Annotated in this window: 54 protein-coding genes and 1 pseudogene (1 of these 55 running past the window's edge); all 55 read right to left on the bottom strand. The window is 63.2% G+C overall.

The annotated features are described in order from the left end of the window. Positions 1-327, bottom strand: a pseudogene (flhF, locus tag N7333_RS01925) (flagellar biosynthesis protein FlhF); the annotation flags it as partial. Between the two features lie 11 nt (positions 328-338). Continuing rightward, positions 339-2,486: a flagellar biosynthesis protein FlhA gene (gene flhA, locus N7333_RS01930; protein WP_129482197.1), complete on the bottom strand. Its 2,148-nt coding sequence runs from the start codon at positions 2,484-2,486 to the stop codon at positions 339-341. A gap of 84 nt (positions 2,487-2,570) precedes the next feature. Then, positions 2,571-3,707: a flagellar biosynthesis protein FlhB gene (gene flhB, locus N7333_RS01935; RefSeq protein WP_129482196.1), complete on the bottom strand. Its 1,137-nt coding sequence runs from the start codon at positions 3,705-3,707 to the stop codon at positions 2,571-2,573. A 9-nt stretch (positions 3,708-3,716) separates the two neighbouring features. Then, positions 3,717-4,493, bottom strand: coding sequence for a flagellar biosynthetic protein FliR (fliR, locus tag N7333_RS01940; protein ID WP_129482195.1), 777 nt, complete (start codon positions 4,491-4,493; stop codon positions 3,717-3,719). Positions 4,494-4,506: 13 nt separating this feature from the next. Then, positions 4,507-4,776 carry a flagellar biosynthesis protein FliQ gene (fliQ, locus tag N7333_RS01945; protein WP_003243215.1) on the bottom strand — a complete coding sequence of 90 codons (270 nt, stop codon included), beginning with the start codon at positions 4,774-4,776 and terminating at the stop codon, positions 4,507-4,509. 11 nt (positions 4,777-4,787) lie between these two features. Next, the gene (gene fliP, locus N7333_RS01950) at positions 4,788-5,573 is read right to left on the bottom strand and encodes a flagellar type III secretion system pore protein FliP (protein ID WP_003243214.1); all 786 of its coding nucleotides are present in this window, start codon (positions 5,571-5,573) and stop codon (positions 4,788-4,790) included. Next, positions 5,573-6,004 carry a flagellar biosynthetic protein FliO gene (fliO, locus tag N7333_RS01955; RefSeq protein ID WP_003243212.1) on the bottom strand — a complete coding sequence of 144 codons (432 nt, stop codon included), beginning with the start codon at positions 6,002-6,004 and terminating at the stop codon, positions 5,573-5,575. Before fliO ends, fliP begins: the two co-directional genes overlap by 1 nt. 2 nt (positions 6,005-6,006) lie before the next feature. Then, positions 6,007-6,474 carry a flagellar motor switch protein FliN gene (gene fliN / locus N7333_RS01960; protein ID WP_003243210.1) on the bottom strand — a complete coding sequence of 156 codons (468 nt, stop codon included), beginning with the start codon at positions 6,472-6,474 and terminating at the stop codon, positions 6,007-6,009. A 39-nt stretch (positions 6,475-6,513) separates the two neighbouring features. Next, entirely contained in the window at positions 6,514-7,485 is a 972-nt protein-coding gene (gene fliM / locus N7333_RS01965; RefSeq protein ID WP_003243207.1) for a flagellar motor switch protein FliM, read from the bottom strand. Positions 7,486-7,498: 13 nt separating this feature from the next. Continuing rightward, entirely contained in the window at positions 7,499-8,020 is a 522-nt protein-coding gene (gene fliL / locus N7333_RS01970; protein ID WP_012019019.1) for a flagellar basal body-associated protein FliL, read from the bottom strand. Between the two features lie 230 nt (positions 8,021-8,250). Further along, a complete protein-coding gene (locus tag N7333_RS01975; protein WP_129482194.1) occupies positions 8,251-9,480 on the bottom strand; it encodes a flagellar hook-length control protein FliK in 1,230 nt (409 codons plus the stop codon). Positions 9,481-9,544: 64 nt separating this feature from the next. Beyond that, on the bottom strand, positions 9,545-9,898 hold the full coding sequence (locus N7333_RS01980; RefSeq protein ID WP_003243202.1) for an Hpt domain-containing protein: 354 nt from the start codon (positions 9,896-9,898) through the stop codon (positions 9,545-9,547). A gap of 29 nt (positions 9,899-9,927) precedes the next feature. Beyond that, on the bottom strand, positions 9,928-11,616 hold the full coding sequence (locus N7333_RS01985; RefSeq protein WP_012019022.1) for a fused response regulator/phosphatase: 1,689 nt from the start codon (positions 11,614-11,616) through the stop codon (positions 9,928-9,930). Positions 11,617-11,618: 2 nt separating this feature from the next. Then, positions 11,619-11,924, bottom strand: a complete 306-nt coding sequence (locus tag N7333_RS01990; RefSeq protein WP_003243199.1) for an STAS domain-containing protein — start codon at positions 11,922-11,924, stop codon at positions 11,619-11,621. Between the two features lie 83 nt (positions 11,925-12,007). Then, positions 12,008-12,457 carry a flagellar export protein FliJ gene (gene fliJ, locus N7333_RS01995; RefSeq protein ID WP_003243197.1) on the bottom strand — a complete coding sequence of 150 codons (450 nt, stop codon included), beginning with the start codon at positions 12,455-12,457 and terminating at the stop codon, positions 12,008-12,010. A 25-nt stretch (positions 12,458-12,482) separates the two neighbouring features. Then, complete coding sequence (gene fliI, locus N7333_RS02000) at positions 12,483-13,829, bottom strand: flagellar protein export ATPase FliI (protein ID WP_003243195.1); 1,347 nt, start codon at positions 13,827-13,829, stop codon at positions 12,483-12,485. Further along, positions 13,819-14,619 carry a flagellar assembly protein FliH gene (fliH, locus tag N7333_RS02005; RefSeq protein ID WP_003243193.1) on the bottom strand — a complete coding sequence of 267 codons (801 nt, stop codon included), beginning with the start codon at positions 14,617-14,619 and terminating at the stop codon, positions 13,819-13,821. The genes fliI and fliH overlap by 11 nt, the downstream gene beginning before the upstream one ends. 268 nt (positions 14,620-14,887) lie before the next feature. After that, complete coding sequence (gene fliG, locus N7333_RS02010) at positions 14,888-15,904, bottom strand: flagellar motor switch protein FliG (protein ID WP_003243191.1); 1,017 nt, start codon at positions 15,902-15,904, stop codon at positions 14,888-14,890. Beyond that, positions 15,897-17,681, bottom strand: coding sequence for a flagellar basal-body MS-ring/collar protein FliF (fliF, locus tag N7333_RS02015; RefSeq protein ID WP_129482193.1), 1,785 nt, complete (start codon positions 17,679-17,681; stop codon positions 15,897-15,899). The genes fliG and fliF overlap by 8 nt, the downstream gene beginning before the upstream one ends. Positions 17,682-17,691: 10 nt before the next feature. Beyond that, positions 17,692-18,021 carry a flagellar hook-basal body complex protein FliE gene (gene fliE, locus N7333_RS02020; protein ID WP_003243188.1) on the bottom strand — a complete coding sequence of 110 codons (330 nt, stop codon included), beginning with the start codon at positions 18,019-18,021 and terminating at the stop codon, positions 17,692-17,694. Between the two features lie 199 nt (positions 18,022-18,220). Continuing rightward, positions 18,221-19,633: a sigma-54-dependent response regulator transcription factor FleR gene (fleR, locus tag N7333_RS02025; protein WP_129482192.1), complete on the bottom strand. Its 1,413-nt coding sequence runs from the start codon at positions 19,631-19,633 to the stop codon at positions 18,221-18,223. 3 nt (positions 19,634-19,636) lie between these two features. After that, on the bottom strand, positions 19,637-20,851 hold the full coding sequence (locus tag N7333_RS02030) for an ATP-binding protein (RefSeq protein ID WP_129482191.1): 1,215 nt from the start codon (positions 20,849-20,851) through the stop codon (positions 19,637-19,639). A gap of 165 nt (positions 20,852-21,016) precedes the next feature. Continuing rightward, positions 21,017-22,492 (bottom strand): sigma-54 dependent transcriptional regulator, encoded by a 1,476-nt coding sequence (locus tag N7333_RS02035; RefSeq protein WP_129482190.1) that lies wholly within the window; start codon positions 22,490-22,492, stop codon positions 21,017-21,019. Positions 22,493-22,753: 261 nt separating this feature from the next. Beyond that, the gene (locus N7333_RS02040) at positions 22,754-23,047 is read right to left on the bottom strand and encodes a hypothetical protein (RefSeq protein ID WP_003247091.1); all 294 of its coding nucleotides are present in this window, start codon (positions 23,045-23,047) and stop codon (positions 22,754-22,756) included. Positions 23,048-23,071: 24 nt separating this feature from the next. Then, complete coding sequence (fliS, locus tag N7333_RS02045) at positions 23,072-23,452, bottom strand: flagellar export chaperone FliS (RefSeq protein ID WP_003247090.1); 381 nt, start codon at positions 23,450-23,452, stop codon at positions 23,072-23,074. A gap of 72 nt (positions 23,453-23,524) precedes the next feature. Further along, on the bottom strand, positions 23,525-23,917 hold the full coding sequence (gene fliS / locus N7333_RS02050) for a flagellar export chaperone FliS (protein WP_003247089.1): 393 nt from the start codon (positions 23,915-23,917) through the stop codon (positions 23,525-23,527). Next, the gene (gene fliD, locus N7333_RS02055; RefSeq protein WP_279858305.1) at positions 23,917-25,380 is read right to left on the bottom strand and encodes a flagellar filament capping protein FliD; all 1,464 of its coding nucleotides are present in this window, start codon (positions 25,378-25,380) and stop codon (positions 23,917-23,919) included. Before fliD ends, fliS (N7333_RS02050) begins: the two co-directional genes overlap by 1 nt. A 79-nt stretch (positions 25,381-25,459) precedes the next feature. Beyond that, positions 25,460-25,852, bottom strand: coding sequence for a flagellar protein FlaG (locus N7333_RS02060; RefSeq protein ID WP_129482188.1), 393 nt, complete (start codon positions 25,850-25,852; stop codon positions 25,460-25,462). Positions 25,853-25,924: 72 nt separating this feature from the next. Continuing rightward, positions 25,925-27,409 carry a flagellin gene (locus N7333_RS02065; RefSeq protein ID WP_003247086.1) on the bottom strand — a complete coding sequence of 495 codons (1,485 nt, stop codon included), beginning with the start codon at positions 27,407-27,409 and terminating at the stop codon, positions 25,925-25,927. 245 nt (positions 27,410-27,654) lie between these two features. After that, entirely contained in the window at positions 27,655-32,805 is a 5,151-nt protein-coding gene (locus N7333_RS02070) for a glycosyltransferase (RefSeq protein ID WP_279858308.1), read from the bottom strand. Between the two features lie 57 nt (positions 32,806-32,862). Then, the gene (locus N7333_RS02075; protein ID WP_129482186.1) at positions 32,863-33,609 is read right to left on the bottom strand and encodes a cephalosporin hydroxylase family protein; all 747 of its coding nucleotides are present in this window, start codon (positions 33,607-33,609) and stop codon (positions 32,863-32,865) included. Continuing rightward, complete coding sequence (locus tag N7333_RS02080) at positions 33,606-34,313, bottom strand: metallophosphoesterase family protein (protein ID WP_129482185.1); 708 nt, start codon at positions 34,311-34,313, stop codon at positions 33,606-33,608. The genes N7333_RS02075 and N7333_RS02080 overlap by 4 nt, the downstream gene beginning before the upstream one ends. After that, a complete protein-coding gene (locus tag N7333_RS02085) occupies positions 34,310-35,296 on the bottom strand; it encodes an ATP-grasp domain-containing protein (protein WP_252576655.1) in 987 nt (328 codons plus the stop codon). The genes N7333_RS02080 and N7333_RS02085 overlap by 4 nt, the downstream gene beginning before the upstream one ends. After that, positions 35,286-36,161 (bottom strand): NAD(P)-dependent oxidoreductase, encoded by an 876-nt coding sequence (locus tag N7333_RS02090; RefSeq protein WP_129482183.1) that lies wholly within the window; start codon positions 36,159-36,161, stop codon positions 35,286-35,288. The genes N7333_RS02085 and N7333_RS02090 overlap by 11 nt, the downstream gene beginning before the upstream one ends. Then, complete coding sequence (locus N7333_RS02095) at positions 36,161-36,886, bottom strand: class I SAM-dependent methyltransferase (protein ID WP_129482182.1); 726 nt, start codon at positions 36,884-36,886, stop codon at positions 36,161-36,163. Before N7333_RS02095 ends, N7333_RS02090 begins: the two co-directional genes overlap by 1 nt. Further along, positions 36,883-37,611, bottom strand: coding sequence for a WbqC family protein (locus tag N7333_RS02100; RefSeq protein WP_003247079.1), 729 nt, complete (start codon positions 37,609-37,611; stop codon positions 36,883-36,885). Before N7333_RS02100 ends, N7333_RS02095 begins: the two co-directional genes overlap by 4 nt. Next, complete coding sequence (locus N7333_RS02105) at positions 37,608-38,732, bottom strand: DegT/DnrJ/EryC1/StrS family aminotransferase (RefSeq protein ID WP_129482181.1); 1,125 nt, start codon at positions 38,730-38,732, stop codon at positions 37,608-37,610. Before N7333_RS02105 ends, N7333_RS02100 begins: the two co-directional genes overlap by 4 nt. Next, positions 38,729-39,952: a class I SAM-dependent methyltransferase gene (locus N7333_RS02110; protein ID WP_129482180.1), complete on the bottom strand. Its 1,224-nt coding sequence runs from the start codon at positions 39,950-39,952 to the stop codon at positions 38,729-38,731. Before N7333_RS02110 ends, N7333_RS02105 begins: the two co-directional genes overlap by 4 nt. After that, a complete protein-coding gene (rfbC, locus tag N7333_RS02115; RefSeq protein WP_252576657.1) occupies positions 39,949-40,494 on the bottom strand; it encodes a dTDP-4-dehydrorhamnose 3,5-epimerase in 546 nt (181 codons plus the stop codon). The genes N7333_RS02110 and rfbC overlap by 4 nt, the downstream gene beginning before the upstream one ends. Before the next feature lie 2 nt (positions 40,495-40,496). Next, positions 40,497-41,573, bottom strand: a complete 1,077-nt coding sequence (gene rfbG / locus N7333_RS02120) for a CDP-glucose 4,6-dehydratase (RefSeq protein ID WP_129482178.1) — start codon at positions 41,571-41,573, stop codon at positions 40,497-40,499. Next, positions 41,570-42,340, bottom strand: a complete 771-nt coding sequence (rfbF, locus tag N7333_RS02125) for a glucose-1-phosphate cytidylyltransferase (RefSeq protein ID WP_003247074.1) — start codon at positions 42,338-42,340, stop codon at positions 41,570-41,572. The genes rfbG and rfbF overlap by 4 nt, the downstream gene beginning before the upstream one ends. A gap of 122 nt (positions 42,341-42,462) precedes the next feature. Further along, positions 42,463-43,794: a UDP-glucose/GDP-mannose dehydrogenase family protein gene (locus N7333_RS02130; RefSeq protein WP_129482177.1), complete on the bottom strand. Its 1,332-nt coding sequence runs from the start codon at positions 43,792-43,794 to the stop codon at positions 42,463-42,465. A 40-nt stretch (positions 43,795-43,834) separates the two neighbouring features. Then, positions 43,835-45,523 (bottom strand): flagellar hook-associated protein 3, encoded by a 1,689-nt coding sequence (locus N7333_RS02135; RefSeq protein ID WP_012019036.1) that lies wholly within the window; start codon positions 45,521-45,523, stop codon positions 43,835-43,837. A gap of 68 nt (positions 45,524-45,591) precedes the next feature. Continuing rightward, on the bottom strand, positions 45,592-47,637 hold the full coding sequence (flgK, locus tag N7333_RS02140; RefSeq protein ID WP_129482176.1) for a flagellar hook-associated protein FlgK: 2,046 nt from the start codon (positions 47,635-47,637) through the stop codon (positions 45,592-45,594). Positions 47,638-47,646: 9 nt separating this feature from the next. Next, positions 47,647-48,831: a flagellar assembly peptidoglycan hydrolase FlgJ gene (gene flgJ / locus N7333_RS02145; RefSeq protein WP_012019038.1), complete on the bottom strand. Its 1,185-nt coding sequence runs from the start codon at positions 48,829-48,831 to the stop codon at positions 47,647-47,649. 14 nt (positions 48,832-48,845) lie between these two features. Next, positions 48,846-49,925 carry a flagellar basal body P-ring protein FlgI gene (locus N7333_RS02150; protein WP_036987504.1) on the bottom strand — a complete coding sequence of 360 codons (1,080 nt, stop codon included), beginning with the start codon at positions 49,923-49,925 and terminating at the stop codon, positions 48,846-48,848. A gap of 263 nt (positions 49,926-50,188) precedes the next feature. Beyond that, positions 50,189-50,911, bottom strand: coding sequence for a flagellar basal body L-ring protein FlgH (gene flgH / locus N7333_RS02155; protein ID WP_003247068.1), 723 nt, complete (start codon positions 50,909-50,911; stop codon positions 50,189-50,191). Between the two features lie 39 nt (positions 50,912-50,950). Then, complete coding sequence (gene flgG / locus N7333_RS02160) at positions 50,951-51,736, bottom strand: flagellar basal-body rod protein FlgG (RefSeq protein ID WP_003247067.1); 786 nt, start codon at positions 51,734-51,736, stop codon at positions 50,951-50,953. Positions 51,737-51,782: 46 nt separating this feature from the next. Further along, entirely contained in the window at positions 51,783-52,523 is a 741-nt protein-coding gene (locus N7333_RS02165) for a flagellar basal body rod protein FlgF (RefSeq protein WP_129482175.1), read from the bottom strand. 254 nt (positions 52,524-52,777) lie between these two features. Further along, positions 52,778-54,094 carry a flagellar hook protein FlgE gene (gene flgE / locus N7333_RS02170; protein WP_012019040.1) on the bottom strand — a complete coding sequence of 439 codons (1,317 nt, stop codon included), beginning with the start codon at positions 54,092-54,094 and terminating at the stop codon, positions 52,778-52,780. Between the two features lie 36 nt (positions 54,095-54,130). Continuing rightward, on the bottom strand, positions 54,131-54,796 hold the full coding sequence (gene flgD / locus N7333_RS02175; RefSeq protein ID WP_012019041.1) for a flagellar hook assembly protein FlgD: 666 nt from the start codon (positions 54,794-54,796) through the stop codon (positions 54,131-54,133). 21 nt (positions 54,797-54,817) lie between these two features. Next, positions 54,818-55,261 (bottom strand): flagellar basal body rod protein FlgC, encoded by a 444-nt coding sequence (flgC, locus tag N7333_RS02180; protein ID WP_003247063.1) that lies wholly within the window; start codon positions 55,259-55,261, stop codon positions 54,818-54,820. Positions 55,262-55,272: 11 nt separating this feature from the next. Continuing rightward, positions 55,273-55,680: a flagellar basal body rod protein FlgB gene (gene flgB / locus N7333_RS02185; RefSeq protein ID WP_003247062.1), complete on the bottom strand. Its 408-nt coding sequence runs from the start codon at positions 55,678-55,680 to the stop codon at positions 55,273-55,275. Between the two features lie 322 nt (positions 55,681-56,002). After that, on the bottom strand, positions 56,003-56,830 hold the full coding sequence (cheR, locus tag N7333_RS02190) for a protein-glutamate O-methyltransferase CheR (RefSeq protein WP_041772905.1): 828 nt from the start codon (positions 56,828-56,830) through the stop codon (positions 56,003-56,005). A gap of 45 nt (positions 56,831-56,875) precedes the next feature. Continuing rightward, positions 56,876-57,671, bottom strand: the 3' portion of a protein-coding gene (locus N7333_RS02195; protein WP_003247060.1) for a chemotaxis protein CheV. Its footprint extends 137 nt past the window's final position; 796 of the gene's 933 nt are visible here — the last part of the coding sequence; its start codon lies beyond the right edge, outside the window; the stop codon is at positions 56,876-56,878.

Below are 57,671 nucleotides of genomic sequence, written 5' to 3' on the forward strand. Positions count from 1 at the left end.
CGGTTTGACCGGCGTGGCAGGCAGCTCGGGCGCCAGCAGCGATTCGTTGGCGAACAACTGGCGGTCCTTGCCGGCGTCCTGCTCGGCACGCGTGGCCAGCTCCGCCTGGGCACTGGCGATGCGCGCCTGGGTCTTGCGCAGCTCGGCTTCCAACGCCGGGTTCGGGCGTACCGGCGCCGGCGCCACCTGGTAGTCCAGCGCAGCGGTCAGCTCGACACCGCCAGCCACGCGGCGGTTGCCGATGATCGCGGCGTCGGCGCCCAGCTCGTCTCGCACCAGTTTCATGGCGGTCCGCATATCGGCGGCGAAGAAGCGTTTGACCTGCATGACCCTTTACCTCAGTTCTGGCCAACCGTAGCGACTATGGTGACCTGCTTGTTGTCCGGAATTTCCTGGTAGGCCAGCACATGCATGCTGGGTACCGCCAGCCGCGCGAAGCGCGACAACATCGCCCGGATCGGACCGGCCACCAGCAGAATCACCGGCTTGCCGAGCATTTCCTGGCGCTGCGCCGCTTCCACCAGGGAACGCTGCAGCTTCTCGGCCATACCCGGTTCGAGGAGGATGCCATCCTCGCTGCCCTGACCGGCCTTCTGCATACTGTTGAGCAATATCTGTTCCAACCTTGGTTCGAGGGTGATCACAGGCAGCTCCAGCTCTAGTCCCACAATGCTTTGCACAATGGCGCGGGCCAGCGAGACGCGTACCGCGGCGACCATCGCGGCGGGATCTTGACTCTTGGGCGCGACGTTGGCGATGGCCTCGGCGATGGTGCGAATGTCGCGCACCGGCACCTGTTCCTGCAGCAGCGCCTGCAGCACCTTGAGCAGGGTCGACAGCGACACCAGCCCCGGCACCAGCTCCTCGGCCAGCTTCGGCGAGCTCTTGGCCAACAGCTGCATGAGCTGCTGCACTTCCTCGTGGCCGAGCAGCTCGTGGGCATGCTTGTGCAGGATCTGGTTGAGGTGGGTGGCGACCACGGTACTGGCGTCGACCACGGTGTAACCCAACGATTGCGCCTGATCGCGCTGACTGGGGTCGATCCACACCGCCTCCAGGCCGAACGCCGGATCCTTGGCGGCGATACCGTTGAGCGGGCCGAATACCTGGCCGGGGTTGATCGCCAGTTCGCGATCCGGATAGACCTCGGCCTCGGCCACGCTGACGCCCATCAGCGTCAACCGATAGGCGTTGGGCGCCAGATCGAGGTTGTCGCGGATATGCACCGAGGGCATGAGAAAGCCCATCTCCTGCGACAGCTTCTTGCGTACTCCCTTGATACGCGCCAGCAGCTGGCCACCCTGATTGCGGTCGACCAGCGGAATCAAGCGGTAGCCCACCTCCAGACCGACCATGTCCACCGGGGTGACGTCGTCCCAGCCCAGTTCCTTGACCTCCTGGGCCTTCTGCGCCGGCAGCAGCTCCTGCTGGCGCTGCACTTCCTTGACCTCGGCTTCCTTGACCTTGCGGTTCTTGTGCGCGATCCAGTAGGCGCCGCCAGCGGCCACCAGGCCCAGGCTGATGAAGGAAAAGTGCGGCATGCCCGGCACCAGGCCCATGGCGATGAGGATGGCAGCGGCCACGGCCAGAGCACGCGGCGAGGCGAACATCTGCCGATGCACCTGCGAGCCCATGTCCTCGGAGGTGGAAACGCGGGTCACCATCACCGCGGCGGCAGTGGACAGCAGCAGGGAAGGAATCTGCGCCACCAGGCCGTCACCGATGGTGAGCAGGGTGTAGACCTTGCCGGCCTCGGCGAAGGCCAGGCTGTGCTGCAGCACGCCGATGGCGATACCGCCGATCAGGTTGATGAACAGGATCAGCAGGCCGGCGATGGCGTCGCCGCGCACGAATTTGCTGGCACCGTCCATCGAGCCGTAGAAGTCCGCCTCCTGGGCCACCTCGCTGCGACGGCGCTTGGCCTCGGCCTGATCGATCAGGCCAGCGTTGAGGTCGGCGTCGATGGCCATCTGCTTGCCGGGCATGGCGTCGAGGGTGAAGCGCGCGCTCACTTCGGAGATACGCCCGGCACCCTTGGTGACCACCACGAAGTTGATGATCATGAGGATGGCGAACACCACGATACCGACGACGTAGTTGCCGCCGATCACCACTTCGCCGAAGGCCTGGATCACCTGGCCCGCCGCGCCATGTCCGTCGTGGCCGTTGAGCAGCACCACACGGGTGGAGGCGACGTTCAGCGCCAGACGCAGCAGCGTGGCGGCTAGCAGGATGGTGGGGAACACGGCGAAGTCCAGCGGCCGCAGCGCATAGATGCTGACCAGCAGCACCACGATCGACAGCGCGATGCTGAAGGTGAACAGCACGTCGAGCAAAAACGGCGGAATCGGCAGCATGACCATGCCGAGCATGACCAGCAGCAGCAGCGGAATGCCCAGGTTGCCGTGGCGCAACCCGGCAAGGTTGCTGCGTACGTCACCGATGATTTGTGCGCGATCTACTGCCACAGCTCTACCCCAGCCCATTCAATCTTTTGACGCGAAAATGCGCCCTGCTGGGGTAATGGCAAGAAGCGTTCCAGAATCACGCGGCAGCGTGCAAGACGCTCTTTACGAGTCGCGACGCAGATCCGCAGGGATCGGCAGGTCCGGCAATGGCCCCGGACGCTTGCCCTTGCCGGCCTGGTACTGCCGAAGCTGATAGACGTAGGCCAGCACCTGGGCCACGGCCAGGTACAGGCCGGCGGGAATTTCCTGATCCAGCTCGGTGGAGTAGTAGACGGCCCGGGCCAGCGCCGGCGATTCCAGCACCATCACCTTGTGCTCCTGGGCGATTTCGCGAATCTTCAGCGCCAGGAAGTCGCCACCCTTGGCCAGCAGCATTGGCGCCCCCCCCTTCTCCGGGTCGTACTTGAGCGCCACGGCGAAGTGCGTCGGGTTGGTGATCACCACGTCGGCCTGCGGCACGGCCTGCATCATGCGCCGCTCGGCCATCTCGCGCTGCAGCTGACGGATACGCCCCTTGACCTCGGGCTTGCCCTCGGTGTCCTTGTACTCGTCGCGCACTTCCTGCTTGGTCATCTTCAGCTTCTGCTTGTGGCTCCAGAGCTGGAACGGCACATCCACCGCGGCGATCAGAATCAGCCCGCAGGACAGCCAGAACGCGCTCCAGCCCACCACCCTGAGGCTGTGCAGAATGGCCGGCTCCACCGGCTCGTTGGCGATGGCCAGCAGGTCGTCCTGATCCAGCGCAAGCACCACCAGCGCCACCGCCAGAATCACCAGAAACTTGGCCAGGGCCTTGAGCAGCTCGACCAGCGCCTGCACGGAGAACATGCGCTTGAGACCGGCCAGGGGATTCATGCGACTGGCCTTGGGCTGTAGCGCCTCGGCGGAGAACAGCCAGCCGCCCAAGGCGATGGGGCCGATGACCGAAGCGATCAGCAGGGCCAGGAACAGCGGCTGTATGGCCACCAGGGCATGCTTGCCGGAAGCCAGCAGGTACAAGGCCATGCTGCCCTCGTGCATCAGCACCTCGCGCGGCAGACTGAAATTGCCGCGCATCAGGTCCATGAGCACGTTGCCCATGTAGGCGCCGAAGATGATCAGCGCAACGGTGCCGGTGAGGGTCACCGCCAGGGTGTTGAGCTCCTTGGAGCGAGCGATCTGACCTTTCTTGCGCGACTCCTCGAGCCGCTTACTGGTGGGTTCCTCGCTTTTTTCGGCACCGCTTTCGCTTTCAGCCATGCTCGCTCCTCATCGCGTCAGGGCGAATTCGCCCAGCTGCTGCAAGGCCTCGCTGGCCAGGGCCTGGAACAGGCTGCCGAAGTCGGACAGGCCGATCCAGAAGATCACCAGGCCCATGGCCAGGGTCAGCGGGAAACCGATGGAGAAGATGTTCAGCTGCGGCGCCGCACGGGTCATCACGCCGAACGCCAGGTTGATCACCAGTAGCGCGGTGACCATGGGCAGGGTCAGCAGCAGGCCGGCGCCGATCACCCAGCCGAGCTTGCCGGCCAGCTCCCAGTAGTGGCCGATCATCAGGCCCTGCCCTGGCGGCAGGCTGACGAAGCTTTCGGCAAGCACCTCCAGAACCACCAGGTGGCCGTTGATCGCCAAAAACAGCAGCGTCACCAGCATCAGCATGAACTGGCCGAGCACCGGCACGGAAACGCCGTTGGTAGGATCGACCATGGAGGCGAAGCCCAGGCCCATCTGCATGGCAATGATCTGCCCCGCCACGGCGAACAGATGAAAGAACAGCTGCAGGATGAAGCCGAACATGGCGCCGATCAGCACCTGTTCCAGGATCAGCAACAGGCTGCGCAGGCTCAGCGCGTCGACCTGCGGCATCGGCGGCAGGGTCGGCACCAGCACCACGCTGATCGCCAGCGCCAGGTACAGGCGAACCCGATTCGGCACCAGTTGCGTCCCGATGATCGGCATGACCATCAGCATCGCCGCGATGCGGAACAACGGCAGCAGGAACTGGGCGACCCAGCCGCTGATTTGCTCGTTGCTCAGTTCCAGCATCGCGCGCAGCCCCTCAACCTATGAGGTACGGAATGTTCTGGATCAGATTCTGCGTGTACTCCATCAACTGACTCACCAGCCAGGGGCCGGCCCAGATCAGGGTGATCAGCATCACCATCAGACGCGGCAGAAAGCTCAGGGTCTGTTCGTTGATCTGCGTCGCGGCCTGGAACATGGCGACCACCAGACCGACCAGCAGACTTGGCACCACCGCCAGGCCGACGATCAGCACGATCAGCCACAGCGCTTCGCGAAACAGGTCTACCGCTACCTCGGGAGTCATCGTGAGCCTCGCTATAACGTGCCGAAACTGGCGGCCAGTGTGCCCATGATCAACGCCCAGCCATCGACCAGCACGAACAGCATGATCTTGAACGGCAACGAGATGATCAGCGGCGACAGCATCATCATGCCCATCGCCATGAGAATGCTGGCGACCACCATGTCGATGATCAGGAACGGGATGAAGATCATGAAACCGATCTGGAACGCGGTCTTCAGCTCGGAGGTGACGAACGCCGGCACCAGGATGGTCAGCGGTACGTCCTCGACACCGGCCAGATCGGTACGCTTGGACAAGCGCACGAACAACGCCAGGTCGCTCTCACGGGTCTGCGCCAGCATGAAGTCGCGAATCGGCCCCTCGGCACGGGTCAGCGCCTCCTGAGCGACGATTTCCTCGTTGAGGTAGGGCTGCAGCGCATCGGTGTTAATCCGGTCGAAGATCGGCGCCATGATGAACAGCGTCAGAAACAGCGCCAGGCCCACCAGGATCTGGTTCGACGGGGTCTGCTGCAGGCCCAGTGCCTGACGCAGGATGGAAAACACGATGATGATCCGAGTGAAGCTGGTCATCAGCATGACGAACGCCGGGATGAAGCTCAGCGCGGTCATGATCAGCAGGATCTGCAGGCTGACCGAATACTCCTGCTGACCCTCCGCATCGGTGGACAGCGTGATCGCCGGAATCGACAGCGGACTGCTGCCCTGCTGGATCAGCGAGGCGCCGGATGGCGGATCTTCGGCGAACGCCAGCGAAGCGGCCAGACTCAGCAGCAGCACCAGCAACAGACGCAGCATCAGGATTTGTCCTTCTGATCCTTGCCCAGCAGCTCCATCAGGCGCTGGGCGAATTCCGGTGTGGCCGGTTCGGCGTCGGCCAGGTGCACCGGCTCCTTGAGCACGTGCAGCGGGGTGATGCGTCCGGCGGACAGGCCCAGCAATATCTGCTCGTTGCCCACCTGCACCAGCACCAGGCGATCACGCGGACCGAGCGGCTGAGTGGCCAGCAGCTTGATCACCTGGCCGCCGCGCGGCGCCAGTTGCTGCACCCGACGCAGCAGCCAGGCGAGCGCGAAGATCAGCCCGATGACCAGCAGCAGGCCGAGCAGCAACTGGCCCAGCTGGCCGGCCACATCGCTACCGGCCATGGGCGTGGCCGCCTTGCCCGCAGGTTCGGCCGCCATGGCCGCCAGGGGCATGCTCAGAAGCAGAGCGAGAAGACGAGCCATGGTCAGCGCAGCTTCTTGATGCGTTCGCTGGGGCTGATCACGTCGGTCAGGCGAATGCCGAACTTCTCGTTGACCACCACCACTTCGCCATGGGCGATCAGGGTGCCGTTGACCAGCACGTCGAGCGGCTCGCCGGCCAGGCGATCGAGCTCGATCACCGAGCCCTGATTGAGCTGCAGCAGGTTGCGAATGGTGATATCGGTGTTGCCCACTTCCATGGAAATGGACACCGGGATATCCAGGATCACGTCCAGGTTGGGGCCGTCCAGACTGACCGGCAGCCCGCTGGCCTGTGGCGCGCTGCCGAACTCTTCCATCGGCGCACGCGGCGCCGCCGGCTGGGCGCTGCTCTGCGCAGCCAGCATGGCGTCGATGTCGTCCTGGCCGGCATCGCCTGCCTCGGCCAGGGCTGCCGCCCACTCGTCGGCCAGCGCCTGTTCCTCGGGGGAGGTGTTCTCTTCGTCTGCCATCGTTGTTCCTCGCCTACCTCAAATGGGTTTGCCAGCGCCTCAGCGCTGACGCTCGATCGGCTCGAGCACCTGCAGGGCGAGATTGCCCTTGTGTGCGCCGAGCTTGACCTTGAAAGTCGGCACGCCATTGGCGCGCATGATCACGTTTTCCGGCAGCTCCACCGGGATCACGTCACCCGGCTGCATGTGCAGGATGTCGCGCAGCTTCAGCTGACGCCGCGCCACGGTGGCGGCCAGCGGCACGCTGACGTCGAGGATGTCCTCGCGCAGGGCCTTGATCCAGCGCTCGTCCTGATCGTCGACGTCGGACTGGAAACCGGCGTCGAGCATCTCGCGAATCGGCTCGATCATCGAATAGGGCATTGTGATGTGCAGGTCGCCACCGCCACCGTCCAGCTCGATATGGAAGGTGGACACCACCACCACCTCGCTGGGGCTGACGATATTGGCCAGCGCCGGGTTGACCTCGGAGTTGACGTACTCGAAGTTGATGTCCATCACCGCATGCCAGGCCTCGCGCAGGTCGACGAAGGCCTGATCGAGCACCATGCGCACCACGCGAAGTTCGGTGGGGGTGAACTCGCGCCCCTCGATCTTGGCGTGGCGGCCGTCGCCGCCGAAGAAGTTGTCCACCAGCTTGAACACCAGCTTGGCATCCAGAATGAACAGGCCGGTGCCGCGCAGCGGCTTCATCTTCACCAGGTTGAGGCTGGTGGGCACGTACAGCGAGTGCACGTACTCGCCGAACTTCATCACCTGCACGCCACCGACGGCCACGTCCGCCGAGCGGCGCAGCAGGTTGAACATGCTGATGCGGGTATAGCGGGCGAAACGCTCGTTGATCATCTCCAGGGTCGGCATGCGCCCACGGACGATGCGGTCCTGGCTGGTCAGGTCATATTGCTTGACGCTTCCAGGTTCCGCGGCGTCTTCGGTGGCGACCAGCCCGTCGTCGACGCCATGCAGCAGCGCGTCGATCTCATCCTGGGAAAGCAGGTCTTGCACGGCCATGTTGGGCTCCCGGCTACTGCAAAACGAAATTGGTGAACAGCACCTGCTCGACCACGGTGCTGCCGGTTTCCTTCTGGGCCAGTTCCTGCACGCTGGCCAAGGCCTGCTGCAGGAGCATCTCCTTGCCCAGCGGGGTCTGCAGGGCAGCGAAATCCTGACCGGAAAGCAGCATCACCAGGCGATTGCGCAAAACCGGCATGTGCACCTTGAGTTTCTCCACGCCAGCGGCGTCGCGGCTCATCAGCGCCATGCTGACCTGCAGATAGCGAGTGCGGCCCTGATGATTGAAATTGACCACGAAAGCCGGCATCAGATCCTGATACAGCGCCGGTTGGCGCACCGGTACCGCGGGGCTGGCAGCTTCGGCGGGCTTGGCATCGTCGGCCTTGTCGCCCTTGCTGAGAATGAACCAGGTACCGCCAATGGAAAGACCGACGGCCAGGAGCAGACCCACGACGATGAGAATGATGAGCTTGAGCTTGCTCTTGCCGCCGGGTTGTCCGTCGGCGGCCGGTGCCGCTTCTTTCTTAGCCATGCCAATAATCCGTCAGTGCCTACGTTCTTTCCGCTTTCAAAGGGTTAAGAGCAAGTGTTATGCCAGCATCTGAGCAGACTTGTCTAACTCTGGGCTGCGGATTTAACAGGGCCGCGCCCTTGCTGTCACCTCAAAAAGCATTCGCCCGGGCGACCTTTCGGCCACCCGGGCGAATGCAAGTTTAGCGGAGTGACGCCGCCTGGCTGGCGTCGACTCCGTCAGCGTCTGGCTCAGGCGTAGTAATCGACCAGGCCGAGCCCCGTGCGCAGGCGCTCACCGGCCACTTCCTGATGTCCGACCATCGCTGCGTCATCGCCGCCCAGCAGCCCTTCGCCGCCACGTCCACCACCACCACGGCCCTCCTCCCCCTGGCCCTGCCAGCCGCGACTCAGCGACTGGTCGGAGACATTGGCGTCGGCCAGGCTCATGCCCTGCTGGGTGAACAGCTCGCGCAGGCGGTGCATCTGGCCTTCTAGCGCTTCGCGCACGCTGGCATTGGGGCTGGCGAAGGTGACCTGGGCCTGATCCTGGGACAGGTTCACCCGCACCTCCAGGCGCCCCAGCTCGGCCGGGTCGAGCTGAATTTCCGCCGACTTGAGGTTCTGGCTGGACAACCACATGACCCGGTCCACCACCGCCTCGCTCCAGCCGCCCTGATGCATGGCGACCGGCTGACCGGGCACCAGTGGCAGGCGCGAGGTCACGTTGGTCTGCTGGTTCAGCGCCTGAGTCAGGGCGTTGAGCTTGCTGACGAACTGATCCGGGCGATTGGGTTGCACGCTGTCCTTGAGACTCTCCAGCGCATCCTTGGCCAGGCTCTCGAGCGGCAGGTCCAGAGCAGGCTCATCGCTTTTCTTGAGCGTCTCTTCGCCTTTGCCCATGGCCGCCATGGCCGCGGCGAAATCGGTGCTGGTGGAGATCCGCGCACTTCTGCTCAAAGCCTCCTGCACGGGCTGGGTCTTGACCTCCTCCTCCGGCAGCTCGGCGAGCATGGCCAGGGGGTCATCGACCTCAGGCTCCAGCACCGGCTGCGTCTCTTCGGCGCTGCCGCCGACAAAGCCGGTGATCAGCAGAGCCTCGGGCGGCAGCGCTTCCTCGGCAGCAGGCACCATGTCAGCCGGCAGCGGCATGCCGCCAAGGGCCATGGCCAGCAAGGGGTCGAGCGCCTCCTGCGTACCCTCCTCGGCCGGCAAGGAATTGCCGGGGGCGGCAACGACCGGTTGTTCGGCGGCAGTCGCGGCCGGGGTCGAGGCCTCGGCACCGGGCTTGGCCGGCTGCTCCTGGCTGGATTTTGCAGTGCTGCCAGAGCGCTCACCAGGCTTGGCCTGGCGCTCCTTGGCATACACCTCGGCAAAGCTGGAAGCCTCTTTCTTGCTGGGCTCCGGCGCTTTGGCCGGCTGCTTCGCTTTGCTCTTCGCCTCAGGCGTGGCCTGCAGGCGTAGGTCGGGCAACGCGGACATGGACGCTCTCCGTCTGATGGGTCGTGACGGGATCAGAGCAAAGGATGGGCCAACTCGGGAAAAGTCAGACGCGGTAACGCTGACGCTCGGACTTGAAGAGGATGCGGACGATGGCGAATTCGCGCTCGATCTGCTCGATCAGCGCCGGTGCCAGCTCGAGCGCCTCACGCCGCCCAGCGTCCTCGAGCTGCTTGCACAGGCCAGACAGCAGCACCGCGCCCATGTTGCTGCAACTGCCCTTGAAGCTATGAGCGGCCAGCCGCAAGCCCTGCGCATCGCCATCGGCCGCGGCCTGATGCAGCAGACGCAGGCGCTCCTCGGAATCGGCCACGAAGGTATCGAGCAGAATCGGGTACTCGTCTTCCATGACGTCCTGCAAGGCTGCCAGGACGGCATCGTCGAGATGGATATCGGACACCGGGTCACTCCCTGAACGACAGGCCCGCATTATGCCTCAGAGGACCAGCAAAACTCCACGCTGACCCCCTGGCCACCCGGCGCAACATGGAAGCCATCACTGAGCTGACGCACCAGCGCCAGCCCGCGTCCGCACAGGGCTTCGTCGCCAGCCGCCATGACCCTGCCCGGATCGAAGCCGGGACCGCTGTCCTCGACCCGCACGATCAGACGGCCACCCCCGTCCTCCGGCAGCATCCGCAGGTGGAAGCGCACGTACCCCTCGTGCAGTGCGGCCAGGCGCAGGCGGCGCTCACGGTAGTACTCGGCAAAACCGCTGGCATCCTGCTTGAGCGCGGAGTTCAGTCCCATCACGCCGTGCTCCAGGGCATTGGAGTAGAGCTCGGCCAGGACGGTGTACAGCTCCCCGCCGCGCGGTCGCAGGGCCTGCACGTCCAGCAGCAGCTGCAACAGGTAGGGCAAGGGATTGAAATGGCGCAGGCTCTGCGCGCGAAACTCGAAACTGGCCGACCAGTCCAGCGAACTGCTCTGGCCGCTGTCGGCAAAGGCCAGGGGCCGAGGGCGCTCGTCGTCTTCGGCAAGGCCGACCTGCAGCATGCTGACGTCGTCCTGCACTTCGCCGCGGAACTCCACCAAGGCCCGCTGGATCTCCTCGAACAGCGCCTGCGGCTGGCGATTGGCATCGAGCAGGGCCAGCAGACGCTCTTCGCCGAACAGCTGGCCCTGCTGGTTGCAGGCCTCCAGCACGCCGTCGCTGAGCAGGAATATGCGATCCCCCTCGGCCAGGGGATACACCTCGCAGCGATCGCTGAATGCCGCCGGCTCGAGAATGCCCAACGGCAGATGACGTGACACCAGCGCCTGACGCGGTCGCCCGTCGCCATGCAGCAGATAGCCATCGGGCAGCCCGCCGTTCCACACCTCGAGCAGGCCCCGCTGGCTGCTGATGTTGAGCAGGGTGGCGCAGCAGAACACCCCAACCGGCAGGATGCGCTTGAGCTTGGCATTGATCTCGCGAAGGATCTCGGCCAGGGCATGGCCTTTGGAGGTCATGCCATAGAACACCTCGGCCAGCGGCATGGCGCCGATGGCGGCCGGCAAGCCGTGCCCGGTGAAGTCGCCCAGCATCACGTGCATGCCGCCGGAGGGCGTGTACGCCGCCAGCAGCAGGTCGCCGTTGAACAGCGCATAGGGCGATTGCAGATAACGGATATTGGGGGCGTCGAGGCAGCCGGAATGCGCCACCTTGTCGAATACCGCCTTGGCCACCCGCTGCTCGCGCAGCAGGTGTTCGTTGTGCCGGGCGATCAGGTCACGCTGTTCCAGCACGGTGGCCTGCAAGCGGCGCAGGCGATCCATGGCGCCGATCTTGGCTTCGAGTATCACCCGGTTGTAGGGCTTGGCGAGAAAATCGTCGCCGCCCGCCTCCAGGCAACGCACCAGCGCCTCGTTCTCGGTGAGCGAGGTGAGAAAGATGATCGGCACCAGCGCTTCGCCGGCCTGCTGCTTGATACGGCGGGCGGCCTCGAAACCGTCCATCACCGGCATCAGGGCATCCATCAGCACCAGGTGCGGCCGCTCCTGCTCGAACAGGGCGACCGCCTCCAGCCCGTTGCCGGCGGTGAGTACCCTGTGCCCCTGCCGACTGACGATGGTCGACAACAGCATGCGGTCGGCCGCGTTGTCCTCGACGATCAGGATCGACAGGCGCTCAGGCATGTTCAGCTGATCTGGAACAACTGCTCGAAGTTGGAAATGGCGAGGATCTTGCGCACATCGCTGCTGCAGTTGAGCAGACGAATCTGCGCCGCGTCGCCGCCGGCGTGATCGCGCAGCAGCAGGAGCATGCCGAGGGCCGAGCTATCCAGATAGCTGGTGTCCTGCAGGTCGACCTGATAGCGCTTGGGCGTGATGTTGACGCGCTCGTAGGCGTCACGAAATTCCTGGTGGGAGGCGAAGTCGAATCGTCCTCGAATCACGATGGTCAGCTCTTGCCCGTCGGCCGACGGTTGCGAGGTGATGGCCATGTCTACTCCTTTTGGGGACTTTGCCAGATCGGCGTGTTCACGCTTCAAGGTGTAGCACCTGAGCTGCGGTGAGACAACTGCAATCAGGGCTCGCCGCGATCGATCAGGCGTTGCGCCAGTTCGTCGAGCAGCTTCTGCTCGCGCTTGTCCTCGGCCAGCCGCGCCTCGTCGATGTAGCGCTGCACCAGCTTGCGCAGCCCTTCCAGACGCGCATAGCGCTGCTGCCATATGGCGCGAATCTTCTCCAGATTCGCGCGATGCCATTCGAGGTTCTGATGCTGCTGGCCGATGGCCGTCTCCAGCTGCGAGAGAAAGCGCTGATAGTTCATCAGCCATTGGCCGGAGACGCCCTTGCTGCCTTCGCTGATCCATTGCTGCTGGTAATCGCCGCGAAAGCGCTCCAACTCGCCCAGCTTGGCCTCGGCCTGGCCGACCAGGCCCTGACAATGACCGAGCTGGCGTGCGGCTTCGCGCTCGGCCTTCTCGGCCATTTCCACGACCGGCTGCAGACGCTTGGCACGGCTCAGACTCATGGTTTCATCGCCCCATCAGCCTCGATCACGCCCCCAGCACCGCCGCCAGCTGCTCGCGGCTCTGCGCCATGTCCACGCTTTCGCCGAGGCCCTGGCGCAGGTACTGGGCCATCTGCGGTTGCCGGGCGATGGCCAGATCGGTGTCGGCGTCGCCGCCCGGTACGTAGGCGCCGACGCTGATCAGATCGCGGCTCTGCTGATAGCGCGACCAGAGTTGCTTGAAACGCTGCGCCTGCTTGAGCTGCTCCGGCGGTACCACCTGCGGCATCACCCGGCTGATCGACGATTCGATGTCGATGGCCGGATAGTGCCCCTCCTCCGCCAGCCGCCGCGACAGCACGAAGTGGCCGTCGAGTACGCCGCGCGCCGCATCGGCGATGGGGTCCTGCTGGTCGTCGCCCTCGCTCAATACCGTGTAGAAGGCCGTGATCGAACCACCGCCCGCCTCGCCATTACCGGCGCGCTCGACCAGCCGGGGCAGCTTGGCGAACACCGAAGGCGGATAACCCTTGGTTGCCGGCGGCTCGCCGATGGCCAGGGCGATCTCGCGCTGCGCCTGGGCATAGCGGGTCAGCGAATCCATCAGCAGCAGCACGTTCTTGCCCTTGTCGCGGAAATATTCGGCGATGCGCGTGCAGTATTGCGCCGCGCGCAGACGCATCAATGGCGCATCGTCAGCGGGCGAAGCCACCACCACCGAACGCTTGAGGCCTTCGGCGCCGAGAATCTCGTCGATGAACTCCTTGACCTCGCGACCGCGCTCGCCGATCAGGCCGACGACGATGATCTCGGCCTCGGTGAAACGGGTCATCATGCCCAGCAGCACCGACTTGCCCACGCCGGTACCGGCGAACAGGCCCAGACGCTGGCCGCGTCCGACGGTGAGCAGGCCGTTGATGGTGCGAATGCCGACATCCAGCGGCTGGCTGATGGGATCGCGATTGAGCGGATTGATGGCAGGCCCGTCGACCGGCACCCAGTCCTCGGCCTTCATCCCGCCCTTGCCGTCGAGCGCCCTGCCGGCGCCGTCGAGCACCCGGCCGAGCATTGACATGCCCATCGGCAGGCGGCCGGCATCGGGCAGCGGCACCACGCGGGCGCCAGGTGCAATCCCGGCCAGACTGCCCACGGGCATCAGGTAGATCTTGCCGCCGGAAAAGCCCATGACCTCGGCCTCGACCTGCACGGGGTGGTAGCTGTCGCCATTGATCACCAGGCAGCGGCTGCCGATGGCGGCGCGCAGGCCTTCTGCCTCCAGGGTCAGGCCCACCATGCGCAGCAGGCGGCCTTCGAGTATGGGCTGGCTGGGCAGGCTGATCGCCTCGGTGTAGCCCTCCAGACGCCGGGCGAAACTCACCCGATCAAGGCGCATCGCCGGCGTCCAGATCGAGGCTTATGTCGGCCTCGGGCGGTTGGGTGAACTGCGCGCGCTGCTGCTCGAATAGCTGCTTGAGCGCCTGCGCCATGCGCGTTTCCACGCTGGCGTCGATCTGGCTGTGCTCCGACTCGATGCGGCAGCCGCCGGGTAGCAGGCTGTCGTCCTCGAGAATGCGCCAGTTCTCTTCATGGCGCTCACGCAGGGCCTTGATGACCTCAAAGTCCTGCGGGTTGACCTGGATGCGCACGTTGTCCGCCCCCATCGGCAGCAGCTTGAGCGCCTCGCGCAGGACCTGGCGAATCTGACTGGAATCGATGCTCAGCTCGCGCTGGATCACCTCGCGCGTCATATGGCTGACCAGGCGAACCAGGGCCAGCTCCATCTGCTGGTCCTGCTCGGCGATGGGCTCGAGCAGTTGCGCCATGAGTTTTTCCAGGCTGCCGATCTTCAGCGCCAGCGCGGCATCGGCCTCCTGCTTGGCCTTGAGCTGACCGGCGTGAAAGCCGTCCTTCTCGCCGGTGGCAAAACCTTCGTTGTAGGCATCCTGGCGGATCGCCTCGAGCTCATCGAGCGTCAGCGGCTTGACGTCCTCCAGCGCGACTTCCTCGACCTGGCCGAGGTCCTGCGCCTCGCCTTCGGCCGCAGCGGCGGGCTCTTCGGCTGGAGCCGCCTCGCTCTCTGCGGACTCTTCGCCAGGCGCATCGAAGCTGGGCAGCGCCCAGCGATCGAACGTACCCAGGTCCTTGGCGCGAATCAGCTCGCTCTCCGGCTCCTTGGCGGCCATCAGGGTCTGTTCCCATTTCGACGCGAGCCGCGTTGCTGCGCCAAATGGCGCCAGGCAAGGCGCGGGACGCAGGGAATGGTTGCCCCCTTGCCAAGTCCCGCAACACCGCATGGTGCCATTTGCCGCGCAACCCGAAGGGCCGGGCCGGTCTTTGCGCGCTGCTGCGTTATTCGTTGTTCATTTGGAATGACCAAACTTCTCTCCTCATGCCTTGCCCCGCGCAAAAACTGGCTCCGGCGCGGCCGTGGCGAAACGGGAATAGACCCTGCTAAACCATCTCCTCGCCGCCCTTGCCACCGAGCACGATCTCGCCGGCCTCGGCCATGCGCCGGGCAATGGTGAGGATTTCCTTCTGCGCCGCCTCGACGTCGCTGACGCGGACCGGCCCCTTGGCTTCCAGGTCGTCACGCAGCAGCTCGGCGGCACGTTTGGACATGTTCTTGAACACCTTGTCCTTGATCGCGTCGTCGGCGCCCTTGAGCGCCAGCACCAGCACTTCGGAGGACACCTCGCGCAGCAGCGCCTGGATGCCGCGGTCGTCGACGTCGGCCAGGTTGTCGAAGACGAACATCAGGTCCTCGATCTGCGTCGACAGGTCCTCGTCCACCTCGCGGATCGAGTCCATCAGCTGACCTTCCACCGAACTGTCGAGGAAGTTCATGATGTCCGCCGCACGCTTGACCCCGCCCATGGTGGCGCGCGTGGTATTGGCGCTGCCGGAGAACTGCTTCTCGAGAATCTGGTTGAGCTCCTTGAGGGCAGACGGCTGCACGGTGTTGAGCGAGGACACGCGCAGAATGATGTCCAGGCGCACCTTGTGGTCGAAGTGGCTGAGCACCTCGCCGGCCTGGTCCGGGTCGAGATAGGCGACCACGATGGCCTGGATCTGCGGGTGCTCGTAGCGAATCACATCGGCAACGGCGCGCGGCTCCATCCATTTCAGGCTGTCCAGGCCGCTGGTGCTGCCGCCCAGCAGGATGCGGTCGATCAGATTGCCGGCCTTGTCCTCGCCCAGGGCCTGGGTGAGCATCTTGCGGATGTAGCCGTCGGCGCCCACGCCGAGGCTGGTCTGGTCGCCGACGATGTCGACGAACTCGGCCATTACCTGTTCGACCTGCTCGCGGTGAATGTTGCGCATCCCGGCCATGGCCACGCCGACGCGCTGCACTTCCTTCGGGCCGAGGTGACGCAGCACCTGAGCCGCATCGGTCTCGCCCAGCGAGAGCAGGAGAATGGCGGCCTTGTCGACCTTGTTCAGCTTGGTAGCGGTTCGATTGTCACTCATCGGCGTTGATCCACTCTTTCACTACCTGGGCCACGCGACCAGGATCTTCGGCCACCAGACTCTTGATGGCGTTCAATTGTGCATCATACCCCTCGCTGGGGCTGGGCAGCAGTATGCTTTGCGGGCCGCCCAGGCTGACGCGATCTTCGGACAGTTCGCCATCCAGGCCGGCCATCTCGCCCAACTCGACGTCGCCGGTTTCGGCCAGCCCCTTGCCCTTGCCACCGCCGGTGATGTTGTTGAGCACCGGACGCAGCACGCCGAACACCAGCACCAGGATGAACAGTACGCCGAGCACCTGCTTGACGATGTCCCAGAACCAGGGCTGGGTGTAGAACGGAATGTCCGGAATCTCTTCGCCCAGCGAGGCGGTAAAGGCGGTGTTGATCACGCTGACACTGTCGCCACGGCTGGCATCGAAGCCCACCGAGTCCTGCACCAGACGCGTGAAGCGAGCCAGATCGTCGGCGCTCCACGGCACTCGGGTGGCTTCGCCGGTGGTTGGGTCGACGCGTACCTGGTCATCCACCACCACGGCCACCGACAGACGGCGCAGGCGCCCCTGCTGCTGTTTGGTGTAGCTGATCGAACGGTCCAGCTCGAAGTTGCGCGTGGACTGCTCACGCTTGTCGGCCGGGTACGGCGCCAGCATCGGTTGACCGGTAATCGGGTCGGTGATCTGCTGACCGTTGGCATCCACCAGCGGCTGCCCGGGGGCTACCGGGCCGGCAGCCCCCGCAGCGCCACCGGCCTGTTCGGGAGCGGCCGCAGCACCGGGCGGCTGATTGGATAGCGCGCCAGGCACACCTTGCGGCGGCAGGCTGCTCTGACGTTGCTCGTTGACCTGCTGCTCGCTGCGCAGCGCCGGCTGGTCCGGGTTGAACATCTCGGAGGTGGACTCCACCGAGCTGAAATCCACGTCGGCCGATACCTCAGCCTTGTAGCGGCCGGTGCCCAGCACCGGCTGCAGGATGTTGTGCACGCGCTGGGTGAACAGCGTTTCCATGCGGCGGGTGTAGTCGAACTGCTTGCCGGCCATGGTCAGCTCGGAGAGTTCCTGCTGATCCGACAGCAGGTTGCCCTTCTGGTCGACCACGGTGACCTGGCCCTTGTCCAGCTCCGGCACGCTGGTAGCGACCAGATTGACGATGGCCATCACCTGGCTGGGCTCCAGCGCCCGCCCCGGATAGAGCTCCACCAGCACCGATGCGGACGGCTTGCGCTCGTCACGCACGAACACCGAAGCCTTGGGCATGGCCAGATGCACGCGCGCAGCCTTGACGTTGTTGAGGCTGGACACGGTACGCGCCAGCTCGCCTTCCAGGCCACGACGATAGCGGGTGGCCTCCATGAATTGACTGGTACCCAGGCCCTGCTCGCGGTCGAGAATCTCGAAGCCGACGCTGTTGTCGGTGGGCGCCACACCGGCGGCGGCCAGGCGCAAACGCGCACGGCTCAGATCGTCGGCCTTGACCAGCAAGGCGCCGGAGTTGGGCTCGACGGTGTAGTTGATGCCCGCGGCATTGAGCGTTTCCACCACCTGGGTGGCATCCAGGCCATTGAGGCTGCCATACAGCGGACGATAGTCCGGCTGCTGCGACCAGAGCACCACGGCAAAGCCGATGGCCACGCTGGCGGCCAGACCGACCAGCAGGCCGAGCTGACGCAGCACCGACATCTCGGCGAGATTTTCCAGGAAGCTCAAGCCGAACAGCGGCTTCTTGGGCTCCGCTGCTTCGCTCTTAACCGGTACGTTTGCTACTGCTGCCTCAGCCATGAATCAACCCTCAGACCGGCATCTGCATGATGTCTTGATAAGCCTGAACCAGCTTGTTACGCACCTGGGTCATGGCTTGAAAGGATACGCTGGCTTTCTGTGAGGCGATCATCACGTCGGTCAGATCGACCCCGCTCTGTCCCATCTCGAAAGCGGTGGCGAGCTTGCTGGAGGCCTGCTGGGTCTCGTTGACCTTGTTCACCGCCTGACCGAGCATCTCCGAGAAACTCGGCATGCCCTGCACCGGCTCGCTGGCAGCCGGCTTTTGCCGGGCCATGGCCTCGGCCTGCATGGCTCGCATTTCCAGCATCAAGCGATTGAATTCGACACCCTGGGACATGACTTCCTCCACTGCCCGCTTTTTGACGCTAGCGGCGCTATGCAGGGGTAATTGCAACAAGGGTGCCAAGAGGGCAGTTGTCAGCGACAGGCTTCAGTCGGCAGGCAGGAGCAGTGCGAGAAGCGCGCTGGCAGAGCGTGAGACAGCAAAACGACAGGCGGGGATAACCCGCCTGGTTTCAGGCATGAGTGGAGCCAGACTAACTGGCGTAGAGATAGGCCTCGACATCCATGCCGGCGTCGCGCATCTGCGCCAGCTTGTAGCGCAAGGTGCGCGGGCTGATGCCCAGACGCTCGGCAGCCTCCTTGCGGCGGCCGCGCTCGGCGCGCAGGGTATCGATGATCACCTGGAACTCACGACGCCGCAGGTCCTCACCCAGAGCGCCGCCATCGGCCACCATCGCCTCCTCCGCCACCGGCGGCGCAACGGGCGCACTGGGCACGACCGCCAAGCGAGGCGCGGTGCCCTGTACGCTTTGGCCGATGGGTGCGTGCAGGCAGAGATCCTGCGCCTGAATCACTCCACCCTGCTGGAGAATCAACGCACGCTGGATGGCGTTGTCCAGCTCGCGCACGTTGCCTGGCCAGGGGTGCTGCACCAGGCTTCGTGCAGCCGACTCGGACAGCCGCACCGGCGCCTGATTCATTTTTTTGACGTGTTTGGCCAGCAGCCGCTCGGCCAGCGGCAGAATGTCGGCAGGACGCTCGCGCAGCGGCCGCCAGGCCAGCAGGAAGACCGACAGCCGATAGTAGAGGTCTTCGCGGAAACGCCCGGCGGCCACTTCACTGGCCAGGTCGCGGTTACTGGTGGCCAGCACGCGGATGTCCAGGGTGATCGGCTTGCGCGCTCCGACCCGCTCCACCTCGCGCTCCTGCAACACGCGCAGCAGCTTGGCCTGCAGACCAAGGGGCATCTCGGAAATTTCGTCGAGCAGGATGGTGCCGCCATCGGCCAGTTCGAACTTGCCCGGCTGGGACGTGACCGCGCCGGTGAACGCCCCCTTTTCGTGGCCGAACAGCGTGGCCTCGAGCATGTTGTCGGGAATCGCCGCGCAGTTGATGGCGATGAACGGTCCGGACGAACGCGGGGATTGCTGGTGGATGTAGCGCGCCAGCACCTCCTTGCCGGTACCGGACTCACCGGTGATCATCACCGTCGAATCGCTCTGCGCTACCCGGGCCGCCAGCTCCAGCAGTTGCACGCTGGCCGGCTCGAGCGCCACCGGGCCGTCGCGATCCCCAGCAGGCAGCTTGCCGAGCGCATGCCTGGCCACCAGTTCCAGTAAGGTGCGCGGCTCGAACGGCTTGACCAGATAATCGGCAGCCCCCTGACGAATCGCATCCACCGCCCGCTCCACGGCGCCGAAGGCCGTCATCAGCAGTACCGGCAGTTGCGGATAGCGAGCGCGGATCTGCGCCAGCAACTGATGCCCATCCATGCCCGGCATGTTGACGTCACTGACCACCAGGCCGAAGGGCTCCTCGGCCAGGGCGACCAGGGCCGCCTCGGCACAATCGACCGCACGATAATCATGCCCGCCCAGGCACAGGGTATCGGCCAAGGCTTCGCGCAGGGCGCGATCGTCTTCAACCAGCAGGACTTTGGCAGCCATGGGTTACTCCTGATTCGAGTGAAGCGCCGCCTCGAGCAGCGGCAGAGAAATGATGGCGCAGGTTCCGCGACCTGCGCGCGATTGCAGCAGCAACTGGCCCTGGTGGGCCCGCGCCACGGCCTTGACCACCGCCAGGCCGAGGCCGGTTCCGGTGGTCTTGGTGGTGAAGAACGGCTCTCCCAGGCGTCCCAGCGTTTCGCGGCTCATACCGGGGCCGTTGTCGCTGACACACAGGCGCACCTGGTTATCGCGACGATACAGGTGGACCTTCAGCCGCGCTTCGCGCCCCCCTGCCTGAATGGCGTTATCGATGAGATTGAGCACGGTGCCGACCAGCGTGTCGCGGTTGCACAACAATTCGCCCTCGCGCACATCGCACTGCCAGCGCACCGCCATGCCGCCGACATGCACCTCCGCTGCCGCGCGCAAGGCATCGAACAGGGCCGCAGGCGACAGCCGATCGGGCAGCGGCAGCTCGCCGCGGGCAAAGATCAGCATGTCGCGCACCTGATTCTCCAGCTCGTGCAGACGCTCCTTGAGCCGCCCGGCGAAACGCTGCTGCTGCTCGGCCGGCAGAACCTGCTCATTGAGATGGCTGGCATACAGCAGCGCCGCAGAGAGCGGCGTACGGATCTGATGGGCCAGCGAGGCGACCATGCGCCCCAGCGCCGAAAGACGCTCATGACGGGACAGTTGATCCTGCAGGCGGCGGGTTTCCGTCAGGTCGGTCAAAAGCACCAGCTGCCCCGGCTCGCCATGCAGCGAGCGAGTGGCAATGGACAGGCGACGCCCGTCGCGCATGGAGATTTCATGACCATCGTCTTCGCGCGGGGCGAAGTTGCGGGCGATCACCTGGCGCCAGAGCATGCCGACCAGGGGCTGCCCCAGCAGCGCGCGCGCCACGGGATTGGCTTCGCGCACCACGCCCTGGCCATCGATGACGATCACCCCACCGGGCAGCAGATCCAGCAGGCTTTGCAGGCGATGAGCCAGACGCTCCTTCTCTGCCAGCTCCTGCATGCGCTGGGCGCTGACCAGCGCCAGCTGGCCTTTCAGCTCGGTGACCCGCGCCTCGAGCAGGCTGTAGGACTCGCTGAGCTGGTTGGACATCTGGTTGAACAGGGCAAACGCCTGCTCCAGGCCCGCACGGCTGGCTTGTTCGAGCGGTGCCGAGGGGTTTGCCTCGACTGGCTCGGTGGGACGAAGGTTGGCTTCCATCTGCTTCTCTCGCACGACGCACCGTCAGAAGACGGTCAGATGCGAGAGAATTAGCAATCCCCGTGCCGACTTTTTTTGTCTTATTTATCAACAGGTTGAAAAAACAAAGCCGGAGCTTGCGTCAAAGCTCCGGCTCTATTGGGCCTTTCCGCCAGCGGCGTGGGGTCAATCTTCTTCCTGACCTTCCTCGTCGCGACGGCTCATGCCGTACTTGCGCATCTTCTCCACCAGGGTGGTACGGCGAATGCGCAGGCGCTCGGCGGCACGCGCCACCACACCGCCGGCATCATCCAGCGCCTGCTGGATGAGCCCCTGCTCCAGGTTGCCGAGGTAGTCCTTCAGATCGAGTCCCTCGGGCGGCAACATGGCAGGCGTATCCAGGCCCGGCAGCCCGGCCATGATCGCGGCACGTTCTTCCATCTCGTCGCGCAGGCTGGCGGCAAGCTGTTCATCCTCGTCATCGACATGACGGAATTTCTTCGGCAGCTCGCCGACACCGATCACGCCGTAGGGATGCATGATCGCCATGCGCTCCACCAGGTTGGCCAGCTCGCGCACGTTGCCTGCCCAGTCATGGCGGCACAGCGACATGATGGCGGCGGAGTTGAAACGGATGGAGCCGCGCTTTTCGTGTTCCATGCGCGAGATCAGCTCGTTCATCAACAGCGGAATGTCTTCGATGCGCTCGCGCAGCGGCGCCATCTCGATGGGGAAGACGTTGAGGCGGTAGTACAGGTCCTCACGGAAGCTGCCCTCCTCGATCATCTTTTCCAGGTTCTTGTGCGTGGCGGCGATGATGCGCACGTCAGCCGTCTGCGTCTTGTTGCTGCCCACACGCTCGAAGGTGCGCTCCTGCAGCACGCGCAGCAGCTTGACCTGCATCGGCAGCGGCATGTCGCCGATTTCGTCGAGGAACAGCGTGCCGCCGTTGGCCAGCTCGAAGCGCCCAGCCCGGCTGGTAATGGCACCGGTAAAGGCCCCCTTCTCGTGGCCGAACAGCTCGCTTTCCAGCAGCTCGGCTGGAATCGCGCCGCAGTTGACCGGCACGAACGGTGCCTCGCGACGCTTGGAGTGATAGTGCAGGTTACGCGCCACCACTTCCTTGCCGGTTCCGGACTCGCCAAGGATCAGCACGCTGGCCTCGGTGTCGGCCACCTGCTGCATCATCTGCCGCACCTGCTGGATTGCTCGGCTGGTGCCGACCAGACTGCGGAACAGGTTGGGCTCGCGCTGCCGCCCACGATCACGGGCCTGGTCATACATCTCGCGGTAGACCTGGGCACGATGCAGGGAATCGAGCAGCTTGTTGTAGCTGAGCGGTGTTTCCAGCGTGGCCAGCACGCGCCGGCGCAGATCCTCCGGCCACTCGTGAATGCTGAACTCACCCACCGTCAGCAGTGGCAGAAACTCATCCCAACCCGCGATCTGCTTGGTCAGTTCCAGCGCGCCGCCCTTGGATTCGACGTCGCCCAACAGCACGTTGAGCACCTCGCGGCTGGAGCCGAGCTCGGCAACCACGTTGCGCCAGTCCTGACTGTTACAGGCGAGATGATCTTCCCCGAGAAAATTCAGAATGATCGCCAGCTCATGGCGGCGCTCAGCATTGTCGTCGATCAACAGGATTTTGGTTTCACGCCACATCTTGTGTTTGTCTGACCCGAGGAGTGAAAGGAACTGCGCGCCAGATCCTCGGCGCGCACCGGCAATTGGCCACTAGTAAAGTCAAAAACTTGAACTTAGTCAATTTTATGACGTGATTATTTTGCCCGACTTAGGCATTAGCTAAGCAGCTGAAAGCCGGGTCGGGTAGTAAAAAATGGGAAAAAAGAGGAATCCGGGGAAGAGAGCGATGGAGACATTCCGGGCCGAACCAGCCGGTCGAGCCCGGAAAATGCGGCGAAATCAGCCGAACAGCTGATATACCTTGGCGCCCTGACGGGATTGATTGAGCTGAACCAGCTCACCAGCCAGACGCTGCTGTTCGGTCTGACAGACGATTACCAGTTCGCGGTAGAGGGCAAGCAGGCTCTCCATGCTGGTACGCAGCTGCTCTTCATCGCGACTGTCGACCATCGCGGCGTCGACAGCCAGGCGACACTGCACATCCAGTTCGCCAATGGCCGCCCAGTCCTGCTTGGCCAGAGCGTCGCGCAGAGCCAGACCGGTGGCTTCCAAACGCTGGACAGATGAACTCATTCGCTTCTCCTCCGATGCCAGCCCTTACTGGGCGATGGCATCCCAACCCTGTTTGACGTTGCGCAGCAGCTCGGAGACCTCTTCGAGTATCGCAGGCTCGTTGCTGACGTTGGCCTCGGTCAAACGGGCGATCATGTATTCGTACAGGCTATCGAGATTACCCGCCAGCTCGCCACCCTGCTGATGGTCGAGACTTTCGCGCAGGCCCGCGATGATGGCGATGCTCTTGCCGATCAACTCGCCCTTGAGCGCCGTCTGCTCGCGCTCCATGGCACCACGTGCCTGAGCGATGCGAGACAGACCGCCCTCCATCAACATCTGAATCAGACGATGAGGGCTGGCCTCCGCTGCCTGGGCCTGGTTGTTGACGGTCTGATACTGCCTGAGGGCCGCCATTGCATTCATAGTCGCTCTCGCTCTACCGATGGGCTGATACCCTGGGTATCGGCGTAGGCGCTCAAAGCTTTAGCGGGAAAATCAACCGGCCGGAGACGGCTCGACCTCGGGGCCGATGGCATCCCAAGCGCTCTTGATGTCGCCCAGCAAGGCTTGAACCTCATCCAGGGTTCGCGGGGTATCGTCCAACGCAACGCCTGCCAGACGGCGAGTCATGTAGTCGTATAACGCATCCAGATTCTCGGCGATTTCCCCGCCCAGCTCCTTGTCCAGAGCCGCCTGCAGAACGCCCAGGATGGTGATGGTGCTGCCAACCGCCATCCCACGAATCTCGGTATCGCCTTCGGCCTGGGCCTGCTTGGCCAGCATCACGCGCTGCAGCGCCCCTTCGAGCAACAACTGCACGGTACGGTAAGGCGATACCTCCTGGCTGGTCTTGACCTGCTTGTAGGCATCGATGGGGTTCTTGCTCATCACTTACTATCCTTTCTGACGAAGCCGGGCAGGTTGGCCAGCATGCCGCTCAAGCTTTCGCTTGTGCGCTTGAGCTGACCGACCAAAGAGTCCATGGCGTTGTACTGGGCGTAAAGGCGCGTCTGGATCTTTTCCACTCGCAGATCCAGGGCCTTGCGCTGCTCATCGATATTCTTCTTGGTGCCGTTGAGCGCATCGGTACGCTGCTTCAGCACGCCGTCAGTGGAGACATAACCGGACACCGCTTTAGCCAGGCGCCCCATCAGGCCATCGTCTCCGGTCAGGTAACCGGCGACCTGGTCGAAGTTGTTGTCCAGCGTCGCCGTCAGCGCGCTGTCGTTGAGCGTGAGCTTGCCATCCTTCTCGGTGGTGATACCCAGATCGGCAAGCGCGCGCACCCCGCCCTCACCCGACATCTTCACCATTTCGTTGCGCAGCGCCGAAAGCACGTTGCGTACCGAAGAGTCACCCAGAAGAGGACCGGTAACCGGATTCGAACCATCGACCGGTACGACTGCCGTCAATTGGGAGGTTGTGGTGATAAGGGCGTTGTAGGCGCTGACGAACTTCTGCAGGTTGCTCTTTACACCTGCCTTGTCGACACCCACGGTCAGATTGATGGTCTTGCCTTCAAGCCGATCGGCCGAGGACTGCGCCGCGACGAGGTCGAGGGTGACCCCTTCAAGCGCATCATCGATCTTGTTGGTGTTACGCACCAATTGCAAACCGTCGATGGTCAGCTTGGCCGACTGGGCCTTACTGATCACCCCGGCCGCACCGGTAGTGGAACTGGGAGGCAGGAAAGCGTCGGCATTGTCGGGATCGACCGCAGGCGTGAAGGCCTGGGAGGTGAGCGCATTATTTCCGGAAGTTACGCCGTCTTCCGTCACCGACACCTGGATATCGTTGCCCGCACCGGTTTTGGTGGAAGTCAGCACCAGGCGCGAGCCGGAGTCGTCGGTGATGATGCTGGCGCTGACGCCACTGCTGCGGCCTGCCTCGTTGATCGCATCGCGCATACCGGCCAGGGTGTTGTTCCCTTCCGTGATCTCAACATCGAAGCTCGTGCTGCCAACGGAAATGGACATGACGCCGCTGTTGAACGTTGCCGCACCGCTACCACTGACCGATTGCAAACCCACCTTGCTGCTACTGGCCAGCTGCTGCACCTGCACGCTGTAGTTACCCGCCGGCGCGGTGGTAGCGGCAGTCACCCTGAGCACGCTGGTGTTGGACGAACTCGCCGTGCGGGCTTCGAACAACGAAGCCTTGTTCAGCGAGTCGACTGCCGTCTTGAACGTGTTGAGCGCCCCGGTAAAGGTGCCCAACGCCGAGATACGGGCTACGGTAGTTTTCTCGAGACGATCCAGCTGAGCGGTTTTCGGCGCTCGCTCGGAATTGACCAGTACCTTGACAATGCTGTCGATGTCGATTCCCGAACCGACTCCCGTGATACCTACCATGATCCTGTACCTCGTCAAAAATCCGACTGAATCCCGTTCGTGCGGGATACCAGTCAAAACTCATGCCAAGCCCCGAGATCTAAGCTTCGGCCTTGAACAGTAAACTACGCACCTCCGACAGATTTTCTGCCAGTTTCAGCGCCTCCTCCGACGGAATCTGTCGGATGACATCACCCGAACCCGCGTCCGTCACCTTCACCACAACCCGTCCGGAACCATCGTCGACCGCGAAGTTGATGCTGCGGCGAACCGACTGGACGAACTCCTGAATAGTCGCGACCGCCTCTTCGACCTGCTCACGACTGGCCTCCTTGACAGGAGCGCTGGCGCCGGTGGAAGACTGCTCATCGCTGCCCCCGGTCGGGGCCGAGAGGGGCAGGCTTTGCTTCTGCCGCGGCTCGGTGACGCTCGAAACACCAGCATCTCGGGCAACTGCAGGATTTACTGCGGGTTTTATCGAACCGACGTCCATAAATTGCTCCTCACAATGAGGTAACGGGGGGAAGAGCCAAGCCCTTCCCCCCGTAGTCTAGCGCTTTCGACCTTAGCCCAGCAGACTGAGCACTGCCTGCGGCAACTGGTTGGCCTGAGCCAGGATCGCGGTACCGGCCTGCTGCAGGATCTGATTCTTGGTCAGTTCCGAGGTTTCAGCAGCGAAGTCGGTGTCGCGAATCCGGCTACGAGCAGCCGAGGAGTTCTCAGCGATGTTCTGCAGGTTCGAGATGGTGTTCTCGAAGCGGTTCTGCACGGCACCGAGCTGAGCACGCTGACTGTCGATGTTGGAGATTGCACCGTTGATGATACCCAGTGCGCTCTGCGCTCCTGTCGCCGTACTGATATCGATGGTATTCACCGCATCCAGCTCACTGAAGCCGTCAGCACCCAGACCACCACTCATGCCGCTAACCTGGAAGGCATCGGCTGCTTCGAGTTGTACCTGACCATCGGCGCGAGCGCCACCACCAGCAACGATGGTCGCTGCGGAGCCGACATCGTCTTCACCATCGAAGCTCTTGGCCTGCAGCGTAGCGCCACCGGAGCCGGCGTAGTTGGTGATCTGAATCGCATCGCCACGCGAGCTGACCAGTTCGATAGTGTCGCCTTTGTTCACAGCCGAGATACCAGTCTTGCCGGTTTCACGGTTGATGGCATCAGCCAGCGAGGACAGGTTAGTGACATCGTTGACCACTGCCGATACGGTAGCCGCATCGCTTTCCTTCGACTTGCTGGTCAGACCGGACAGGTTGAAGGAGACGGTGCCGGAAGCGGTGATGCCACCCAGTACGGCCACGGTGCGAGCGTTGGCAGTTACGCCGGTCTCGTCGCTCTTCGAGTTGATGGCACGAGCAACTTCGCTGGCCGAACCGCTGGCTGCGCCGGAAATGGCTACGTCACCATTGGACAGCTTGGAGTTGATGTTGAACGAAGCACTGCCGTAGGCACTACCGGAGGTGGCGCTGAAGGCTGCACCCGAAGCGATCGCCTGAGCGTCACCGCCATCGGTGGTGAAGCGGTTGATACCGATGCGATCAGTAGCAGCCGAGCCGATGGACACGCTGATGGTTTCGTAGGCGTTGGCACCAACCTGGAAGCTCTGCGAACCGAAGCTGCCGTCGAGGATCTTGCGACCGCCGAAGCTGGTGGTTTCAGCGATACGGTTCAGTTCCTGTTGCAGCTGAGCAACTTCACCCTGAAGGGCGGCACGCTCGGTAGCGCCGTTGGAACCGTTGGCCGATTGCAGGGCCAGGTCACGCATACGCTGCAGGATGCCGGTGGACTGCTGCAGAGCGCCTTCAGCGGTCTGCGCCAGGGAGATACCGTCGTTGGCGTTACGGGTGGCGACGCCCAGACCGCTGATCTGGCTGGTCAGGCGGTTGGCGATCTGCAGGCCGGCGGCATCGTCTTTGGCGCTGTTGATACGGTAGCCGGTGGACAGGCGCTGGAGAGAAGTATCCAGGCCTTTGGACGAGGTATTCAGGTTACGCTGAGTGTTGAGGGACGCAACGTTAGTGTTGACTGTAAGGGCCATGGTATTGCCTCCAGATGACCTTAGAACCGTTTGTCTGAGCCTGCGAGCTCGGGCCTGCATGCTCAGACGCCCAGAAAGTTCGCATTCGAACTCTTTATCGGCGCTTGCCTCTGGAGCTTTAGAGACTTTTTCAAGCTTTTTTTTATTCTTGCCTATCAGTCACTTAGCTAAAAAATGCCACGAAAGTGACAGCATCGCCTGAAAACCGTCGAGCCCAGCTGGGCTCGACGCACTCGCGGGGACGCTCAATCGGCCAGCCAGGCTTGGAGCCAGCGCTCCAGGTTCGTTCCCTCGAGCATCCAATCGCGCAGTACCGCCTCGCGCAGGAGGTCACCAGCTGCAGCGGCGGCATCCAGATCATTGATGTGCATGCGAATGGCCTCAACCCAGTCCCGAAAGCGATTCTTCACCCTCGTCACCGGCAGGTCACCGCGGTAGCACACCAGGTCGCTGCATACCACCGGGAAGCCACAAGCGCCGTATTCCAGCAGGCGCAGGTTGCTCTTGCACTCGTTGAACAGGTTCTGCTCCACCGGTGCCAGGGCCAGATCCAGGTCCAGGCCAGCCAAAGCCGCAGGGTAGTGTTCAATATCGACACCTGCGTGGATTTCCTTAACGTAAGGTCGGATCACGTCCGGGCACATGCCCATGAATACCCATTCCACCTCGGACGCCAGTTCGCGTACCACGTCCACGATCAGATCCAGATCGCCGGTATGGCTTACACCGCCCGCCCAGCCGACACGCGGTTTGCGGCCACGCCGGCGCTGGCTTTCGAGCCCTTTCCACCAGGTCACGGGCAACCGGTTTTCGATCACCCGAATATCCTCATGCAGCCCGGCGAAGGCCTCGGCCAGCGGCTGAGTGGAAACCACGAAACGATCAACGAACTCCAGCCCGCGGCGCAAGGACTTGAGGATATCGCGCGGCATCTGCGCGCGATGAACGCTTTTCAGCGGCAGGTTGGGCAGATAGTCGTCCAGCTCGTAAACGGTGAACGCGCGGGAGAACTTGCGCATGCGTCGCATCGCCTCCAGGCGTTCATCACCGATCTGGCGCTGCAGAACGATCACATCGGGATCGTAACGCTCGAGGTCCGTCACCTGCAGCAAGCCCATGGACAGGGTACCGTCGATCAGGCCTTCGGTTTTCATCGCCGCGAACGGCTGAATCACTCGGTAGTGACCGCAGCCCCAGGGATCCGCCGGATGCGCCAGCACCACCGGTGCAGGACGCCAGCTCAGCGGCCGCCAGGTGAGAGAGACATCGCTTTCGAGGTCGAAACCACGACCGCTGAGCGCTAGGTTGCGGTTATAAGCCGTATCGTTGGCCAGTTGCGGCAGGTAACGCTCGTACAGCTGATCCTCGGCTGCCGGATCGGCGTGCGGCGTCTGGGCCTCGTGCAGGACCACGGCATTGGCCGCCCATACGGTCAGATAGCCAGCCGCCCGCGCCTTGAGGCACAGATCCACGTCACGGAACGCGGTCAACGTCGCATCCAACCCACCGACCTGGCGGAACAGCTCGGCACGCACCATAAGACAGGCGTCACCCACGGCGCTGTAGTTCTGATCAACCTGTAGACGCTGCATGTAGCCAGCCGCATCCATCGGCTCGCCTGCGAAGGCGGGCGTTGCCGGGCCATTGACGCCCAGCAGAAGACCAGCCTGGGCGATCCGTCCGTTGGGCGTCAGCAGCTTGCCACCGACTACGCCTACCTCAGGGCGTTGCGCATGGTTGAGCAGCTCGTCCAACCAGTCTTCGTTGACAATGGCCGCTTCGCCCGAAAGCAACAGCAGGTATTCGCCACGGGCCTGTTCTGCAGCACGGTTCTGCGCCAAACCGGCAGCCGCCGTCAGCACACGCACCTTGTCGTCGCCGAGCGCCGCGACCTCGCCCAGCCAGGCACTAACATCGGCACGCGTACCGCCATCGGCCAGCAGCAACTCGTAGTGGCCGTAACGGGTCTTTTCCAGCAGGCTGTCGATACAGCGCTGCAGGGCGGCCAGTGCGACATCCGTGGAGAGAAGGATCGATACCAGAGGCGTACCGGCGTGACCGTAATGCACCCGATAGCGAGCCGGCAGGCCCGGCAACACTTTCGCCTGGTAGCCACGATTGCCCAAGTGACGTTCGATCACCCGGCGTTCGTCGGGGTTGTCACGCAGCGTAGGGGCCGCGGTGATCAGGAGGGGTTCATCGATATGCCCCAATCCGCCCAGGCCGTCCTGCTCGATCAGGCGAGTCAGCAGCTCGAACTCGAAGGCCTCGGGATATTCGGCGTCGAAACCGCCGGCGGCGAGGAACAGGTCGCGGCGATACAGCCAGTGACGCGCCATCACCAACGGGAAGCTGAGCAGCAGATCGAGATTGAAGCCCGGCAGGAACGCCGCCCCCAGATTACCGTCGGGCAGACGTTGCAGCTGATCGCCGTACACGGCGCGGCACTCTGGATTGGCTGCGAGTTCCAGCCCGGCGATCATCAACCCGCTCTGGGTGAATTCATCGCCAGCGCGGGCCAGCATGAACCACTGGCAATCGCTCGCTTCGACAGCCCGGTTGATCTGCAACGCCAACGGCTCGTCGCTCAGACGCAGGAAGTGCAGCTTGTCCGCCGCGGAAGTCGCCGGCACGTCTGCGGTGGTGAGTACCAGAATACGCAGCGTCGCATAGAGGCAACGCTCGCCAAGCAGACTCTTGAGCGTGACCATCAACTGCTCGGACTGGCCTTCGCTGTCGAGCACCACGACACCGATCAACGGCCCGCCCTGATGACGCTGCAGATAATCGGCGATCAGACGGTTTTCGGTGGATGTCGGCAGGCGCTCGGCCAGCCAATCCATTAGGCCGCCCTTGGGGCGTTCGCCCAGACTCTCGAGCAGCTGCTGGCGACCGCGCTGCAGCCCCTCGCTGGCCGAGCCCGAATAGCGCTCGTAGAGCTCGCGGTACAGGGCCGGGAAATTCTTGCGCTCGCGCCCCAGCATGTGGTCGCCACCGGCACCCGGTGCTCGTGTATGCACCTCGCTGGTCACGGTCAGCACATGCACAAAGGGATAGCGTGAGGCCAGGCGCAACAGCATGTCCCAGTCCTCGAACGCGGCCAGGCCGGTATCGAACTCCCCAACAGCTGCCAGCATCTCCCGTGGGTGCGCCCAGGTATTGACGGGAATGTAGTTCTGCGTGAAGAGACGGTCGCGGTCGAACGCCTCGTGCCTGAACGGCTGACCACGGCCGAGTTCTATGCGTTTGCCGCCCTCCAGCTTTTCGTTGACGTACTCCACACCGGTGTAGATGACGCTGCCTGGATGCTGCTCGAAGGCCTCGGCCAGCACGGCCAGATGGTCGGGCAGGTAGATGTCGTCGTCGTCGAGGTAGACGACGTAGCGCCCGCGCGCCAGCGCCAAGCCGGCGTTGCGCGCCGCCGATAGGCCCTTGTTTCGGCCCTGACGGATATAGGTGATGGGAAAGTCGTAATCCGCCAACAGATACTCGACCGGCTCGCCGTTGTCGTTGATCAGAATGACTTCGAAATCACGCAGCGTTTGGCTACCGACGCTGGCCAGGGCATCCCTGAGCAGGTCTGGACGGTTGTAGGTGGTGAGGATGATGGAGAACAACGGCTCGTAAGCGGCTCCGGCCTGACGCTCCAGTCCGGAAAGGTCATGAACGATGCCCTTCCCCAGAGCGCTGGCCTTGTAGGCGACGTGCAGCGCCGCCGCGTGCTCACCCAACGCCTGCAACGTCTGCGAAACCCGCCAGCAGGCCTGTGCCTGACCGCCCTGCCCTGCGTCCAGATCCGGAAACAGCCGGCTCACCGGGTAACGGGCAAAGGCATCCAGAATGACCTTGGCCTCGAAGGCCTTGGTCTTGGCACTGGACAAGCTCTCACCGTGCTGACGCCAATGACAGAGAATCGCGTCGACTTTCTTGAAGCGGGCGCTGTCCGCCAGCCGAGTCCATATCTGGTAGTCGTGGCAGCGCGTGAAGGCGAGATCGTAGCCGCCATAGGTGTCATACAGCGAGCGGCGCACCGCAGTCCCCGGATTGGGCAGACAGTTGCCCTGGATCAACAGTGGCAGCAGCGACTGCCCCTGGTAATCGGGGTAATGCGTGCGCAGCGTTTGCCCGGTGCTGGATTGGTCGTCGAAGATTTCCAAGTCGCCGTAGAACACATCGGCACCCGGGTTCGCCGCGATGCTGCGGTGTATTTCGCTCAACGCACCTCTGGCCTGCCGGTCGTCACTGTCGATCCACACCACGAACTGCCCACGTGCCTCGGCAAGCCCTCGGTTACGCGCCGAAGCACCACCGCCGTGGTCGTTGTGCAGCAGACGGATTCTCGGATCGTCGATGGCGCGAATGATCTCTACCGATCGATCGGTGGAACCATCGTCGACCACGATCAACTCGAAATCCCGCTCGTCCTGCGCCAGCACCGATTCGATCGCTTCGCGCACATAACGCTCGCGGTTGTATACCGGCATGATCACGCTGAAGAAAGGAGCAGGCTCATCGGAGGTGACGTCAGTTGATGGCCCCGTTTGCAGCGCAGCCGAGGGAATCGGCAGGGTTTCGTTAAACAGCTGGAAGCGCTTGTTCAACCACACCAGCACCTGGCTGATGACCTCCAGCTTGTGCTCCGCGGCGATGTTCCTGTGGGTGCTGATGCTGTGCACGAAGAGCTCGGCCAACTGGTGGTAACGGGCAGCCGTCTTGGTTCCCGTCATCCGCTCCATTGCGGTGCTGTCGCGCCTGCGGATTTCTCGGCGAACATACAGCGGCTGCTCGACACGGACGAACGGCCCGTGCGCGGCCAAATGGCAGAGAAACGCCAGATCCGCGCTGACCACCGGGCGGAAGTCGAGATCGATGAACGAACGCCGGATCAGCTGGTTGACCGCCTCGCAGCGATCCAGCGCATGCAGCAGTTTGAGGTAGCGCTGGTGTGGCGCCAGTGGCTCGGCGAAAACGTAGTTGCCTCCGTTGCTCTGCCCGAGCGTGTTGCCCGTCTCATCTATCCATTTGGTCTGGGTATAGACCAGGCTGACCCTCTGGTCGGCAAGCATGCGCGCCGATGTTTCCGCCAGAAATTCGGGGGCCAGCACGTCGTGCCCGCCGAGCCACATGAAGAACTCCGAGGAGGTATGCTCGAAGCAGTAGCGAAAGTTGGCCGAAGCCCCGAGGTTCTGCGCATGACGGACATAGTGAAAACGAGGATCACGCGTGCAGAACTCGCGGCAGATTTCACCGGTCCCGTCGGTGGAGGCGTTATCCGCGATCAGTACCAGGAAGTCCGTGTACGTCTGCGCTGCGAGTGACTCGAGCGTTTCGCGGACATAGGCTTCTTCATTGAAGACCGGGACACTGACCACGATCCTGCTATTAATATTGTGCATGCGCACCCCGTAGCATGTTCGTTGCACTCCGGTACGCCGGAGTTCGCGTTGTCGACTTCAAACCCGCTTCAGATAGCCTTCCGGCGCCACGCTGATCAGCAGTTTGTTGTCCATTCGTTCATCCACCTGGAATTCCGGGTGGCTCGTCAGATACTCGCGCACCGCCGACTTCGGACTGTTGCCCTTGCCCCATGGCCGACCGGCCTGCAGCTCGTCGGGTGTGTCTTCCACCACGGTATCGAATACCACGCAGTAACTGCCCGGCGATACCAGAGGCGCGTAAGCCTGCAGTTCGGCCAGCACATGTGCGTGGGTGTGATTGCTATCCAGCGAGACCAATACCCGCTTACCACGGGCAGCCTGGCGCACCTGTTCCACCACTTCCGGCGCGATGCTCGAGCCCTGGATCATGTCGATACGACGGCACATCGGATGTGCCTCGATGGCCTCTCGGTTGTGCTGGCGAATATCGATGTCGATACCCAGCACCCTCGCGTCACTGGGCCCACCGCAAGCCGCGTTGAGCTCCAGCAGCGAGGCGAAGAGAATCAGCGATCCGCCATGGGCGATGCCGGTCTCGATGATCAGCTCCGGCTGCACGGCCCATACCAGCTCCTGCATGGCCACGATGTCCTGGGGGTACTGGATGATGGGCCGGCCCAGCCAGCTGAAGTTGTAGGAATAGCGGTACTTGCCGCCTGCCTCCAGCATCCAGTCCAGAGACCGCTGTTTGAGGCCTTGATCCTGGCCGGCGGCCTCGATGTTGCGTTGCACTTCCGCTTGAAACTCGTCGTTTGCGCTCACTTTGTGTGCTCTCGCTCGATGATTTCGACCTTGTCGATACGGCCGCCGATCTGGGCGCCGATATAGAGGTTTTCCCACAACCGCGGCTCGTCGTAGCCGGCCCGACGCATCGCCGCGACCGTCTCGTCGATATCGTAGGCCACCCGCTGCAGGACGATGCGCGAGCCGTCGAACAGGGCAAAGGCCGCACGCGGATCTCCGTCGCGCGGCTGACCGACCGAGCCGGGGTTGCAATAGGTCTTGTCGCCCAACGACGCCAGGACCTGGACATGGGTATGCCCTGAAAAGTAATAACGCCAGGCGCCGCTCAGCTTGTCCGCAGACACCCGGTACAGGTACTGATCGCGCGGGTCTTCCCAGCCACCATGAACGAAGCAGGCATCGCCCTCTTCGTACTGAGAGCTCAGGCCGGCCAACAGCTCGACCTGATCAGGACGCACCACTCGAGCCTGGTGCTCCAGCAAGGATGACACCAGCCGCGAACGAGGACAGCCGGTCCCTTCCGTCAGGTAACCGTCGTGGTTACCCAGCAGTTGCACGGCGCCGCGCTGGGTTAGCAGGTCGATACATTTCTCCGGCTCGGCGTAATAGCCGGTCACATCGCCCAGAGAAATCACCCGCGTGCAGCCGAGCCGATCCGCCTCGCTCAGTACCGCACGCAGGGCCGGGAAATTGCCATGAACATCCGATATCACCGCAATCATAAGTATTCGATGTGATCCTCTATGTAACGGGTACAGCTGGCCGCGCGCCATTGCGTAAGCGCCGGGCGCCGAGCACGACAGAAGTAATCGATGCTCATAGCCGCTTCGTTGAAGCCAAGCGCTGCGCGCAAGGAAACCGATGCCGACAGGCGCGGATTGATTTCCAACAACCAGGCCCGGCCATCGGCCTTGCGAAACTGATAATTGGTCGGCCCTACAGGCCGGAATTGAGCGGTCAATGCCTCGCAAGCACTCTCGATCAGGGCATCGCTTGCGACGCTGCGCGCTCTCCAGGTAGCACCGCCGGGTCCCAATGTGCGCTGCAAGATGGCTGGCCGACTGGAGGTACCGTCGCCATAACCGAACAGCCCCACGGTGTACTCCTGGTCGGCACTGCCGACCAGTCGCTGCAGCATGAAGTTGTCGCCCAGCTTTCGAAGCTGGTACCGCAGATCGTCCTCATCCTCTACCAGAGCCTGACCACGGCCACCGGAGCCCCGCCGCGGCTTGCACAGCAGCGGCGCCGGACCGAGCTGCGCGATGGCTTGCGCCCAGTCGCCGCATCGGCTGGTGGCGATTGCCGGCAGCCCCGCTTCGAGCAGCGCCTGGTGCAGGCTCCATTTATCCCGCGCCAGCTCGATCAGGCGGCTGTCGTTGAGCGCCACCGCCACCCCGGCCGAAGCGAACAATTGGCGGCGTGCATCGAAATGAAAGACATCCTGCTCGATGGCGGGCAGCACCAGGTCAATCGCTTCGCGCTCGATGAGTTCGAGGAGGAAGCTGTCGTAGGCCGGATCTGCCTCCGCCACGGGTGGTTTGACGTAAAAACCGTCGCAGGCATGACGACCGAAGGCCAGTGGGTCTCGATCGAGGCCGATGATGCTCACCTCTGGCAACGGACGCAGCGACTTGACCACGCCCTGACCGATGATCGCGCCCACACCGGTCACCAGCACGCGCACACCAGCAGCCTCAAGTGACATCGAACACCTCGAAACGTGCGGCATATCCACCATCACGGATAGCGCGCAGGCCATCGAGCAACGGTGTGAACGTGAGGCCCAGCGTCGCCAGCTCTGGTGACGCGGGCGGGAAATACGCCGGCCAAAACGCTGTCTTCTCCTGGGCGATCTGCACCTCACCGCCCTGCCCAAAAACTTCGTAGGCATGTCGAGCAAGACTCAGGTAGCTCTCGCTGTGCGGGTGGCAAACATGCAACACGCCCTCTGCGCCAGCCTCGCTGGCCAGCGTCATGGCGGTGACAGCATCGCAAACGTGCACGAAATTGCGCGGCGCATCCCCCGGGGGCAAGCGCAGCACGCGGCCGCTGCGGGCGTAACTGACGATGCGCCCGAACCAGCGCTGATGGCGTATGCAATCGCCGCGCTCGTCGTAGAGCTGGGCGAAACGCAGACTGACGAAGGTTTGCCCGCTTTGCGCCAGCGCCCAGGCCAGAACACCCTCGGCCCGCGCCTTGGATGCACCGTAGCTGCTGGCGAAGGCCGCCCCGTCGCGTCGCGCGGACGATACGCTTCCGGCGTACACCACTTGCCGACAGCCCGCAGCACGCGCGAGTGCCACCACCTGATGAGCGCCGAGCACATTGACCCGGTCGTTGAGCCAGGCCCCCTGGGGTGAGTCGTCGCCAAAAGCCGCGGCACAGTGAAACAACACATCCGCCTCGACACCGGGAAACTCCGTACGCAAGCTGTCGCAGCCCAGCTCCAGCGGCACCTCGCAGTCGCCGGAGCGCCCAGCGCCGATCACCTGCCAGCCTCGCGCGCGTAAGTGCTCGCTCAGGCGACTGCCAACCATCGAGCCTGGGCCTACCACCAGCGCACGTTGCATCAGGCCACCTGCACTTCCATCAACAGCCCCACGCAGAGGTCGGGAAAATCCACCCCGACCTCGCACATGGCCTGCAGGTTTTCCTCGAATTCAGGCATGGTCTGCATGTAGCCGAGTGGCAATGGCTTGAGGTAGATGCCCTCCTCCCAGGTAACCCGATACCCCTCCGCTTGCAGCAGCGCCTTGAGCGTGTCGCGGCAGAACTGACGCTGATGGCCGAGGGCATGATCATTGGCATTGAGTTCGTAGATATCGGCGATCTTGCCCATCGCCAGTCCCAGACGCCGGTTCAGCGACTTGGCATTGGGCACCGCAACGTAAAGGCTGCCGCCCGGGCGCAGGTTGTCACGAAAACGGCGCAGAATCAGGCCCGGATCGTCCACATGCTCGAGGATGAAGCCCATCATCACCACATCGAACTGCTCACTGCTGACGAAGTGTTCGAAGTAGCCCTCCACCAGCTCGATGTTCAGCCCAGGGTAGTTTTCCCGGAACAGGTCGATCACCACGGAGGAGCCCTCGAGCACCACGTGGCGCTGGAAATGCCGATTGAACAAGGCCGTGGTGTAACCGTGGCCCAGTCCCAGCTCCAGCAGCGAGAGCGGAGCCTTGCCCTCGAGACGGCGCAGGATGCGCGGCGGGTACCAATTGAGAATCAGCTCGTTCTCCAGAGAGGTCACCGCTCCCGGTTTGTATTGCGAGGTCACGTCATTCAGCTTGCTCATGCCTGATCTCTTGCTGCCAGCGCCTGGCGCCAGTGGGTCACACCCGATTCGATGAAGGTTCTACCGTCCCGCCCGCAATTGGCTACCAGATCGAGCACGGAGACATAAGGGGTGAAGGGCGGAAACTTCTGCGGATATTCGCGCTTGCGGTAGTCCATGTAGCAGACCTCGATACCCGCGCACTCGAAGGCATCGTGGTCCAGATAGTTCAGGGCGCCCATTCCCGTAACGTAGCGATCACCGCTCAGGTGCGCCACCAACCCCTGGATCAACTCGCTCTTGCGTCCCTCCACCGCCAGCTGTGAAGAGCGGTGCAGACGCTTGCCTTCTAGCAGGCCGAAATACTGCGCCACCGTTTGCATGCCCTCGATGAGCAGATCACAGAAGCCCAGATCACGACGCAACAGCACCCTCTCGGCCAGCCCCAGGGCGTCATGCATATGGGGCGTTCCGGCCAGCGCCAGGGCCAGGGTACGCAGATGCTTGTCGCGCCATCCCGACTCTTCGGCGCACTGCAGATCGCAAATGCGCACCTCACGCCCGTGCTGGCGCAGCGGCACCGTCAGCCAGGCACTGCCATCGGGTGTCTTGTACTGCACTCGGTTGATGAAGCCGCGAGCGAACTGGACATCGTCAAAGAACACGAAATCGTCCGCCAGTCGCCACTGCTCGAACATGCCTACCCAGGGGAAATACATCGGCTGGGAAATAACCACCGTGCTCATCGCCGCGCCTCGGCATGCAACGTCTCGACCACGCTGCAGATGCGCGCCATGTCCGCTTCGGTCATGTCGTGAAAGCTCGGCAGGTTGATGGCCCGCTCGGGAATGCTTGCCGAATGACCGCCAGCGGCAGGTATGCGCCCCTGGAACATCGGCAGAGCCGAGAGGGGATAGAAGAAGACGCGGGCGTCGATGTTGTTCTCGGCGAAACGCGCCAACAGGCGCTCGCGAGTGATGCCCAGCTCGGAGTCGAAGACCACCGTAGGCATCCAGGCGCCGATTCGGGTGCCCTCGGGCTCGGGGTTCAGGCGCAAGCCGGGCAGGCCACCAAGACGCCGACGATAGTTCGCCATGATGGCGCGCTTACGCTCGATCAGCTCGTCGATACGCTCGGTCTGGGCGCAGCCGATCGCGGCCTGCAGGTTGGAGATCTTGTACTTGAACCCCAGCAGATCGGGCCAGAACTGGCGTGTCTGGCCTTTGAGCCGACCATGATTGGACAGCCCCAGCACCCGTTCGAAGAGGTCTGTATCGTTGGTGACGAACATGCCGCCTTCCCCGGTGGTCATGGTTTTGGTGCCGTGGAAGGAGAATACGCCGAAGCGCCCCATGCTGCCGGCGCGCTGTCCCTGCCACTCGGAGCCGATGGCCTCGGCAGCGTCCTCGATGACCGCAATACCATGCCGAGCACCGATGGCCAGCAACTCGTCCATCGCGCAGAGGTTGCCATACAGGTGAACGGCGATGATCGCCCGGGTGCGCGGCGTTATGGCCTGCTCCACCTTCGCTGGGTCCAAGCACCAGGTGTCCTCGCAAATGTCGACGAACACCGGCGTCGCTCCCAGATGCACGGCCGGCGCCACCGAGGCGATCCAGTTGCTGTCGGCAAGGATCACCTCATCGCCCGGCCCAATTCCGAGTGCGGCCAAGCCCATGTGCAAGGCCCCGGTACAGCTGGAGGTGGCGATCGCGTGCCTGACCCCCAGGTGACGGCCGAAGGCCGCCTCGAAGCGTTCGATGTATTCGTAGCAGCGTGGCCCCCAGCCGTGCCGGGCCGCATCGGTGACGTACTGCACCTCCAGCTCGGATATCGAAGGCTGGGTGTACTGGATGCGCGACTTCATTTCACCTCCAGGCACGGGATGGCGGTGACGAAGCGGCCGCCCCACTGGCGAATGCGCTCGTTCTGCGCCATCACCTCGTCGGCAATGTTCCATGGCAGGATCAGCAGCAGATCCGGGCGCACCTCATCCAGTTGTGACGGCGAGAGGATGGGCACGTGACTGCCCGGTAGATACTTGCCCTGCTTGGAGGGTGCCGCATCGAACACCCAGGGCAGCAGGTCAGGCTTGATACCGGCGTAGTTGAGGATGGTATTGCCCTTGGCGGCAGCACCATAGGCAGCCATCCGACGCCCGGCCCGTTTCTGCTCGAGCAGGAAGGCCAGCAGATCGTTCTTCAATCGGTCGGCGCGCGCCTGGAAACCTCGATAGGTGGCAGGATCGCGCAATCCGGCCTGCGCCTCGGTACTCAGCAGCGCATCGACTGAAGCCGAGCGTGGCCGTGAGTCGTCCTGATGCGAAGCGTGAACGCGCAGGCTGCCGCCATGTGTAGGCAACTGCTCGACGTCATGGATACGCAGCCCGGCAGCCTCCAGGACGCGCTCCACGCTATACAGAGACAGGTAGGAAAAATGCTCGTGGTAGACGGTGTCGAACTGCACCTGTTCGATCAGGCGCAACAGGTGCGGGAATTCCAGGGTGAGGGTGCCACCGGGCTTGAGCACCGCTTTCAACCCTCGGGAAAAATCGTTGATATCCGGCACGTGGGCAAAGACGTTATTGCCCAACAGCAGATCGGCCTGCCTGCCCTCCTCGGCCAGCCGCTTGCCGAGCGCCTCGCCAAAGAACTCGCGCAATACGGGAATCCCCAAACGCTCCGCGGCATCGGCGGTACTGGCGGTTGGCTCGACGCCCAGGCATGGCACGCCTGACTCGACGAAATTACGCAGCAGGTAGCCGTCGTTCGAGGCCACCTCGATCACCAGACTGCCAGCTCCCAGGTGCAGCGTCTCGCGCATGCGCTCGGCGTAGGCACGAGCGTGAGCCAGCCAACTGCTGGAGGTAGAGGAAAAATAGGCGTAGTCGGCATCGAACAATTCGCCGGAGTCGGCGTAGTCCTCGGTCTGCACCAGCCAGCACTGCTCGCAAACCCAGAGTCGCAGCGGGTAATAGCGCTCGGGCCGACTCAGGTCCGCTTGCGTCAAATAGGCATTGGACGGCGGCGCGTGACCGAGATCGAGGAAAGATTGCCGCAACGGAGCAGCGCAGTGACGACAGTTCATGGTGCCAGTCCAATGAAGTCCGAGGTGAGCGAGGGATGTTTTCGGTCGCGCGCCGAGAGGTCACGCACTGGCAACGGCCACTCGATGGCCAGCGCAGGGTCGTCATGACAGACCCCGCCTTCTGCATCGGGACAATAGAACTCGGTGTGCAGGTAGAGCATCTCGCTGTCCTCCTCCAGCACCTGGAAGCCATGGGCGCAGCCCTCGGGGATCACCAGCAAGCGCCGATTCTCCGCACTCAGAGTCTCGGCATGCCAGCACAGGAAACTCGACGAGCCGCGGCGCAAATCCACCACCACGTCCCAGATTCGACCGCGAATGCAGCGCACCAGCTTCATCTCCGCTCGGGGAAAGTGCTGGAAGTGCAGGCCACGCACTGCACCTACCTGGCGGGTCAGCGACTGATTGATCTGGACGATACGACGCTCACCCAGCAAGGGTGCCAGCTCATCGGCGCAGAACAGGCGAGTGAACGCACCCCGTACATCGCGATGAGCATCGCAGTCGACGCGCATCAGGCCGTCGATAGAGGTTGCGCTCACCGTCAGGCCCATACGCAGCCGACCTGTCGCGCAGCATTGATGAAATGCAGCAACTGCTCACGGGTGCAGACTTCGCCTCGCTCATGACTAAGGCGATACCATTCGGCGGTCATCTGTAGCGCGGTGTGCAGCGACCAGACCGGAGCCCAGTGCAGGCCGGAACGGGCCTTGGCACTGTCCAGGTAGAGTAAACGCGCCTCGTGCAGACCGTCGTCGCTGGCGGCCTGCCAGCTCAGTGCAGGCCAATGCTCACGCAGGGCCTGAAGAATTTCCGCTACGCTGCGATTGGCCTCGGGCGCCGGCCCGAAGTTCCAGGCATCGGCACAGCTACGATCCCCCTCAAGCAGTCGCTGGCCCAACAGCAGATAGCCGGACAAACATTCCAGCACGTGCTGCCAGGGACGCGTGGAGGACGGCGAACGGATCTGCAGCGTCTGCCCGGTCTGTACTGCGCGGACCAGGTCGGGAATCAGACGATCCTCCGCCCAGTCTCCGCCTCCGATAACATTGCCTGCGCGGGCGGTCGCCAGCAGCGGGCCGGACTGCTGCCAGAAGGATTTACGGTAACTGTCGCACACCAGTTCGGTAGCCGCCTTGGAGGCACTGTAGGGATCGTGGCCGGCCAGCTCATCACACTCGCGATAGCCCCAAGGCCATTCGCGGTTGGCGTACACTTTGTCGGTTGTAACCACCACCACCGCGGCAACGCCTGGCGTAACGCGGCAGGCTTCGAGCAGGTTGGCGGTGCCCAGGACATTGCTCGACCAGGCATCCAATGGCTGTCGGTAGGAGGGACGCACCAGGGACTGGGCGGCCAGATGGAAGACGATCTCCGGCTGCTGCTCGGCTAGCAGGCGCTGCAGGGCGGAGGCGTCGCGAATATCGCCACGCAGATCGGTAACGGGCAGACGCAGCGCCGCCCAATGTTCAGCATTGCCGTCCTGTTCGCAGGGCAGCGAAAAACCCACCACCTCGGCGCCCAACTCGACCAGCCAGGCGGCGAGCCAGCTGCCCTTGAAGCCGGTGTGTCCGGTAAGCAGCACCCTGCGCCCCTGGTAACTCCGAGCGAATGCCGTCATTGCCAGATTTTCCAGGGTGCCTTGCCACTGACCCAGAGGTCGTTGAGCTGATTCTTGTCACGCAGGGTATCCATCGCCTGCCAGAAGCCTCGGTGACGAAAGGCCATGAGGTTTTCCTCCTCCGCCAACCGCATCAGCGGCTCGCCCTCCCAACTGCTCTGATCACCGTCGATGTAGTCGATGACCGAAGGATTCAGCACGAAGAACCCACCGTTGATCCAGGAGCCGTCACCTGCGGGCTTTTCCTGGAAGGCACCGACCCGGTCACCGTCCATATCCAGCGCACCGTAACGACCCGGCGGCTGAATGGCCGTGACCGTCGCCGGCTTGCCATGCTGCTTGTGAAAGTCGATCAGAGAGCGGATATCGATATCGGCCACACCATCGCCATAGGTGAAGCAGAACGGCTCATCCCCCAGATGCTCGCGTACCCTGCGCAGCCGTCCGCCGGTCAGGGTGTCTTCGCCGGTATTGACCAGCGTAACCCGCCAGGGCTCCACGTAGCGCTGATGAACTTCCATGGAGTTCTTCGACATGTCGAAGGTCACGTCGGACATGTGCAGGAAGTAGTTGGCGAAGTATTCCTTGATCACATAGCCCTTGTAGCCCAGGCAGATGACGAAGTCCTGAATGCCATGGTGGGAGTAGATCTTCATGATGTGCCAGAGAATCGGCTTGCCACCGATTTCGATCATGGGCTTGGGCCTGAGATGGGATTCCTCACTGATCCGTGTGCCCAGTCCACCGGCAAGAATGACCGCCTTCATCGCTACTCCCCTGCCCCCGGATATTCGACCAATCGTCAATTAGTCGGCATTTTGTTGCCCGATATACAGGTATAGCAACAAGCGGGCCACTCGTTGAATGGCCCTGGGCGGGAATGCCTCGTTCAGACCGGCTGGCGGCCGATGGAGAAGTAGCGCAAGTCGTGACGCTTCATGACCTGGGGGTCGTAGAGATTGCGGCCGTCGAACACCACCGCATCGCCGAGGGTACGACGAAGCAGTGGAAAGTCCGGCGCCTTGAAACTCTGCCAGTCGGTGACCACCGCAAGCGCATCGGCACCCACGAGCGCCTCCTCCTTGCTATTGGCAAGTATCAGATCCGGTCGCTCGCCATACAGACGACGGCATTCGGGCATTGCTTCCGGATCGAACGCCTGTACCGTCGCCCCCAGGCTCCAGAGATGCTCCATCAATGTCCGGCTGGGGGCGTCACGCATGTCTCCGGTGTTGGCCTTGAAGGCCAGCCCCCAAAGCGCGATGACCCGGCCACGCAAATGACCTGCGTAGAACGCCTGGATGCTGTGGCCGAGTTTTTTCTTCTGCGCTTCATTGACGGACTCGACCGCGGCCAGGATGGCCGGCTCGTAGTCTTCGCTCTGCGCCGAAGCCTTCAGGGCGCGTACGTCCTTGGGAAAACAGGCGCCACCATAACCGCACCCGGGGTAGATGAAGTCGTAACCTATGCGCGGATCGGCACCAATGCCTCGGCGAACAGCTTCGATATCGGCGCCGAACAGCTCGGACAGATTGGCCATTTCGTTCATGAACGAAATCTTGGTGGCAAGAAAGCAGTTGGCGGCGTACTTGGTCAGTTCGGCGCTGCGCCGATCCATGACCATGATCTTCTCGCGATTACGGTTGAAGGGGGCATACAGCTCCTGCAGGACCTCGATGCTGGCCGGATTGCTGGAACCGATGATGATTCTGTCCGGGCGCTGGCAGTCGCTGACGGCAGCCCCCTGCTTGAGGAATTCCGGGTTCGAGACGACGTCGACCTGGATATCCGAGCGCCCCCGCGCGTCCAGGGTGTCGCGCATCACCTGTTCGATGGCATCCGCTGTGCCCACCGGGGCCGTGGACTTGTTGATGATCAGCTGATCCTTTTGCGCAACCTGGGCAATGCCTCTGGCCACTTCATGAACAAAGGTCAGATCCGCATAGCCATTCGCGTCAGACGGAGTCCCCACGGCAATGAAGTGAATATCCGCGTGCTTCACCGCCTCTTCCAGACTACCCGAGAAGCGCAACCGTCCCTCCTCGTGATTGGCAGCCACCAGCCCTTGGAGGCCCGGTTCGAAGATGGGAATGCCGCCACTTTCCAGGACCGCTCTCTTGCCTTCATCGGTTTCGATACACAGAACGTTGTGACCGACATTGGCGAGGACGGCTGCTTGCACGAGCCCTACGTAACCGGCACCGAATACACAGATATTCATACAACATCCTAAATGGAGTCAGGCAGAGGGTAACGCCGGCTCAGCGCAACTGATTGAACAGATTCAGCCCGGCGATCTTCACGTAGCTCTGCTGCGCCGCCTCCAGAATGATGGTCTGGAAAGACAGGCGCGACAACGCCTCGGCGTAATCCAGCTCGCGCAGCTCGGCCTGTACCGACTTGTTCACCAGGGTCACGTCCTCGTTGTCGATCCCGGTGGTCTCGATCAGGTTGAGGCGCGCGCCGATCTCGGTCTGCACTTCCAGCACGCTGCCCATGCCGTTGTCGAGGTTCTTCAGGGCGATGGCCACCTCGTTGCGCACAGCCAGATTCCCGGCCGGCGAGGTGGGCGACGACTCCAGCGCCTGACGCAGTCGGGAAATGGTGTTGAGGATGCTGCGCTGTTCCTGGAACTGGGGCTGCACGCCGAACTGGTCGCCACCGCCGGCGCTGGCCGGGCCGGACAGCGTGAACTCGGCGCCATACACGGTGAAACTGGCCGGATAAGGACCAGTGACGGTACCGGTGGTCAGCACCGGACTGTTCGGCCCAACGGGCTGGGCGAAGACCTCGTAGTTACTGTCGTCGGTGAAGCGCAACACCACGCCGGAGGTGGGGAACTGGCTGTCGAACACGTTCTGGTTGACGATGTTGCCGCCCGCCACGACTGCCGCCGAGCCGTTGGTGGAAGCACGGGTGACGGCGAACTCGGTTGGCGCGGACTGCAGGGTGAAGCTGTGGGTACCGATACCCGGTGAACCGGCGGTGGCAGGCGGCTGGATGTCGGCCAGCAGGCTGTCCAGATTCAGCTCGTTGTCGCCCTGCTTGAGCACCACATCGAGCTGAAAACGCATACCGCGGAAATTGATGACGTTGCCGCCGTTGACCAGCGGATCGATCTTGCCGCCCCCCGGAATCTCCGAGGTCACGTCGGCGCCGCTGGCGTCGTAGATGCGGAACTCGGTGCCGCTGACGAACGCCAGCGAATAGGGCTCACCACCGCGAAAGTCGGCATTGAAGGCGCGATTGTCTTCCACCAGCCCGGGCGAAATGAACACCCGTTGCTCATTGGCCGGCACGGCGGGAATGGTGGTCGCCGGTAGCGGTGGCGACGGCAGCGCCGGATTGTTGACACCGTTGGCGTTGGCCACGCGGTTGGCGTTGGTCACGCTCTCGAACAGACGCTTGCCGTTGTCGTTGATCGCCACGTTGGTGGAGCTGGCCACCTGCAGGGTGCGCTGCCCTTCGTCGCCGAAGTAGGAATAGGTGCCGTCCGGGTTGCGCACGAAGGGTTCGGTCTTGCCCAGATTTCCCGCAAACAGGTACTCGCCCCGGGCGTTACGGCTGTTCATCAGGTTGAGCAGCTCGGCCTCACGCTCGGAAAGCTCCTTGGCGATGGAGTTGCGGTCTTCGGCCGACAGCGAACCGCCGCCCGCGCGCACCGCCAGCTCGCGCACGCGCTGCATGACGGTAACCACCGAATTGAGGGTGGTCTCTTCCTGGGTGAGGCTGTTCTTGGCCGCCGTGAGGTTGTCGCTGTACTGCTTGAGCACGGCCTGCTGCTGCTCGAGCTGCAGCAGACGCACCGAGGCCACCGGATCGTCCGCCGGGGTGAGGATGCGGTTGCCGCTGCTGATCTGCTCCTGGGTGCGAATCAGGTTGGAGTAGTTGCGCCCAAGGCCGGAAACGCCGTTGTTGAAAGCCTGGATGGAGGAGATGCGCATGACCATGGGGCTTGCCTCTTGCAACGCCTGTCGGTTGAACAGGCTTCACCCTCCCGCATGCGGGAGGGTGGCTATCAGAATGTATTGATCAGGGTATCGAACAGATTACGCGCAACTTGAATGATCTGCGCCGATGCCTGGTAGTACTGCTCGAACTGGATCAGCTTGGCGGCCTCTTCGTCCAGGTTAACACCGGAAATCGAGTCGCGGTTGTCGGTCGCCTGCTTGAGGATCGCGCTGGTGGCCTGGCCATCGACGCGCGCCTGGCTGGTCAGCGTACCGACCCGTTCGACCAGGTCGCCATAGGCGTCGGAGAAGCTGGAGCCCGTGGTGGTCGGTGCCCCTGGGTTGACGCCGATTACCGATTTGTTCTGCAGGTTGACCAGATTCAGCGCGTTACGGTTGTCCGATACGCCGTTGGTGTTGAACGACACCGAGAAGTTGTCGCCCGCCTGGGGTCGCCCGCTGATGGTCACCTGGTAATCGAACGCCGCCGGAATCGCTGGTGGGTTGGCCGGCACGGTGATGGTCAGGGCATTGTCCTGGCCGGGCACGATGCTGCCGGTGTCGATCACGTTGCCGTTGATGTCGACCACATCGTAGCTCTGCGTGGCGCCACCGCCGGCGCCCATCACGATGCGCAGCGGCGGCGCGTTGCGCAGGCTGGTTTCCAGGTCCGCCTGGGCCGCCGGATCGTAGATGTTGATCTCGGTCAGCAGCCGGGGCTGGGTGATCCTGCCGGTGCCGATGTTGGCCGGGCTGGTCTCGGCCTTGAGCGGCGCGGCGAAGGCCAGTTCCTCGGGGTTTTTCATGTCCGCACGGATATCGCGACCGGCGTTGCGGGTCGGCATCACCAGGAAACGGTCGCCGGCCGCGAAGGTACCGCTGGCCACACCGAGCGAGAAGCCGTCTACCTCGGGTGCGGGTACCGTGGTGATGTCGAAGGTCGCCGGAGTCGGCGGGAACAGCGTACCGTCGGACACCCGGCGCACCACGTATTCGGTGGCGCTGGTGAACTGCACCTCGTAGTCGCTGGTGGTCAGGCGCGAGGTATCGGTCAGGGTGACGGCCAGGTTGGCCGTGGTGTCGCTGTTGCCAACCCGGGCCAGGCTGCGCTGGCTGAGCAGGAGCGGGTCGTTTATGGAGCGGAACAGCTCGTTGCCGAACTGACCATTGAGGTCCAGGCCCTGCCCCAGTTGGCGGTTCATCTGATCGGCGATGGACAGCGCCAGACGCCCCACCGCATTCATCGACTGGTCCAGCACGTCCTGGCGATAACGCAGCAGACCGCCCATCTCGCCGCCGGTGATCAGCGAAGTGATGCCCTGGCGCGAGCTGCCACTGACGAACTGGATCTCGCTGCGCAGCGGGTCGGACTGCCCGGGGGTAACCTCCAGACGAGCAGCCTTGCTGCCCACTACCAGCGGCTGACCGGAGCCGATGAACAGGTTGTAGGAGTTGTCGTCCTGCGGCACCACGGTCACGCCGATGAACTCGGACAGCTTGCGCACCGCCTCTTCGCGGGCGTCGAGCAGATCGTTCGGCGCCTGGCCATTGGAGGCGGCCACGGCAATCGCATCATTGAAACCGGCGATCGAGGTGGCCAGCTGATTGATCTGATCGGTCACCGCCGAGAGCTGCTTGTTGAGGAAGGCGTTCTGCTCGTAGAGGCGGTCGTAGATGGTGTTGAATCGCTTGGACAACCCCTCGGCCTCGGACAGCGCCAGCTGGCGTGCCGGAATGTTGGCCGGGTCCTCCGCGGCGGTCTGCAGGGCGGCGAACAGCCGCTGCAATCCGGGCGTGACGCCGGTGGTGCTGCCGGCCAGGAGGGAATCGAGCTGGTTGATCTGGCTCAGGTAGGCCTGGGTATCGCTGTTGAGCGCGGTGCTGCTGCGTACCTGAGTATTGAGGAACTCGTTGTAGATGCGGCGCACGTCCACCAGCGTGGTGCCGGAGCCGATATAACCGGCCCCGCTGAACTGCGGCGTACGGGTCGTCTGCACGGCTTCCTGGCGGGAGAACCCGGGCGTGTTGACGTTGACGATGTTGTGGCCGGTAACGGCCAGCGACGTCTTGCTCGCCGACAGGCCGGACAGGCCAATGTTGAGTAGGTCAGCCATGATTCAACCTCAAGTCCTTGTGGTGGCGCTGTCGGCAGCCGCGATGGCCTGATAGGTCTGCATCTTGCGGGCGATCTGCGAAATCTTGCGCGCGTAGTGCGGGTCGGTGGCGTAACCGGCTTGCTGCAGTTCCTTGACGAAACGCTCGGGGTTCTCGGTGGCGTTCAGCGCCTTTTCGTAGCGGCCGTTGCTCTGCAGGAAATTCACGTAGTCATCGAAGCTCTGCGCGTAGGAATCGTAGGCACGGAAGTTGGCCGCCTCCCTGACCGCCTTGCCGCCCTTGTATTCGGTAGTCAGCACCCGGGCCGACTCGCCCTTCCAGCTGTTGTGCGACTTGATGCCGAACAGGTTGTGGCTGCTCTGCCCGTCGCCGGTACGAATGATCGACTTGCCCCAGCCGGTTTCCAGCGCGGCCTGGGCAACCAGATAGCGCGGATCGACGCCGATCTTCTCGGCGGCGGCCTCGGCCATCGGCAGCATGGTGGCGACGAACTCCTGCGGGGAATTGAACACGGCCTTGCCCGGCGCCAGCGGCGGCTGGGCGATGCGCCGGCCGCTGATGGCATCGCTGTTGCCCGGGTTCAGGCCGGCACTTGCCGGTGCGGCAGATGCCTGCGCCGGCAGCCAGTCGTTACCCGCCAGGGCCTTGCCCTCGCCTTCGGCGGCCGACGGCACGATGCCGGCCAGCAGGCGGTCGGCCAGTTTGCCCGGCACGGCCAGGCGCCGGCGGTTGAGCAGCGCGACGTCGTCGCGGAAGCCCTCGGATGTGGCCGCTTTCTCGGACTTGGCTTCGCTGGCCGCGGCAACCGGTTGTTCGATCTGCGCGAAGGGGTTGGGCCTGCTCGAGGGCTGCTTGATCTTCGACATCTGCCGCACCAGCACATCGGCCAGACCGATGCCGCGCCCTTCCTTGGAAAGCGTCACCGCCAGCTGCTGATCGTGCATGTCCTGGTAGGTCTTGCTCTCGTTGCTGTTCATGAAGTTGCCCTCGCCGAACGCGGCGTTGGCCGAACGCATGGCCTTGAGCATTTCGTTCATGAACAGCGACTCGAATTCCTGAGCGACCTTGCGGATGTTCTGCTCGGTGTCGCCGCCCACCTTGAACTGGTTGAGGCGATTCAGGTCGGTGAAAGCGCCGCTGTCGATCGGGCTTTTGCCGTTGCCGAGCATGCCGGCAGAGAGTCGAGAGTCCATAGGGGCGCTCCTCGTCAGATCACGATGAGGTCAGCCTGCAGGGCGCCGGCTTGCTTGAGCGCCTCCAGGATGGCCATCAGGTCGGAAGGCGCGGCGCCCACCTGGTTAACCGCACGGACAATCTCGTCCAGGCTGGTACCGGGGCCGAACTTGAACATCGGCTTGGTTTCTTCCTCGGCGCCGACGCGCGAGCGCGGTACCACCGCGGTCTGCCCACCGGAGAATGCCTCGGGCTGGCTGACGATGGGATCTTCGGTGATGGTCACGGTCAGGCTGCCATGGGTCACGGCTGCCGGCTGCACGCGCACGTTCTGGCCGATGACGATGGTGCCGGTGCGCGAGTTGATGATGACCTTGGCCACCGCCTGACCGGCCTGCACCTCGAGGTTTTCCAGGATCGACAGGTAGTCGACGCGCTGATTCGGATCGAGCGGCGCGCTGACGCGAATCGAGCCGCCGTCGATGGCCTGGGCCACGCCCGGGCCGAGCAGATCGTTGATCTGATCGACGATGTTCTTTGCCGTGGTGAAGTCGGGACGGTTGAGGTTGAGCGTCAGGTAGTTGCCCTGATCGAAGCCGCTCGGCACCGGACGTTCGACAGTGGCCCCGCCAGGAATGCGCCCGGCGGATGGCACGTTGACGGTGATGCGCGAGCCGTCGGCACCACTGGCGTCGAAACCACCGACCACCAGGTTGCCCTGGGCGATGGCGTAGACGTTGCCGTCGATGCCCTTGAGCGGCGTCATCAGCAGGCTGCCGCCGCGCAGGCTCTTGGCGTTACCGATGGAGGAAATGGTGATGTCGATGGTCTGCCCGGGCTTGGCGAACGCCGGCAGCTCGGCATGCACCGATACCGCGGCGACGTTCTTCAGCTGCACGTTGCCACCCGGCGGCACCTTGATGCCGAACTGCGCCAGCATGTTGTTGAAGGTCTGCACGGTAAATGGCGTCTGCGTGGTCTGGTCGCCACTGCCGTTGAGGCCGACGACCAGGCCGTAACCGATCAGCTGGTTGCTGCGCACGCCCTGGATCGAGGCCAGGTCCTTGAGGCGCTCGGCCTGGGTCGGCAGGCTGAGCAGCAGGCACGCCAGCATGGTGGCCAGCAGCAGCCAGTCGTTGGCGCCACGCCGACGATAACCGCGATGAGCGGCAGCGAACTGCCGGCGGCAGGACACGCTCTGCTCCGACTGCGCCTTGCGCAGCGGGCGCAAGGCCTGCTGCCGCGGGCGAGTCGGAGCCGGCGCGAAGGCATCGCGCACGGAGTGACCGGCGACGATACGCGAGTAGCACTGCGCCAGGAGATTGGCCGCCGAAGCGGGGGTCTGAGCCAGCCAGGATTTCATCGATGCACCCTCACTCAGAACGGCCACATGGGGCTGAGGAAGAAGCGGCTCAACCAACCCGGCTGGCTGGCATCGGCGAAGGCACCGGTGCCGGAATAGGTGATGCGCGCATCGGCCACCCGGGTGGACGCCACGGTGTTGTCGGTGGAAATGTCATCAGCACGCACCAGCCCGGAAATACGCACCAGCTCGTCGCCGGTATTGAGGGTCATCCACTTCTCGCCGCGCACGGCGAGGATGCCGTTGGGCAATACCTCGGCGACGGTGACGGTGATCGAACCGGACAAGCTGTTGCTCTGCCCCGCCTGGCCGGAACCGCTGGCTTCGCGCTGAGCGTTCCAGTTGGCCTCCAGGCTCAGGTTGGGGTTGTTCATGCCCAGCGCGCCGAGGCTGCGCAGCGGGTTGTCCGGCGTTACCGCCATGCCGAACAGGTTGGGCGCGCCGATGGCACCCGAACTGTCCTTCTGGATGTTGCTGTTGGCGTTCTTGCTGGCCTGGGTACGCTCGTTGAGGGTGATGGTGATGATGTCACCGACACGGAACGCCTTGCGGTCGTCGTACAGACCATTCTCGAAGCCGGCCTGGTAGATCGAGCCGTTGTTCTGCGCAGCCGGCAGCGGCGTGCGCGGCAGCACCGGCGCGTAATAAGGGTCGTCCGGCTTGGCTGTCGGCGCCACGCAGCCAGTGCTGAGCAGCAGGCCAGCCAACAGGGGGAAACAGAAAACTTGCCGGTTCATAACCACTACCTCGCGGCGTTCACAACAGAGTCAAAAGGATCAGAGGTTCTGCGTCACGAAGGACAGCATCTGATCGGCGGTGGAAATCACCTTGGAGTTCATTTCATAGGCGCGTTGGGTGGTGATCATGTTCACCAGTTCTTCCACCACGCTGACGTTGGAGTTTTCCAGGGTGTTCTGCAGGGTGGTGCCGAGGCCATTGAGGCCCGGGTTGCCCACCTGCGGCGCGCCGCTGGAACCGGTCTCCAGGAACAGGTTGTTGCCGATGGCTTCAAGGCCGGCCGGGTTGACGAAGTCGGCCAGCTGGATGTTGCCGATGATCTGCGGCTGCGGATTGCCAGCGGTGGTCACCGAGACGGTGCCGTCCTCGCCGACGGTGAAGGTGCGCACCTCGTTCGGCAGCACGATGGCCGGCTCCAGGGCGAACCCCTGGGAGGTCACGATCTGGCCGTCGGAGTTGAGGTGGAAGCTGCCGTCGCGGGTATAGGAGACGGTGCCGTCCGGCTGCAGGATCTGGAAGAAGCCGCGGCCATTGATCGCCATGTCCAGCGGCTGCTCGGTGGTCTGCAGACTGCCGGCGGTGAAGATCTTCTGCGTGCCGACCACGCGTACACCGGTACCCAGCTGCAGGCCGGACGGCAGTTCGCTGTCCTGGCTGGACTGGCCACCCGGCTGGCGACGGATCTGATACAGCAGATCCTCGAACTCAGCGCGATCGCGCTTGAAGCCGGTGGTCGCGACGTTGGCCAGGTTGTTGGAAATGGTGGTCAGGTTCATGTCCTGGGCGGACAGACCGGTCTTGCTGACCCACAGTGCCGGAAGCATATCGATTCTCCTCGGGTGCCGGTTTTACGGCGCCGCGTGCTGGTAATTAGCTAATTTGCAAAACCCGCGCCATGGCCGAGGCGTTGTCTTCGGCGGTGCGCATCATCTTTACCGACAGCTCGAACTGGCGGGACAGGGAAAGGATGGCGGTCATTTCTTCCACGGCGTTGACGTTGCTCGCCTCGAGGAAGCCCGAAGTCACCTGCACCGTGGCATCGGCCTCCACCTCGGGCTGGCCCTTGACCCGGATCAGGCCGTCGGCGCCCTTCTCCAGGCTCTTCGGATCCGGGTTGACCAGCTTGATGCGGTCCACCTCGGCCAGCACGTTGGGGTTCTCACCCAGGGCGCGAATGCTGATGGTGCCGTCCTGGCCGATCTCCACCTTCTGCTCCGGCGGCACGGCAATCGGCCCGGCATTGCCCATGACCGGCAAGCCATTGCCGGTGCGCAGCACGCCGAGCGCATCGATGTTCAGGCTGGCGGTACGCACATAGGCTTCGCTGCCGTCGGGCGCCTGCACCGCGATCCAACCTTTGCCGCCGATGGCAACGTCCAGATCGCGGCCGGTTTCCTGCAGCGAACCGGCACGAAAATCGGTGCCCGGCCGCTCGCTCATGGCAAATACCCGCGCCGGATAGCTTTCGCCGAACAGCGGCATGGAACGCGCCTGCTCGAAGTCGCGGCGAAAGCCCGAGGTGGAAACGTTGGCCAGGTTGTTGGCATGCGCACGCAGAGCGAGTGTGTTGTTCTGCGCTCCGGTCATGGAGACGTACAGCATCTTGTCCATGGTGATTCTCCGAGTGGGCGACGGGCCCTTGGCTCTTTGCAAGCAATACAGCAAGCGCCGTGCCAGCCTCTAAAAATCACTACAAGCTACTGATTTAAAAGTGCTTTTTATTAAATCGAGAAAACAGCGGAGACCCTGGCGGCGAGGTTTTGCCGGCTCCGCAACGGCAAAGCGGCAAGCCTGGCTTGCCGCTTTGCCGCCGTCGGCGAACCCGCCTCACATCCGCAGCGCGCAGGATGTGCAGCGTGCCCTCATCAACGCAGGTTGATGATGGTCTGGGTGATGGCGCTTTCGGTTTCGATGGTCTTGGCGTTGGCCTGGTAGTTGCGCTGGGCCACGATCAGGTTCACCAGCTGATCGGAAAGCTCGACGTTGGAGTCCTCCAGAGCACCGGCCTGCAGCGCACCCAGGGTACCGGCGCGAGGTGTGCCGACTACCGGCTCGCCGGACTGGAAGGACTGCACCCAGGCGGTCTTGCCCACCGGAGTGAGACCCTGCACGTTGGCGAAGTTGGCCAGCACCACCTGGCCCTGCACCTTGGACTGGCCATTGGTGTAGCGCGCGAAGATCACCCCGGTATCGTCGATTTCCAGCCCCGCCAGCTGGCCAGTGGTATAGCCATCCTGACTGACCCGGTTGACCGCGAAGGAGCTGGCGAACTGGGTGGACTGGCGCACATCGATGGTGATCCCGGCCGCGTTGGCCGCGGCCCCGTTCGGGCTCCATACCGGCGGTACCGAGTTGTCCGGCGCGGCCGGTACCCAGGTGCTCAGGCTGATGGTGCCGTCAGCGGCCACGGTGAAGCCGGTGGGGGTGGAGCCAACCAACGCCGGGATATCCAGCTGACCGGCAGTGGTGAACTGCAGATCGACACTCGAAGGAGTCGTCAGCGTCGGATCATCCGGGTTTCGCCCATCGATCAGCACGTTCATGGTCCAGGTGTTGGGCCCGGTCTTGACGAAGTACTGGGTGAACACGTGGGAGTTGCCCTGCGTGTCATAGATGTTGGTCGAGGTCGACGAATTGTACGAAGTCGGATCGGTCGGATCGAACGGTACGGTAGTCGGCACCACGTTGTTGGAGTTGAGGTTGAAGGTCTGGGCCAGGTTGGCGGTGGCGCGCGGCTCCTGGTTCGCGGTCTGGATGCGCAGGTCGCTGACCACACCGTTCTGCAGGTTGCCATTGGCATCGACCGTATAGCCCTGCAGGCGATAACCGAAGTTGTTCACCATGAAGCCTTCGCGGTCGGTACCGAAGTAGCCGGCACGGGTGTAGCTGATCTCGCCGTTGTTGCTGGTGACGAAGAAGCCGTTGCCGTTGATCGCCAGGTCCAGCGCGTTCTGCGTGTAGTTGATGTTGCCCTGGTTGAACAGTTGCGAAATGTCGCCCAGCAGCACACCGCTGCCCTGCGGGTTGGAACCCGTGCCCAGCACGGACGCGGCATAGACATCGGCGAACTCGGCACGCGACTGTTTGAAACCTGCAGTACCGGCGTTGGCGATGTTGTTGCCGGTGACATTGAGATCCTTGGTGGCGGCGCGCAGACCACTGAGACCAATATTGAACGACATGGAAAACTCCTTTGCCGGAACTGCCGGCGGCAATAGTTATTGGCCGATGACTTGCACTTGCGAAAGCGGAACACTGCCCAGCCCCGCCAGGTTGAGCATCAATTCGCTGCCACCCAACGTGACGCTGTCGACGTTGGCCGGCAACAGGGTGTAAAGCGCTTTGGTCTCGGTACCGTAGGTGGCCTGAGCCTCGAACTTGTAGGTGCCCGGCGGCATCAGATTGCCGCTGGAGTCCTTGCCGTCCCAGATGAAGCTGACGTTGCCGGCGGCCTGCTCGCCCAGGTTGATACGCGTCACCACCGAGCCGGCGCTGTCATAGACGTTCACATAAACGTTGCCGCTGCTCACCGGCAGCACGGCGCTGGCCTTGAAGCTCTCGCTGGTATCGACCACCGCCCTCTCGGTCGGCACGATCACCTTGCGCCCCACCAGCGAAGAGGCCTGCAACGCCTGCGACGACTGATAGGAGGAAAGCATCGACTCCATGCTTTTGTTGAGCTTCTCGATCCCTTCCAGGCTGCTGAACTGCGCCAGCTGGGCGATGAACTCGCCGTTGCCCTGGGGCTCCAGCGGGTTCTGGTTGTTCAACTGCGCCACCAGCAGGTTGAGGAACTCGTTCTTGCCGAGGTCCTTGTTCTGCCGGGTGTTCTGTTTCATCTCGTACTGATCGAGTACCGAACTCGTGCCGCTTACCGTGCTCATCACCTGTCTCCCTTCAAAGCATTACTGACCCAGGGTCAGCACGCGCTGCAGCATCTGTTTGGCGGTATTCATCATTTCCACGTTGGTCTGGAAGGCGCGACTGGCGGAAATCATGTCGGCCATTTCCTCGACCACGTTGACGTTCGGGTAGTAGACGTAGCCGTCGGCATTGGCCATCGGATGATCCGGCTCGTAACGCGGCATCAGGCTGCTCTGATCCTCGACCACGCCGAGCACCTGGACGCCACGCCCGGCTTCGTCCTGCTCGGCGAACAGCGAACCGCGGTCGCCGCCTTGCGCCTGCTGGAACACGGTGGCGAACACCGGATGACGGGCGCGGTAGGTCTGATCGATGCTCGAGGAAACGGTCTCGGCGTTGGCGATGTTGCTGGAAATGGTGTTCAGGCGAGTGCTCTGGGCGCTCATGCCGGTTCCGGCGATGTTGAAAACACTGGCTAGAGACATGATCGCGCTCCTTATTCGCCGCGCAGGGCGTTGGTCAGCCCTTTGAACTTGCTGTTGAGAAAGGTGAAGCTCGCCTGGAAGTGCACCGAGTTCTCGGCGTAATTGGCTTGCTCGATCTGCAGATCGACCGTGTTCTGATCCAGCGAAGCGTGGAACGGCGTGCGGTAAGGCAGCTCGGCCTGCCCCATGGCAACGCCCTCGGCGGCAATGTGGCGGCCATCGGTACGTGCCAGGGCGACGTTGCCGCGCTGCTGCTTGGCATTCTGCTCGGCCAGCACGCTGGCGAAATCCAGGTCACGCGCCTTGTAATTGGGCGTATCGGCGTTGGCGATGTTGTTGGCCAACACCTCGGCGCGCTGCGCACGAAAGCCGAGTGCCTGTTCGTGGATACCTAGGGCCTTGCCGAAGTTGATGCTCATGTTCTGCAACCTTTGCCGCTTGGGCTGTCTGGTCTTTCCTGCCAGACATTCAGCAAAGGCTGTGCCAATTTAATTTATTCTTTATTTTCAACGACTTACGAATAAATCAATTGCCAACCGAGCGGCAAGCGGCAAGCGCTTTCCGCTTTCCCCCCACGAGCGGCAACGCCACTTTGCCGCCTTGCCGCCCGTAGGGTGCGCCGCGCGCACCAGCGGAAATCGCATAACCATTGGTGCGCACGGCACACCCTATCCGGCGCAACGCAAACGAAAACGGGAGACCCTGAGGCCTCCCGCTTGTCGCCGATCATGGCACGTGCCGCTATTTGGCCTTGTAGATGATCCCTGGGCTGCACTGCACCATCTGGTACTTCTCGGGCAGGCCATTGAGCGCCTCGGATGCCCCGAGAAACAGATACCCGCCCGGCTTGAGGGTGGCGTGGATGCGCGTGAGGATGTCCTTCTTCACCTCGGCAGAGAAGTAGATAAGCACGTTGCGGCAGAACACGATGTCGAACTTGCCCAGGGCCGCGTAGCTGTCCAGCAGGTTGAGCGGCCGGAATTCCACCCGACTCTTGATCGGCGCCTTGACCTGCCAACGCCCCGGGCCCTTGGGGTCGAAGTAGCGCTGCAGGCGCTCCTGCGACAGGCCTCGGCCCATGGCCAGGCTGTCGTATTCACCGGATTTGCAGTTACTCAGCATCGAGGGCGACAGATCGGTAGCAACGATCTGCACCCCGGCCTTGAGCTGGCCGAGGTTGGTGCGCTCGAACTCGTCGATGGACATCGACAGGGAGTAAGGCTCCTGCCCGGAGGAACAGGCGGCGGACCAGATGCGCAAGCGCTGCGACGGGTAGGCCTTGATCAGCTCCGGCAGCACGCGGTTCTTCAGCACTTCGAACGGATAGGTGTCACGAAACCACAGGGTCTCGTTGGTGGTCATGGCGTCCACGACCTGCTCGCGCAAGCCCCCGCGCGGCTGGCTTTGCATACGCTGCACCAACTCTCCCAGGGTCTTGATGCCGTTCTGTTCCATCAGCTTGTTCAGCCGGCTGGAGACCAGGTACTGCTTATTGCTGCCAAGCAGAATACCGCAGGCCTTTTCCAGGAAAGTCCGGAACTGCTCGAAATCCAAATTACCTGAAGACACTAATGCAGCCTCACCAACCATAACGTTTGCCAAAGGTCACGCCCCTCAGCCCCCATCCACCACACGAATGCGATCAACCACGCGCGCCGCCAAGTCATCCGGCTTGAACTTGGCGAGAAAGTCATCGGCACCGACCTTCTTCACCATCGCCTGGTTGAATACCCCCGAGAGCGAAGTATGCAGGAGGATATGCAGCTTCTGCATGCGCGAATCGCTGCGAATCTCCGTAGTCAGGGTGTAGCCATCCATTTCCGGCATTTCGATGTCGGAAATCAGCATGAGCAGTTCCTTGTCGGGGTCGCGCCCTTCATCGGCCATCTTCTTGAGGTAGTTGAGCGCTTCACGACCGTCGTTCAATGCAGTGACTTCCACCCCCACAGTCTGCAGACAACGAGACACCTGCTTACGTGCCACCGACGAGTCGTCGACGATCAGCACATGCTTGGTCACCGCCTGGCTCTGCACCTGGTCGTCGATCACACCGGCGGAGATCACCTCGGAGGTGGGCGCCACCTCGGCAAGGATCTTCTCCACGTCGATGATCTCGACCAGTTGCTGATCGAGCCGCGTCACCGCAGTCAGGTAGTGATCACGGCCGGTGCCCTTGGGTGGCGGATGGATCTCTTCCCAGTTCATGTTGACGATGCGCTCCACGGAACGCACCAGAAAGCCCTGAACCTTGGTGTTGTACTCAGTGATGATGACGAAGCTGGTCTTGAGGTCCTCCAGCGCCGCCCGCCCGGTGGCGATGGACAGATCGAGAATCGGAATGGTGCCGCCACGGATATTGGCCACGCCGCGTACCACCGGACTGGATTTCGGCATGATGGTGAGGTTGGGG

Origin of the sequence: Pseudomonas sp. GD04158 (assembly GCF_029834875.1) — a bacterium.
In the GTDB taxonomy this organism is placed as follows: Bacteria; Pseudomonadota; Gammaproteobacteria; order Pseudomonadales; family Pseudomonadaceae; genus Aquipseudomonas; species Aquipseudomonas hydrolytica.

Coding starts and splice junctions, on each gene's coding strand:
- flhA (WP_129482197.1), bottom strand. CDS start 2,486: ATGGGCTGGGGTAGAGCTGTGGCAGTAGATCGCGCACAAATCATCGGT.
- flhB (WP_129482196.1), bottom strand. CDS start 3,707: ATGGCTGAAAGCGAAAGCGGTGCCGAAAAAAGCGAGGAACCCACCAGT.
- fliR (WP_129482195.1), bottom strand. CDS start 4,493: ATGCTGGAACTGAGCAACGAGCAAATCAGCGGCTGGGTCGCCCAGTTC.
- fliQ (WP_003243215.1), bottom strand. CDS start 4,776: ATGACTCCCGAGGTAGCGGTAGACCTGTTTCGCGAAGCGCTGTGGCTG.
- fliP (WP_003243214.1), bottom strand. CDS start 5,573: ATGCTGCGTCTGTTGCTGGTGCTGCTGCTGAGTCTGGCCGCTTCGCTG.
- fliO (WP_003243212.1), bottom strand. CDS start 6,004: ATGGCTCGTCTTCTCGCTCTGCTTCTGAGCATGCCCCTGGCGGCCATG.
- fliN (WP_003243210.1), bottom strand. CDS start 6,474: ATGGCAGACGAAGAGAACACCTCCCCCGAGGAACAGGCGCTGGCCGAC.
- fliM (WP_003243207.1), bottom strand. CDS start 7,485: ATGGCCGTGCAAGACCTGCTTTCCCAGGATGAGATCGACGCGCTGCTG.
- fliL (WP_012019019.1), bottom strand. CDS start 8,020: ATGGCTAAGAAAGAAGCGGCACCGGCCGCCGACGGACAACCCGGCGGC.
- N7333_RS01975 (WP_129482194.1), bottom strand. CDS start 9,480: ATGTCCGCGTTGCCCGACCTACGCCTGCAGGCCACGCCTGAGGCGAAG.
- N7333_RS01985 (WP_012019022.1), bottom strand. CDS start 11,616: ATGCCTGAGCGCCTGTCGATCCTGATCGTCGAGGACAACGCGGCCGAC.
- N7333_RS01990 (WP_003243199.1), bottom strand. CDS start 11,924: ATGGCCATCACCTCGCAACCGTCGGCCGACGGGCAAGAGCTGACCATC.
- fliJ (WP_003243197.1), bottom strand. CDS start 12,457: ATGAGTCTGAGCCGTGCCAAGCGTCTGCAGCCGGTCGTGGAAATGGCC.
- fliI (WP_003243195.1), bottom strand. CDS start 13,829: ATGCGCCTTGATCGGGTGAGTTTCGCCCGGCGTCTGGAGGGCTACACC.
- fliH (WP_003243193.1), bottom strand. CDS start 14,619: ATGGCCGCCAAGGAGCCGGAGAGCGAGCTGATTCGCGCCAAGGACCTG.
- fliG (WP_003243191.1), bottom strand. CDS start 15,904: ATGAGTGACAATCGAACCGCTACCAAGCTGAACAAGGTCGACAAGGCC.
- fliF (WP_129482193.1), bottom strand. CDS start 17,681: ATGGCTGAGGCAGCAGTAGCAAACGTACCGGTTAAGAGCGAAGCAGCG.
- fliE (WP_003243188.1), bottom strand. CDS start 18,021: ATGTCCCAGGGTGTCGAATTCAATCGCTTGATGCTGGAAATGCGAGCC.
- fleR (WP_129482192.1), bottom strand. CDS start 19,633: ATGGCTGCCAAAGTCCTGCTGGTTGAAGACGATCGCGCCCTGCGCGAA.
- N7333_RS02030 (WP_129482191.1), bottom strand. CDS start 20,851: ATGGAAGCCAACCTTCGTCCCACCGAGCCAGTCGAGGCAAACCCCTCG.
- N7333_RS02035 (WP_129482190.1), bottom strand. CDS start 22,492: ATGTGGCGTGAAACCAAAATCCTGTTGATCGACGACAATGCTGAGCGC.
- N7333_RS02040 (WP_003247091.1), bottom strand. CDS start 23,047: ATGAGTTCATCTGTCCAGCGTTTGGAAGCCACCGGTCTGGCTCTGCGC.
- fliS (WP_003247090.1), bottom strand. CDS start 23,452: ATGAATGCAATGGCGGCCCTCAGGCAGTATCAGACCGTCAACAACCAG.
- fliS (WP_003247089.1), bottom strand. CDS start 23,917: ATGAGCAAGAACCCCATCGATGCCTACAAGCAGGTCAAGACCAGCCAG.
- fliD (WP_279858305.1), bottom strand. CDS start 25,380: ATGGTAGGTATCACGGGAGTCGGTTCGGGAATCGACATCGACAGCATT.
- N7333_RS02060 (WP_129482188.1), bottom strand. CDS start 25,852: ATGGACGTCGGTTCGATAAAACCCGCAGTAAATCCTGCAGTTGCCCGA.
- N7333_RS02065 (WP_003247086.1), bottom strand. CDS start 27,409: ATGGCCCTTACAGTCAACACTAACGTTGCGTCCCTCAACACTCAGCGT.
- N7333_RS02070 (WP_279858308.1), bottom strand. CDS start 32,805: ATGCACAATATTAATAGCAGGATCGTGGTCAGTGTCCCGGTCTTCAAT.
- N7333_RS02080 (WP_129482185.1), bottom strand. CDS start 34,313: ATGATTGCGGTGATATCGGATGTTCATGGCAATTTCCCGGCCCTGCGT.
- N7333_RS02085 (WP_252576655.1), bottom strand. CDS start 35,296: ATGTCACTTGAGGCTGCTGGTGTGCGCGTGCTGGTGACCGGTGTGGGC.
- N7333_RS02090 (WP_129482183.1), bottom strand. CDS start 36,161: ATGCAACGTGCGCTGGTGGTAGGCCCAGGCTCGATGGTTGGCAGTCGC.
- N7333_RS02095 (WP_129482182.1), bottom strand. CDS start 36,886: ATGAGCAAGCTGAATGACGTGACCTCGCAATACAAACCGGGAGCGGTG.
- N7333_RS02100 (WP_003247079.1), bottom strand. CDS start 37,611: ATGAGCACGGTGGTTATTTCCCAGCCGATGTATTTCCCCTGGGTAGGC.
- N7333_RS02105 (WP_129482181.1), bottom strand. CDS start 38,732: ATGAAGTCGCGCATCCAGTACACCCAGCCTTCGATATCCGAGCTGGAG.
- N7333_RS02110 (WP_129482180.1), bottom strand. CDS start 39,952: ATGAACTGTCGTCACTGCGCTGCTCCGTTGCGGCAATCTTTCCTCGAT.
- rfbG (WP_129482178.1), bottom strand. CDS start 41,573: ATGACGGCATTCGCTCGGAGTTACCAGGGGCGCAGGGTGCTGCTTACC.
- rfbF (WP_003247074.1), bottom strand. CDS start 42,340: ATGAAGGCGGTCATTCTTGCCGGTGGACTGGGCACACGGATCAGTGAG.
- N7333_RS02130 (WP_129482177.1), bottom strand. CDS start 43,794: ATGAATATCTGTGTATTCGGTGCCGGTTACGTAGGGCTCGTGCAAGCA.
- N7333_RS02135 (WP_012019036.1), bottom strand. CDS start 45,523: ATGGTCATGCGCATCTCCTCCATCCAGGCTTTCAACAACGGCGTTTCC.
- flgK (WP_129482176.1), bottom strand. CDS start 47,637: ATGGCTGACCTACTCAACATTGGCCTGTCCGGCCTGTCGGCGAGCAAG.
- flgJ (WP_012019038.1), bottom strand. CDS start 48,831: ATGGACTCTCGACTCTCTGCCGGCATGCTCGGCAACGGCAAAAGCCCG.
- N7333_RS02150 (WP_036987504.1), bottom strand. CDS start 49,925: ATGCTGGCGTGCCTGCTGCTCAGCCTGCCGACCCAGGCCGAGCGCCTC.
- flgH (WP_003247068.1), bottom strand. CDS start 50,911: ATGAACCGGCAAGTTTTCTGTTTCCCCCTGTTGGCTGGCCTGCTGCTC.
- flgG (WP_003247067.1), bottom strand. CDS start 51,736: ATGCTTCCGGCACTGTGGGTCAGCAAGACCGGTCTGTCCGCCCAGGAC.
- N7333_RS02165 (WP_129482175.1), bottom strand. CDS start 52,523: ATGGACAAGATGCTGTACGTCTCCATGACCGGAGCGCAGAACAACACA.
- flgE (WP_012019040.1), bottom strand. CDS start 54,094: ATGTCGTTCAATATTGGTCTCAGTGGTCTGCGCGCCGCCACCAAGGAT.
- flgD (WP_012019041.1), bottom strand. CDS start 54,796: ATGAGCACGGTAAGCGGCACGAGTTCGGTACTCGATCAGTACGAGATG.
- flgC (WP_003247063.1), bottom strand. CDS start 55,261: ATGTCTCTAGCCAGTGTTTTCAACATCGCCGGAACCGGCATGAGCGCC.
- flgB (WP_003247062.1), bottom strand. CDS start 55,680: ATGAGCATCAACTTCGGCAAGGCCCTAGGTATCCACGAACAGGCACTC.